The organism is Planococcus versutus (assembly GCF_001186155.3).
In the GTDB taxonomy this organism is placed as follows: Bacteria; Bacillota; Bacilli; order Bacillales_A; family Planococcaceae; genus Planococcus; species Planococcus versutus.
Window position 1 is genome coordinate 1,027,672 of record NZ_CP016540.2, and the last position, 57,671, is coordinate 1,085,342.

A 57,671-nucleotide genomic window follows, 5' to 3' on the forward strand; every position below is an offset into this window, starting at 1 on the left:
TTGGTGCATTAAACGTTGCAGATTACCGTATTTTTATCAAACCGGTAATGGATCGTATTTTCGCTGAATTGCGTACAGAAAATGTGCCATTAACCATTTTTGGAGTAGGTGCAAGTCATTTAGCAAAAGAATGGCACGAGCTTCCTGTGGACGTTGTTGGATTAGATTGGCGTTTGCCGATTTCTGAAGCGCGTTCAATGGGCTTAACAAAAGCATTACAAGGCAACTTTGACCCGGCTTATTTATTGGCAGATTGGTCAGTAATCGAAGAGCGGGCGAAAAAGATTTTAGATATGGGTATGCAAAATGATGGGTATATCTTTAACTTAGGTCACGGAGTATTCCCTGAGGTGAATCCAGATACCTTGAAACGCTTAACATCATTTGTTCACGAATACAGTGCTGCACACAAAAATAACTCGAATTAAAACAAAATTCATGATGAGGTGACTAGGTTGAAAAAGAAAATGGGATTATTAGTAATGGCATATGGAACGCCATACTCAGAAGATGATATTGAACGCTACTACACACATATCCGCCGTGGCCGTAAGCCGAGCGAAGAAAGTCTAGAAGATTTAAAGAGTCGTTACAAAGCAATTGGTGGTATTTCGCCACTTGCTAAAATTACGCTAGAACAAGCGAATGGCCTGTGCGATCGTTTAAATGAAGTTCAAGATGATATTGAATTCAAAATGTATCTAGGTCTTAAACACATCGAGCCATTTGTAGAAGATGGTGTTGAAGAAATGAAAAAAGACGGCGTTACAGAAGCGATCTCAATCGTCTTGGCACCCCATTTTTCAACGTTCTCAGTAAAATCGTATAATGGCCGTGCAGCAGAAGCAGCTGAAAAAGCAGGCATCTCTTTGACTTCTGTTGAAAGTTGGTATAAAGAACCAAAATTCATCCAATATTGGACGGAAAAAGTAAGTGAAACGTTTGATAGAATGTCAGAAGAAGAACGAGCAAAAGCTTGCTTAATCGTATCTGCGCATTCATTGCCAGAAAAGATTATTGCAAATGGCGATCCTTACCCAGACCAATTAAAAGAAACAGCCCAAATGATTCAACAAGCAACGGGCGTTAAAAATGTAGAAATTGGCTGGCAAAGTGCTGGACAAACAGGCGAACCTTGGATTGGACCAGATGTTCAAGACTTAACCCGTGATCTTTTCGAAGAAAAAGGGTATACATCGTTTGTTTATACACCCGTTGGCTTTGTAACAGATCATTTAGAAGTTCTTTTCGATAACGATTATGAATGTAAAGTGGTATGTGATGACATTGGTGCAAATTATTATCGTCCAGAAATGCCAAACGTTCAGCCTTTATTTATTGATGGATTGACAGACGTTGTATTACGCAAGCTAGCAGAAAAATAAAGTAAATGAAAGTGTGGATAAATCGTGGCAGTAAAAGCGCATAAAGTAGTTGTCGTGGGTGCTGGTATTACAGGATTATCAGCGGCATACTATTTACAAAAACATGCTACTGAGCAAGGTCTGGAGATCGAAATCACATTAATTGATGCAGCTCATCGTTTCGGCGGAAAAATCCAGACTTTGCAAAAGGATGGTTTTGTAATTGAGCGTGGGCCAGACTCGTTTGTTTCTAGAAAAAATAGTATTCAGCAATTAGCAAAAGAATTGGGCATTGAAAATCAATTGATTCAAAGCGCTCCAGGGGAAACTCATGTAGCGGTGGGAAATCGATTGTATCCGATACCTAATGGGTCAGTGATGGGTGTGCCTACAAATTTCGGATCATTTTTGACATCAGGAATTAGCTCTTGGTTTGGTAAGATTCGTGCTTTAGGCGACTTTGTTTTGCCTGCCACACACATGGTTGAAGATCAACCGCTTGGAAAGTTTTTAAGACGCAGATTTGGAAATGAATTGGTTGAGAATTTAATCGAACCCTTATTTTCCGGTGTTTTTGCTGGAGATATTGATCGATTAAGTCTTAAAGCTACATTTCCTGAGTTACTTGAAGCCGACCAACAAAAGGGCGGGTTAATACGTGGGTTAAAGAAAAATAAAGTAGCGGCTTCGAGAGCATTTGATACTGAAAGAGAAGGATTGTTTCAAACCTTTAAAGGTGGACTTGAGACATTGATCCAAACATTGGAAAAAGAACTTGATCACTGCATCATCCTAAAAGGCGTTAAGGTTGAGAAATTTGAACAGCAACAAGAGCAAGTTAAACTTTATTTGACAAATGACTCTTCAATTAGTGCAGATGGTGTGATTTTCGCATTGCCTCATGGCAAATTGATGCCTATTTTTGAACCGCACGGCTTGTTGAAAGGCTTAAAAGATATTCCTTCAACTTCAGTTGCAACAGTTTCTCTCATATTTCCAGAAACTGCCGTCATTAATGATCTCGATTGCACGGGGTTTGTTGTAGCACGTAATAGTGATTTCACGATTACGGCATGTTCTGCATCACATTTGAAATGGCCCCGCTTAACACCTCCTAGAAAAAAAGTTTATCGAGCATTTATAGGTCAAGTGGGTGATGAGGCTGTTGTTGAATTATCAGATGGTGAAATTGTTAAAGCTGTTTTAGAAGACTTGCAAAAATTGTTGAACATTCGAGAAAGTCCTGAATTTACAGTTGTTTCTCGCATGAAAGAAGCAATGCCACAATATTTGGTAGGTCATGGAGAGCGGATTGCTTTAGCAAAAAAAGAAGTTCAAAATGCTCTGCCGATGCTACAAATTGCGGGTGGATCTTTTGAAGGGTTTGGACTGCCTGCTTGTGTTAACCAAGGCAAAGCGGCAGCCGATCAATTGATCGAGCGATTTAAAGCCCAATCAAGTGATTTGGAGGAAACTATGTAATGAAAAAAATTCTATGGCTGGCGCTACCATTTCTTTTGCTTAGTGCGTGTGGATCAGCAGAAAGCGATTCTTCAGGTGCTGGAGATTTAGTGGAAGAAGTAAAGGTAGCATTTAATACTGAAACACAAGCTGAACCTGCTGAAGACGTTGTTCTTTCTGTAACTGTTACACAAGGGGATGATGAAGTAGACGATGCAGAAGAAGTTGTTTACGAGGTATGGCAATCGGGAGATCGTAACAATAGCGAAATGATCCCAGCTGAATATACTGAGAACGGCATCTACGAAGCAAAAACAAGTTTTAAAGAAGAAGGTGTGTATTATATGCAAGCACACACAACGGCGCGCTCGTTGCATGTAATGCCAAAACAAGAAATTACAGTAGGAAATCCAGATCCGGGGTCTATTATTGCAGATGATAGTGATGATGCACAGGGCATGGATAAAATGGAAGATCACTCTGGCCACTAATATAAATCGACAAAGATACTGCTTAAGCGGTGTCTTTTTTGTTTATAGAGTTTTAAAAGTTGCTGCGCCTCAATTGAATGTTATAGCACAGCGATCTTACTATTGATCAAAAGTAAAAAAACGAAGCAACGCTAGGTAGCGCTACTCCGTTTTTTCTAAGTATGTTCTAGTTAATCTTATAATTCGTTGCAAGTCTCACACTTCGTACCATAACATTCGTGCTGCTCTTCTATTTTTTCTCCACAAGACGCACACTGTTTCGGGGGTAAGTTCTTGAAAAATTCGACTACGTTTTCAATCATACTTTCCATCTCCTTTGTTATAGTACTGTTGTTGTTTTTATAAGTGTATTATAACAGTTTTGATTCGTCAACCCTAAATCGTGAACTTATTTGAAAAATCCGTTAAACTAAAAAAGAGAATGCAGCCAAAAGGAGAGAGATTATGTATTTTGTTGATAACAAAGGCATTACAGATCCACAAATTAACTTAGCAATTGAAGAATACTTATTAAAAACGATGGATGTAGAGAAAGATCCATTCTTGCTGTTTTATATTAATGAGCCTTCGATCATCATCGGCAAGAACCAAAATACTGCTGAAGAAATTAATACAGAGTATGTAGATTCTAATGGAATTCACGTAGTTCGACGTTTGTCTGGCGGTGGCGCTGTTTATCATGATTTAGGGAATTTAAATTACAGCTTTATCACAGTAGATGACGGCAATAGCTTCCGCAACTTTCGCAAATTTACTGAGCCTGTTGTAAAAGCATTGCAAAGTCTTGGTGTCGATGCTGAACTTTCAGGGCGCAATGACTTAATGGCAGAAGGACGAAAAATTTCAGGTAATGCTCAATTTTCAACAAGAGGTCGCATGTTCAGTCATGGAACCTTAATGTTTGATACAGAAATTGATGCAGTGGTTTCGGCATTGAAAGTAAGTAAAGAAAAAATTGAATCAAAAGGCATCAAGTCGATTCGCAGTCGCGTAGCGAATATTTCCGAATTTTTAAAAGAGCCTATGACGATTGAACAATTCCGCATGGCTATTTTGCATTCAATTTTTGATGGCGAAGACAATGTTCAGTATTACGAACTGACAGATCAAGACTGGGAAAATATTCACGAGTTGTCAAAAGAACGTTATGGCAACTGGGATTGGAATTATGGGAAATCACCTAAATTCAATATTAAACACTCACATCGATTTGCAGTTGGTGGTATTGATGTTCGATTGCAAGTTGAAAAAGGCATTGTACAAGACGTCAATATTTATGGCGACTTTTTCGGTGTTGGTGATATATCTGAAGTCGAGCAAGCGATAGCTGGATCTAAATACGAACGTGTCTCTTTAGGCAAAGCGATTGAAGGTATCGATATTCCAAAACTTCTTGGTGGGATTACGACAGAAGAATTTTTAAAATTAATTTATTAAGAATTTCGGGAGAGCCTGCTTTTATGCAGGCTCTTTTGTTAAAATAAAAATAAAAAGAAAAGGGGGAATCAGGATGGCTGCTCAACGAATCTTCATAGTAGAAGATGATTTGAAAATTGCGGAGTTATTAGCTGAAAATTTGAGGAAATATCATTACGTGGTGGAAACTGCAAACGATTTTGATCAAATCATTGAAGAATTTGAGACTTTTGATCCCCAGTTGATTTTACTGGATATTAACTTACCTTCTTATGATGGTTATTACTGGTGCCGTCAACTTCGGCAACAGACAACTTGTCCAATTTTGTTCATTTCAGCTCGTTCGGGAGAAATGGATCAAGTCTTTGCTCTAGAAAACGGAGGCGATGATTTTATAACGAAACCTTTTCATTATGAAATCGTCCTTGCAAAAATAAGAAGCCACTTGCGTAGAGCTTATGGTGAATATGCGCCAAAACAAGAAGAGCGCTCTATTAAAGTGGGACGCAATGTTTTGTTTATGGAACGAATGGAATTGCACGTTAAAAAAGCAATCATCCCCTTACAGAAAAAAGAATGCACGATTTTAGAATTGCTACTGACTCATTATCCCAAAGTAGTATCACGCGAGCAATTGTTAGAAGAGCTATGGGACGATCAAGCATTTGTCGATGAAAATACATTGAATGTCAATATGACACGCGTTCGAAAAAAACTAGCTGATTACGATGTGTCATCAAGTATTGAAACGGTAAGAGGAGCTGGATACCGTTTCTTGCTTCATGAGGAGGAAGCATAATGCTTCGATTATTCCTAAAAGAACACGCAGCTTTTATTGTCTTTCAAGTGATTTTAGTGGCATTTATCATGTTGTTGTATTGGTTGGATGGGTTTCGAAATGCGGATACCGCGATTTACTCGTTCGTTATTAGCACTGTGCTAGTTTTTACGTTCCTAACGGCGCGATTTGCTAGACGCTACCAATACTACCAACGGATTTTGACAGCGCCGCAAAATTTAGAGCATATGCTTCAAAGTGAAGGTAAATCGCCTGAGCAAATTCAAAATGAAATTTACTTACAAAAACTGTATCGCTTGTATCAGCATGAAGTGCAATCTTTGTATGCTACCCAAAATCGACATTTGCAGTTTATGAATCAATGGGTGCATCAAATGAAAACACCATTGTCAGTGATGCATTTATTGTTACAAGAAGAACAAGAGCTCGATAAAAATAGTGTCCGCGAAGAAATGGAGCGATTAAAAGCAGGGTTGGATACTGTGTTAATGAATGCACGTTTAGATACATTCGAGCAAGATATGCAAATCGAACAAATCAATTTGAGGTCTTTAGTTAGTGAAGTAGCAACAGAAAACAAGCGATTGTTTATTTCAAAACGTGTTTATCCGGAAATTTCAATCGCAGAAGATCAAGTTGTAGCAACGGATCACAAATGGATGAAGTTTATCATCGGGCAGTTTTTAACCAACGCAGTGAAGTATACGTTTGAACCAAATAAAAAAGTGTTTATTGCTGCTGAATGTTTAAATGGCAATACGTTGTTAACAATACGTGATGAAGGAATTGGTATTTCTTCTACTGATTTGCCCCGTGTTACAAAAGCGTTTTTCACAGGAGATAATGGACGTAAAACAGGAGAATCAACAGGAATGGGATTGTACTTAGCAAAAGAAATTTGCGGGAAACTAGGTCACGAACTGTCAATATCTTCTGTTCAAGAAAAAGGAACGACTGTTTCTGTTTTGTTCATTAACCAAGATTTTGTAGTTCAGGAGGATCATGATGACAATAGTAGAAATCGACGAGGTAACAAAAGTATACGAAGGGAAAGTGACACACCGAGCAGTTAACCAGCTAAGTTTTGACGTAGCACAAGGTGAGTTTCTTGCAGTGATGGGTCCTTCTGGTAGTGGGAAAACAACTCTATTAAATTTGATTTCAACAATTGATTCATTAACTTCTGGAGAAATTTTAATTGATGGAGTCAATCCGCATTTATTGGATAAAGATGAGTTAGCTTTGTTCCGGAGGCGAGAAATGGGTTTTGTTTTTCAAGATTTCAACTTATTGCAAATGTTAACTGTAGAAGAAAACTTAGTGCTACCACTAACACTTGATTATGTTGCTGTAGACGAGATGGCAAAACGAGTGCTTGTCGTTGCGAATCGCTTAGGGTTAACATCAATTCTCCATAAAAAACCAAACGAAATTTCAGGTGGGGAAGCTCAGCGGACAGCAATTGGTCGCGCGCTCATTCATCATCCTGCATTAGTATTAGCAGATGAACCTACAGGTAATTTAGATTCTAAATCGTCGCGTGATGTGTTGGAAATTTTATCGAATGTAGTAAAAGAAAGCAAAACAACTATCATTATGGTTACACATGATCCAATTGCTGCGAGTTATTGCGATCGTGTTCTTTTTATTAAAGATGGAGAATTCTTTAACGAAATTTATGGAGATGAACGACGCCAGACTTTTTATCAGCGGATTTTGAATGTCCTGTCGTTATTGGGAGGCTCGGTAAATGACTTTTCGGCAACTCGCTTACCATAATGTTATCCGCAATCGGAGAAATTATGCAGCGTTTTTTCTAGCGAGCGTTTTTTCAGTCATGGTGTTTTTTGTTTGTTCGATGTTCATTTTTCATCCACTTTTTGAAAAAGACGGATTACAACTGCTTGCCATACAAGGCATGATGATTGCGGAAGTTGTATTGTATATTTTTACGTTGTTTTTTCTATTCTATTCGATGAGTGCATTTTTACAAGCTCGGTCGAAAGAATTTGGCGTTTTATTGCAACTCGGAATGACCAAAAAGCAATTGAATAAATTAATTTTTTTTGAAATGCTGATCATTGGAGCGGTTTCAACTACGACAGGCATTATATTTGGTTTTGCTTTTTCAAAATTCTTTTTTATGATTGGACGAGAAATTATAGAGTTAGACTCACTGCCACTTTACGTTTCATGGGAACCCTTCTTATTGACGATTGTCGCGTTTGCGAGTTTGTTTGTTATTATCTCTTTTGTTAGTGTTGGATTTATTCGAACAAAGCGCATCATTGATTTACTGCATGGTTTTTGGAAAGTTGAAGAAGAGACAAAATCATCCACCATGTTATCGATTATGGGGATTGCGTTTTTAGCTGCTGCTTATTTGTTTGCTATAAACGTGTCAGATGAAACCGTCTACTATATTATTTTCATTGTTCCGCCACTGGCGACTTTTGGTACTTACTTGTTTTTTACACACACAATCAATTATTTATTGAATTTATGCAAACGAAAAAGAACGATATATTGGAAAAAGACAAGGTTGGTATCATTAGCAGAAGCTTCAGTTAAATTAAAAGATAGTGCACAAATGTTCTTTATTGTCACTATTGTTTCTACTGTTGCTTTTTTGACGGTTGGAACTTTAGCATCTTTTATGTCTTATACAGGAGACTTTCGTGAATCTAATCCACTCGGTCTGATCTATATTTCATTTGATGGAAACGAACAAGAAGCAGAACATATTGAACGACTCACCAAACAACTGGAAAGCGAACAATTATCTTATGATTTAGTTGAATTGACAGTTAAGCGGCAAACTTCCGAAGCTACTGGAAATGATGTTGATGTTTTATCGCTATCACAGTTTAATCGTTTAGCAACCGCTCTCGATTTTACACCTGCACAACTATCAGAAGGAGAAGGCTTGTTTGTTCCGTTTTCGTTAGAATCGTTAAAAGAGCTAAAAAATTCCAGTGTTGATACAGTGCTAATTGAAAGCGGCATTCCATTATCGATTCGCTCAACATATCCACACGTTGTTTTTCCTATTCATACGTTAAATATGAATACAATTATCGTCAGCGATGCGGATTACGAAGCAATCGATGAACCTTTACTCGGCTATTCAGCTGGAAGTTCTGATTTTTCTTATTATGCGTTTGATGTTTCAAATTGGACTGAAACAATAAATATCGGCAATCGATTATCAGAAACAATGTATGACATCATCGATGAATCGAGTTTTAGTAAAGTTAATTACTTTTTTGAAAATCCTGGTTCAGATTATCGATGGTTTAAATCTTCGTTTGCATTGCTGTTGTTTATTGGGCTATTAGTAGCAGGTGTCTTTTTACTTGCAGCCGGAAGTTTTATTTACTTTAAATTGTATACCGGTCTTGAAAGAGACCGCAAGCAATACAAATTACTAATCCGTATGGGAATGACAGATAAAGAATTGGGTAAAATCATCAACCGCCAGTTGGTTCCGCAATTCTTTCTCCCATGGGTTCTTGCGTTACTGCATAGTGCTTTTGCTTTTGTCTCTTTACAAGTGGTGTGGGATGAGTTTGCTGAACTATCGATTATTTTTGAAATGTCGATCGTACTTGGAGGCTTTACAATCGCTCAAATATTGTATTTTTTCTTGATTCGTTGGCGCTATGTCGCACACCTACAGGCACCGTAATTCTACGGTGTCTGTTGTATTGTCTGAAGATTTATTTTATAATGAAAACAGATCGAAATATGAATGATTATTCATTCAATTTGAAAGAGGGATGAAAATGAATTTAATGGTAAGTGTTCACGAGATGGCAGAAAAAAATGCTGCTAAAGCGGCATATAGCTTTATGGGGAAAGATACAAGCTACGAAGAATTTGATCAAACAGTTGCACTTTTTGCGGGTGCTTTAAAAAAATTAGGTGTAAAAAAAGGAGATCATGTTGCATTTCTTCTAGGCAATACGCCACATTTTTTGATTTCATTGTATGCGACGATGCGTTTAGGTGCAACGGCTGTACCTATTAATCCTATTTATAGTCCCGATGAAATCGCTTATATCGTTAATGACAGTGATGCAAAAGTAGTAGTAGCTCTCGATATGCTGTTGCCGCTCATTGAAAAAGCTCATCGAGCACTTCCAAGTGTTGAAACTTTTATCATTTGTGAAACAGATCTTTTATCACCTGAAAAAATGGAACAGCTACCTAAAGAAGTTTTTGAAAAGGTCTATTTGTTTTCTAATGAGCTTGCAAAAGCGACAGCCGATAATGTATTAGCAGAAGTTGAACAAGATGATAATGCGGTCATTTTGTACACATCTGGTACTACAGGGAAACCAAAAGGGGCTATGTTGACTCATCGAAATCTCTATTCTAACGCTCGTGATGTTGGAGCGTATCTCCAAATCGGTGAAAGTGATCGTGTAATTGCAACTTTACCAGTATTTCACGTGTTTGCATTAACTGTTGTTGTAAATGCCCCTTTATTACAAGGAGCTACTATTATCTTAGTACCGCGCTTTAATCCGAAAGAAGTATTTGAAATAATTAAAGCAACTAAGGCAACTGTTTTTGCAGGTGTACCAACAATGTTTAACTTCATGAACCAATTGCCGGAGGTTGACCCAGCAGACTTTAGTTCTGTGCGTCTTGCGGTTTCGGGAGGTTCTGCTATGCCTGTGGCTTTACTTCATGAATTTGAAGACAAATTTAATGTCCGAATTTCAGAAGGATATGGGTTGTCGGAAGCTTCTCCTGTGACTTGTTTTAACCCAATCGATCGAGAACGAAAAGCTGGTTCCATTGGAACTTCTATCATCAATGTTGAAAACAAAGTTGTAAATGAATTAGGTGAAGAAGTTTCAGTCAACGAAGTAGGCGAATTGGTTGTTCGTGGACCAAATGTTATGAAAGGCTATTACAAAATGCCAGAAGAAACTACTTCGGCCATTCGTAATGGCTGGTTGTATACAGGTGATTTAGCGCGTGTCGATGAAGAAGGTTATTTTTACATTGTGGATCGCAAAAAAGATATGATTATCGTAGGGGGATATAATGTTTATCCGAGAGAAGTTGAAGAAGTATTGTTTGCTCATCCATCTGTTGTAGAAGCAGCAGTTGTTGGTCTACCTGATCCGAATTTTGGAGAAGAAGTTAATGCCTATGTTGTATTAAAAGATCCATCGGTGACAGTTGAAGAATTACAAGCTTATTGTGCAGAATACTTAGCAAAATACAAAGTGCCAAGACATTTTCAAATTCTTGAAGAATTACCGAAAAACACAACTGGAAAAATTTTACGTCGTTCGTTAAAAGATCAAGCAATGAAAAAATAAACTCTTGATATGAACAAGAGTTGCAGAAAGTGAATGATTTCCACATATCACTCTTTATACATAGAGACTCCGGAGCATTTCTCGGGAGTCTTTTTAGGTTGAACTATGAACTTGTAGTATAGCTTTATGTCTTTTGAATGGATTTTTTATTATAGTTAAACAGTATGTATAAATAGATTTTAAAAGGGAGATCAGTCGATGAAAAAACCAATAGAACTTAGCGATGTTCACTCTTTGATTTCTGTGACAGATCCACGGATTTCGCCAGATGAAAAAAGCATCATATTTGTTCAAAAGAAAATGGATGAAGAAGAAAATACATACAATGCCCAACTTTTCCAAATGGATTTAGAAAGCGGTCAGCAACTACAGTGGACTTCCGGAAAAAAGCAGGTTAGTTCACCGCGATGGTCTGGAGACGGCAAAAATGTAGCGTTTTTATCATATCAAGATGGAAAAAACCAGTTGTATAGCCTTTCAATTTCAGATAAAAAAATATACGCATTGATGGATGGTGAACAAAATATAGATCGTTTTGAGTGGGCTGCTTGTGGCACGAAAATTTGGATCAACGGGTTTCTACGAAAGAACAAGGAGCTGTTTCAAAAGAAGTATCCAGAGCAAACAAGCTGTGACAACAATCGACAAATCGGATTGATTGATTGTGAAACGAAAAACATTGAACTAGTTTTATCTGGAGGAGCTAATTATCAATTAGAAGCTGTATCGCATAGTGGAAAAAAAGTAGTGTATGGATTGTGTACAGCTAGCTTAGCTACTCAAGTTCTTTATGTATACGATATTGACACAAAACAACACATTCAGGTATCAAGCGAACAGGGCTGTTATTTTGGTGCGGCTTTTTCTCGAGACGATTCAAAGATCGCTTTTACAGGAAGTAATAGACGGTATGGCAATGCAACACATACTGAGCTATACATTGCTGATTTGCAAGCACAGACGAGCTTTTGTTTAACAGAAAGCATAGATGTGCCTGTCGGTGATTTTGCGAAAAGTGATATCCAAAGAGCAGACGCACCAGCTGTCGTTTGGACAATAGATGATCATTTGTATTTCCGCGTATCAACGATGGGGGACGTGCGTTTGTACTTTGCATCACTTGAGGGCATGATTTTTCCAGCATCTCCTGATATGGAGCATGTATATAGCTATGATGTCTCAAAAGATGGAAGCTTTGCAGTTCTAGCTATCAGTAATTCCCTTCAGCCAGGAGAACTGTATCGATTGTCAATTACAACAGGCGAAATGCGTCCTCTAACATCGTTTAACCAACTATTTATAAGAAATACAAAGTTGGCAAACACACAGTCGACTATCACTACAAATGCTAAAAATTCAGTCCATGGGTGGTTAACAGAACCTATCGGCAGGCAAAAAAAACAAAAATATCCGTTGATCATCAAAGTTCAAGAAAGTTCTCAAGACATGAATACCAATACGTTTTCACTAGAACTGCAATTACTGGCAAATGAAGGTTTAGGTGTGTTTTATGCTAATCCAAGTGGTAGCCATGGCTATAGTCAAGAATTTGCAAATGCGAAAAATGAAGATGCACAAGAAGATTGGATAAATGCAATAGAAGAGATTATCCAAGCAACTAACTGGATTGATGTGAGAAGGATAGCAATAGTAGGAAGCAATGATGCACAACTACTAATGGTAAAATTGAAAAGTAAGATGATTAAAGCGAGATTCATTTTTCTTTTTGAGAGTAGTCAACCTGTATTATTTTCAAGTTCTTCCGACTTTTATATCACACAATTACAGAAATTATTGGAATCAATCAATAAACAACTATAAAAAACTGAAGCAGCTGAGAAAAGCTACTCCAGTTTTAACTTCATTTTCCTTTAAATATCGGTTTTCGTTTTTCACCAAAAGCATGCAGTGCTTCAATCCGATCTTCTGTGGGTATAGTAATTTCATATGCTTTTCGTTCGATTTGTAAGCCTGTTTGTAAATCGGTGTTCATGCCGTTTTTTATCGCAAATTTTGCTTGTTGAAGAGCGATAGGCCCGTTTGCAAGAATCGCATCGGCAAATGCTCCGGTGACATCAACAAGTTCATGCCGTGGTGTTACGCGAGTCAACAACCCAAAATTAAAAGCTTCAACAGATGATAATCTGCGTGCAGTCAAGATTAACTCTAATGCTTTTGTTTCACCGATCAAACGAGGCAAACGTTGTGTACCTCCTGCTCCAGGAATAATACCTAAGCTCGTTTCCGTTAGACCGAGAAGTGTATCGTCTGTAGCAATGCGGAAGTCACATGCGAGTGCTAGTTCCATACCACCGCCAAACGCAAAGCCATTAATCATTGCAATGGTTGGCTGTGGTAAGCTTTCAATCGTTGAAAAAACTTCGCCAATTTTGAAAATATTGCGTTTCACATGTTGCTCAGTTAAGTTTTTTCGCTCTTTTAAATCTGCACCTACACTAAACGCCTTCTCGCCTGAACCTGTAAAGATTACTACACGAATATCTGGGTTAATGCGGATTGCTTCCACGACCTGACCGAGTTCTAAAAGCATATCATAGTTGAAGGCATTCATTGATTCAGGTCTATTTAATGTAATAAATGCTAAGTGATTTTGCTGTTCGTAATGAATTGTGTCCATTTTCATCCCCCTTATGCTATTCTATTCATTTAAAAACATATCACTTTTTGGACTATTTTGCCATCAGACTCTATAATGAAAAACATGGGAGGGACTGCACTTATGAATCAAATTACATTTATCCGTATCTTCCGGATTGTCTGGCTGGCAGTCAAAATTTTTTTACAAGTGACGTTTTTCCAAAAGCGAAATCGTGGGAAATGGACGCCGTTAGTTGAGAAAAAATGGAATGAGATGATCACCAAACAAGCAACAGAATACAAAAATCTAGCCTTAAAACTAGGTGGACTGATGATCAAGCTTGGTCAATTTTTATCAACACGTGCAGATATTTTGCCACCATCTTTTCTTGCAGAATTAGAAGGATTGACAGATCGTGTGCCTTCTGTACCCAGAAAAAGTATTGTTTCTGTACTAGAAGAAGAATGGAACACACCGTATACCAATTACTTAGAAAAGTTATCGGATTCGGCAGTGGCTTCTGCTTCTATTGGTGAAGTGTATAAAGGAGTATTAAAAGATGGTACCGAAGTAGCAGTGAAAGTTCAGCGTCCAGGGACAGATCGTATTTTACGCGCAGACTTTAAGGCTATCCGTATTGTGATCTGGTTGACTGAAAAATTCACGTCATTCGCAAAACAAATTGATTTTAAGCTATTGTACGTAGAAATGACGCAAACTATCGGAGACGAATTGAATTTTGTGAAAGAACTTCAGAATGGGCGTTCTTTTGCTGAACGTTTTGATTCTATGGAAGGTGTTCGCATTCCATTATATTTTGACGAATATACGACGCGTCGTGTATTGGTAATGGAATGGATTGAAGGGGCTCGCATTACAGATTTAGCCTTTATTGAAAAAAATGAATTAGATCGACACGAAATATCCCAACGTCTGTTTATTTTGTTTTTAGAACAAATCTTATATGGTGGACAATTCCATGCAGACCCTCATGGAGGAAACATTTTGCTTGAACCTGACGGTGGCATTGTGTTGATCGATTTTGGAATGATCGGTAACATTTCACAAAAAGATTCTCAAGCTGTGTTGCGTGCAGCAGAAGGCATTATTTTCAAAAATTACGATCAAGTACTGGATTCGCTTGAAGAACTACGGTTTTTGTTGCCACAGGCCGATCGTGCTGTTTTGGGAGATACCATTTCACGACTTGTTGCAGCTTATGAATCGAATGAATTGTCACAAATGGATAGTTTTGTTGTTGAGCGCTTATTGGAGGACATGCAAGAAATCGTCCGAACACAGCCGGTTCAATTGCCAGCAGAATTTGCCTTTTTTGGACGAGCAGCTTCTATTTTTGTCGGCGTCTTACATATCTTAGATCCAAAAGTAGATTTAATGGCGCTTGCACGACCACGCATACTCGAATGGGCTTCTTCCCAAAAAGAAGGTAAAGGCATCTTTGGCAAAGAGGATATTCTACGCTGGGTGTTGAACGCTACAGGACCATTGCGTGTATTCCCACAGAAAGTCATCAATTATCTAGAAGAACCAGAACGTCTACGCCGCTATTTTGAAAATCGTGATGGTCGTGAACGTGAATACCGACGTGATCTACAGTCGAGGATGTTTGCAGGCGTTTTCACGATCCTGTCATTCACAGGAATCTCTGTATCTGTCTGGTTTTGGAACGAACCGTACATGTGGGTCTCATCTGTATTCTTTGTAGGCTCACTATGGGTCTACCGATCGATTAAATAGAAAAGAGAAAGTGCCTGATCAGCTCCGACAGGCATAAGGCAGACCAGCAGTGTGGCGTTCTTTGCCACACAGATGGGTTGACTTATGACCCGAGGAGCTAGGCACTTGAACTGGACAATAAGAAAAGAGAAAGTGCCTGATCAGCTCCGACAGGCATCAAAATATGCGTAAAAAAGAGTTGCCGATTCAAGTTTGATACATTGACTTGAATCGGCAACTCTTTTAACTAATCCGTAATTGTTATTTTCGTAAAGAGTGTACGTACAATGAAACTAATCGAGCGGTTGTTGTTTGCGCGGTGGAAAGGTTCGCTTCGTTACGTAAGCCATTGGATGATTGTGAACACGCTGTGATTTTTTGAAATAACGGCGAAGTGAGCCAGCGAAAGAGTGTTGATTTCGCAAAGCAATTGGAGACACATCTAAATAAACAGATTCACTATTACTCAAATAAATAATACTGCCTTTGCCGCTGCTATCGCTTTCAATCAAGTCGATAGCATCATAATTAAACCAGACGCATTCTTTGTTTTTGGGAGAGTGTGTTGGAAAGAAAATGAGCGGATTGCCATAGTATTCACCGATAATGATAGGGGGCTTGTGTTTTACGCCAACTGCTTTTTGAGCATAAAGTGTAGCACTTTCCAAAGAAGCACGATAAAAGCGACAAGAAGTAGTGACTGTTTTATAAACGGCTTCTTCTACCACAAGCTCACTGCGATCTTCAATCACACGCATCCAAGTGCGATGCCCCTCTATATAGGGCAAAAGAGCATAGGTATTTGTACAAATTGTGTACGAGGACGGTCTGTGATTCTTTCTACTCATGAAAAAATAACCCCCTAAATTTACTTTACATTCTTATTATAATAAAAAATGGGAATTCTGCAATACGAATTAGATTGAAAATAAAAATTTTTCTCTTTAGTTTTAATTTTCAAATAAATATTGATTTCTTCTATTCTCTTCATGTATACTAATGAAAAGCATTCGGGGTGAAGTAGAATGGAAAACTATTATTCTTATGCTGATTTCATGAAAGCAATGGCACAAACTAAAAAAATCACAGAAGCGGAAAAAATGCTGAATGATATCTACTTAGATCTATTCTTAAAGCATGTTCATCGATCGCAACAGCAAGAACAGCTGATGGCACTTATCGATAAAGCCCTGGACAGTCACGACCAAAAAGCATTCACGGTATATGCTGCTCAATTACAAAGTCTAAATTATGAAGAAATCGAATAATCAACTTGCCTTAAAAGAATTGGAGTAACTCCAATTCTTTTTTTCTGTTCAGTTATAAAAACCACGAAAGAGATTCAAAACGCTTTTTCAACGAACATAGTCCAATTTTTCTTCAAAAAACATACGTTCGCTTTTTGTTAGTGGTTTTTTAGGGCATATGTTAAAATAGAACTATTGAAAGAATGGGAGGACGCCTTGTTATGAAACAGGAATTTAATCTTCAAGCCCCGTATGAACCTGCAGGTGATCAACCGCAGGCAATCGCTGAAATAACACAAGGCATCATTAACGGCAAGCGTTGCCAAACATTACTAGGTGCTACCGGTACAGGTAAAACCTACACGATGTCGAACGTCATTCAGCAAGTTAAAAAACCGACACTTGTTATGGCCCACAATAAAACCTTAGCAGGACAGCTTTATAGTGAATTCAAAGAATTTTTCCCAGATAACGCGGTTGAGTATTTCGTCAGTTATTATGATTATTACCAGCCCGAAGCGTATGTTCCTCAATCCGACACATTTATTGAAAAAGATGCCAGCATTAACGATGAAATTGATAAATTACGTCACTCAGCAACAAGTTCGTTATTTGAACGAGACGATGTCATTGTTGTCGCTTCGGTTTCGTGTATATATGGACTCGGTTCACCAAAGGAATACCGTGAGCTTGTTGTTTCATTGCGAAAAGGAATGGAAATTGAACGCAATCAGTTGTTAAGAAAATTAGTAGATGTGCAATACGAACGCAATGATATTAGTTTTACTCGGGGTACATTCCGCGTACGTGGAGATGTTGTTGAAATTTTCCCTGCTTCACGCGATGAAAGATGTTTACGTGTTGAATTTTTTGGCGATGAAATAGACCGGATTCGTGAAGTAGATGCGTTGACTGGCAAAATTATAGGGGAACGCGATCACGTCGCTATTTTCCCTGCATCTCACTTTGTTACGCGCGAAGATAAAATGGTGAAAGCTATTGAAAATATTGAAATCGAATTAGAAGAACGGCTTAAAGAAATGCGTGCAGAAGACAAATTATTAGAAGCGCAGCGACTTGAACAGCGAACCCGTTACGACTTAGAAATGATGCGAGAAATGGGATTTTGTTCGGGGATCGAGAACTATTCGCGTCATTTAACATTACGTCCTGCAGGCGCACAACCTTATACATTAATTGATTATTTTCCAGAAGATTTTTTGTTAGTCGTGGATGAAAGTCATGTGACATTGCCACAAGTGCGCGGCATGTTTAATGGTGACCAAGCACGTAAAAAAGTATTAGTTGAACATGGTTTTCGCTTGCCTTCTGCAATGGACAACCGGCCATTAACGTTTACCGAATTTGAAGATCATATTAGCCAAGCTGTTTTTGTATCAGCTACACCAGGTCCATATGAATTGGAACATACGCCAGAAATGGTCGAACAAATTATTCGTCCAACAGGCTTATTAGATCCAACGATTGAAATTCGACCGATTGAAGGGCAAATTGATGATTTGATGTACGAAATTCGTCAACGTGCAGAGAAAAATGAACGTGTACTCGTGACCACATTGACTAAGAAGATGTCGGAAGATTTAACGGCTTATTTAAAAGATGCCGGCATCAAAGTAAACTATTTGCATTCTGAAATTAAAACACTAGAACGGATTGAAATTATCCGTGAATTGCGTATGGGTGTTTATGATGCGCTTGTCGGCATTAACTTATTGCGTGAAGGACTGGATATTCCTGAAGTTTCATTAGTAACCATCTTAGATGCAGATAAAGAAGGCTTCTTGCGTTCTGACCGCGCACTTATTCAAACAATGGGACGCGCAGCAAGAAACTCAAATGGCCACGTTATTATGTATGCAGACCGGATAACAGACTCGATGCAACGTGCAATGGACGAAACCACACGTCGACGTACCATCCAAGCTGAATACAATGAAGAAAATGACGTAACGCCAATTACCATACAAAAGAAAATCCGTGATGTGATTCGTGCAACAAATGCTGCGGAAGAATCAGAAGAATACATTTCAAAAGCAGTATCGGGCAAAAAACTCAAAAAAGAAGAGCGCGTGAAGCTAATCAGTTTACTGGAAGTAGAAATGAAAGAAGCAGCAAAAGCACTCGATTTTGAACGTGCTGCAGAACTGCGTGACACAGTTCTTGAATTGAAGGCGGAAGGATGATAGAAGTTGAAAAATACAGAGATACGGATCCAAGGAGCGCGTGCAAACAATTTAAAGAACATTGACGTTGTTATTCCACGTGACAAACTTGTTGTGATGACGGGGCTTTCAGGATCTGGCAAGTCTTCATTGGCGTTTGATACAATTTATGCTGAAGGGCAGCGACGCTACGTGGAGTCACTGTCTGCGTATGCGCGTCAATTTTTGGGACAAATGGATAAGCCGGATGTCGATTTAATTGAAGGCTTGTCGCCAGCAATTTCAATCGATCAGAAAACAACTAGCAAAAATCCTCGTTCTACAGTTGCAACGGTCACAGAAATTTATGATTACATGCGCTTGATGTATGCGCGTGTAGGTAAGCCTATTTGTCCGAATCACGGAATTGAAATATCATCGCAGACGATTGAACAAATGGTAGACCGTATTGTCGAATATCCAGAGCGTACTAAAATGCAAATTTTGGCACCGATCGTCTCAGGACGCAAAGGAACGCATGTGAAATTGCTTGAAGATATTAAAAAACAAGGATATGTTCGAGTTCGCGTTGATGGAGAACTTATTGACCTAGATGATAACATTTCATTAGACAAAAATAAAAAACATAACATAGAAGTAGTGATTGATCGCATTATTATTAAAGAAGGTATTGCGCCACGGTTAAGTGATTCTTTGGAATCAGCTCTTCGGTTGGCAGAAGGACGCGTATTAGTTGATGTGATGGGACAAGAAGAATTATTGTTTAGTGAGCATCATGCTTGTCCGATTTGCGGATTTTCAATCGGAGAACTAGAGCCTCGAATGTTTTCGTTCAACTCACCTTTTGGCGCTTGTCCAGAATGTGATGGTTTAGGTGTGAAATTAGAAGTTGACCCAGAGCTAGTGATTCCTGACTGGAGTGTATCACTTAGCAAAGGAGCTATCGTTCCTTGGCAACCAACAAGTTCGCAATATTATCCACAATTATTAAAAGCAGTTTGTGAACATTATAAAATTGATATGGATATCCCAGTTAGTGAGCTGCCAGAAGAACACATCAATATGATTATGCGTGGCTCTGGCGTAGATAAAATCCGTTTTCGCTATGAAAACGATTATGGTCAAAAGCGTGACAACTACATTAGCTTTGAAGGTGTGCTTTCAAATGTTGATCGTCGCTATCGTGAAACTTCATCCGATTATATTCGTGATCAAATGGAAAAGTACATGGAACAACAAAGCTGCACGGTTTGTGAAGGCTATCGCTTGAAGCCTGAATCGCTGTCAGTTAAAGTGAATGACTTACACATTGGTACAGTAGCGGAATTTTCGATTGTGGAAGCGTATCAGTTTTTTGATCAACTCACATTATCCGAAAAAGACATGCAAATTGCGAAATTGATTTTACGAGAAATTCAAGAGCGTATCGGTTTTTTGATTAATGTTGGGCTAGATTATTTAACGCTCAACCGAGCATCTGGAACTTTGTCTGGAGGAGAAGCGCAACGTATACGTTTAGCAACTCAAATCGGTTCGAGGCTCACCGGTGTCTTATACATTCTTGATGAACCATCTATCGGTTTGCACCAGCGAGATAATGACCGACTGATTGAGACTTTAAAAAGTATGCGAGATATTGGCAATACCTTGATTGTTGTCGAGCATGACGAAGATACGATGTTAGCTGCTGATTACTTGATCGATGTAGGTCCAGGAGCGGGTGCTCATGGAGGAGAAATTATTGCAGCCGGAACTCCCGAAAAAGTCATGAAAAACAAAAAGTCATTAACCGGTCAATACTTGAGTGGCAAGAAGTTTATTCCAGTGCCTACAGAGCGTAGAAAGCCAACAGAACGGAAAATTTCTATTCGCGGAGCAAATGAAAACAATTTAAAAAAAGTAGACGTCGATATTCCACTAGGTTTATTTACAGCTGTAACAGGTGTTTCGGGTTCTGGCAAAAGTACACTCATTAATGAAATTCTTTACAAAACATTGGCACATCGCTTAAATCGTGCAAAAGCTAAGCCAGGTCACTTTGATTCTATGGAAGGCACCAAAGAACTTGAGAAAGTTATTGATATCGACCAATCGCCAATTGGACGCACACCGCGATCAAATCCCGCAACGTACACAGGCGTGTTTGACGATATTCGCGACGTGTATGCGACGACAAACGAAGCCAAAGTTCGTGGCTATAAAAAAGGCCGATTTAGTTTTAATGTCAAGGGTGGACGCTGTGAAGCTTGCCGTGGTGATGGTATTATAAAAATAGAAATGCATTTCCTTCCGGATGTCTATGTACCATGCGAAATTTGTCATGGAAAACGTTACAACCGAGAAACGTTGGAAGTAAAGTATAAAAACAAAAGCATTGCAGATGTACTGGCTATGACTGTAGAAGAAGGCTATGCATTTTTCGAAAATATTCCCAAAATCAATCGGAAATTGAAAACGATAGTGGATGTTGGACTGGGGTATATCAAATTAGGTCAACCGGCTACTACGCTATCCGGTGGTGAAGCACAGCGTGTCAAACTAGCATCCGAACTTCATAAGCGGTCGAATGGTAAGTCTTTTTACATTTTGGACGAGCCGACAACAGGACTTCATGCAGATGACATTTCTCGTTTGTTAAAAGTTTTGCAACGTCTTGTCGAAAATGGGGATACTGTATTAACAATTGAACACAATCTTGACGTTATCAAAACGGCAGATTATATTATCGATCTTGGTCCTGAAGGTGGAGACAAAGGTGGTATGATTTTAGCAACCGGTACACCAGAAGAAATTGCCGCTGCTGAAAATTCATATACCGGCAAGTACTTAAAACCAATTCTAGAGCGCGATCGTGAGCGTATGAATGCGGTTGTCAAAGGAACAGGGCGTAGAAAAAAAGCGGTAAAATGAAACTTTTCCCGCTTGTAAACGTAACAACTAAGAAGAACCGATCTGTTTGCTTATAAGCAACTAGACAAAGAGGAGGCCGCGATACATGCAAAGTGAAAAAGAACGCATTTTAGACATGGTTGAAAACGGTACGATTTCAGCTCGTGAAGCAGTTGAGTTGTTACGCGCAATAGATGGCACTAGTGCATCTACAAATGAGTCAAATTATGGCCGCAACAATCAAAAAGATAAGCAAAGCAAACGTGGATTTTTTAGACCAGAAGACATCATGAAAAAAGTATCAAAAGACTTTTCAAAAAATGTTTCTAAAAACGTCTCAAAAAATGTTTCGCGTGACTTTAATGATTTAGGCAACCGGATGATGGAATTTATGCAGACATCTGTAGGCAAGTTAAAAACAATGGAATTCGACTCGCCATTTGGTGAAGCTGTTCAGTTTAACCACACGTTCACAGATGAATTGACAGATTTAAATACCATCATTGCTGATATTGCAAATGGGCAATTAGAGATTTTCCCATCACAAGATGGTTTGTTACGTGCAGAATGCAATGTGAAAGCCTATCGTTCAGAATCTATTCAACAAGCAAAAGAAGATTTTCTAGATAAATTTGTATTTATTGCTGACGATCATAAATTACGCATCATTAGTGATTTAAAAACAACACAAGTAAACGTTGTTCTTTATGTACCAGAAGGAGAATATGAACACATTACAGCTCGCTTGTTTAACGGTGGATTTACAATGAAGCGATTAAATGCCGCATTGATCAAAGTAAAAACAGCAAACGGCAAAGTGGATTTGAAAAACGTGGAATTTGATGATGCGGAATTGGAAACGGCTAACGGTGCGATTCATGTATACGAAACAACAGGGAAAGTGCTAGAAGCGGAAACTTTAAATGGCCGAATCTATATCGATGGAGACATTCAAACGATTGCTTCTAAATCATTAAATGGCAATATCGTTGCCACAACAAGATGTAAACAAGCCCGTAAGTTAGAAGCTAAGACATTAGCAGGTAATGTGGAGATATACATTCCATCTCATTTACCACTTAAAGGAGAAGTATCTTCTAACTTAGGGAAAATGGATGTTTTGCTGTCAGATATCGACGCGACACATGAACAAGGTCAATTTATGCAAAAATCGATTCGTTTCTCAAAACAAGGAACGGAACCAGCTGCAGCTCCGTTATTGGTATACGGAGAAACTAAAACAGGATCTGTTTTGCTTCGCTATTTAACAATTGAATAAACAATGAAAAAGCCGACACAAGTCATTTGTGTCGGCTTTTCATATGGCCTATTTTGTTACTTAAGGCTTTTTTGTGGATAGGGCTTTTGCAAAAAATCAATAGACTGTCGAATTAATTGTTGGAGCACTTCAAGAGCCATATCATCTGTTTTATGAATATAAACACAAGATTTTCCGCTTGTATGCTTTCCTAATTTTTCGAGTAAAAGACCCTACTGTTCATCGCCAGTCGCAAAATACAAACTAATTTTTGCTTTGCAAGGAGAAAGAACGACTCGGTTTCTGTTATTTTTGGTTTGTCCACCATAAGATCTCTTTTCATCTAGATTTGACATTATACACAGTGCATTGCTTTTTGGGCTTCGTCCCACGGCACTTTATAGCCTTGACCTTTTGCGCAAAAAATGGAAGTAGACGTATAGAGTGGGTCCGCATTTTTGTCGTAGCCAATCGTTGAAATTACATGAGATTCATTGTGACAAAAGTCATAACCGTCGAATCCTAAAGTCAGTAAACCTTTGCCATGAGTTAACGCAGCAAATTCTGTGCTGTAAGTCATAAACGTGGCTACTGGGACTCGGCCTTCAATTGTTGTTTTTCCATCAATTGTGACAGGAGTTTCAAATATACCGTGAGCTTGTTGAATGTCTGACAGCACTTTCCCCATTTGTTCAAGATGTACCTTGATTTTAAAGCGATACATAGGTTCGAGTAGTCGATTTTGCGCTTGCTCGAGACCTTGACGAAGAGCGCGAAATGCCGCTTCTCGAAAATCTCCACCCGCTGTGTGTTGATTGTGCCCCCGTCCGGTGATAAGTGTCGCTTTCACATCCGTTACAGGAGAACCTGTTAATAATCCATGATGATCGCGTTCTGTTAAATGATACAAAATGAGGTTTTGGTTTCCGGTAGACAATGCATCCGCATGACAGATATTCGCGACTTGAAAGCCACTGTCTCGTTCTCCAGGCTCTAGCTTCAAATGAACTTCTGCATAGTGACGGAGTGGCTCAAAATGACCATAGCCTATAACCGCTATTTCAATGGTTTCTTTGTAAAGAATTTCAGGTTCTCCAAATTGGATGCGTTGGCCAAACCGTTCAAGCAGCACTTGCTCAAGAACTTCTAATTGAATCATGCCCATTACTTGAATTTGAATATGTTGGAAATATTCATCCCAGAAAACAGAAAGAGAAGGATCTTCAGCCCCTAACAAAGTAAAGCTTTTTAATACTTCTTTTTCGGGAACCGATAGATCGTATTGAACAATTGATTTTAATGTTGGCGCTACCATGGAGGGTGAGTCGTTAGTGCAAACGCCAAGTCCATCACCAATCGAAGCTTTTGACAATCCGACAATCGCAAACAATTCACCCGCTACAACTTGTTCAACTGTATAAAATTTCATTCCGTTATACAAGCGTATTTGAGATACTTTTTCTTCGGTTTTATTTGCTCCGTATGTTAATTTGTCGCGAACACGCAATGTGCCGCTAAAAGCTTTCAAAAAACAAATTCGATTGCCATTGTCATCGTGTCGTATTTTATAAATTCGTGCGCCAAATTCTTTATCTTTACGGTACGTACTACGAGTTAATTGATCAAGTTGCCCTAAAAATTCCTGAATGCCAATGTCTTGCAACGCTGACCCATTTGCGCAAGGGAAAATTTCCCGGTCCGCGAGCATACACTGAAAACGTTCAAGCCAATGTGCTTTGTCATAACCAAATTCAAAGTAGCGTGATAGTAATTCATCATCTCTTTCAGCAATAAATTCAATTAACGACTCACTCATTTCCCCATGATGAAAACCGGTTGTAATGTCAAAGGCATGTTCTGAAAAGCTAGAACGGATCTCTTGGAATACATGAGATGGATTTGCGTTATCACGATCTGTTTTATTAATAAAGAAAAAAACAGGGATTTCGTGTTTTTGAAGCAGTTCCCAAACAGTTTCTGTATGACCTTCAATACCGTCAACTGCACTAATAATTATGATGGCATAGTCCATAACTTGAATTGATCGTTCCATTTCAGGTGAAAAGTCGACATGTCCAGGTGTATCAATGAGAAAATACGTTGAATTATTAAACGAAAAAGTCGCTTGGTCTGCGAAAATGGTAATGCCACGACTTTTTTCAATGTAATGGCTATCGAGAAAAGCGCTTTGGTGATCAACACGTCCACGCTCGCGAATGCTTTTTGTATGATAAAGCAATTGTTCGGAAAAAGTGGTTTTGCCGGCATCAACATGTGCCAAAATTCCAATGGTTTTGTTCATACTGTCACCTCTTTAGTTTTAGTTTAGCAGAATTTATAGTTAATCATAAGAAAAAAACGCGAAAGCCATCGTGGCTTTCGCGTTGTAAAAATGACTGTTCTAGTGATTCGCTTCAAAACATGTAATACCAAAGCAAATCGCTTGTGCGCAATACTTACGATAAATGGCTGATTTGAGTAGCTCTACTTCTTGTTTATGAGTCATAAAACCACATTCTACAAGAATAGCTGGCATATGCGTATCTCGCAGTACTGCAAAGTCGGCTTGTTTGACGCCGCGATCTTTTCGTCCCGTAACAGCCAGTAGGGATTGTTGAACAGCAAAAGCTAACTGTTGAGTAGCTTTTTGAGGTTTTGTATAGGTAAATGTTTCGATTCCGCTGGTTGCATTAAATGTGTGACCCAATGCATTAGCGTGAATCGAAACAAATAAATCTACTTTCAAACGGTTTGCAAGACTCGTGCGTTCATATAAAGGCACATCTTTGTCACTTTGGTGACTAAATAGTACAGTGTGACCTTCCAATAATAAACGTTTTTTGACTTCTTCTGCTACGGCTAAATTGAAATGGAATTCCCTAAGTCTTCCGTCAGGCGAGCGCTTTCCAGGTGTATTTGGTCCATGTCCTGCATCAATCATAATCTTCATTGAGTATAGCCTCCTTTTGCTGTTATATAGGAAGGCAAGTTGTAAAAGGGGACAAAAATCTTCAAATTTATTTTTTCCATGTTAAAATGAAAGCAAACCGCACACAAAAACGAATATTTCGAGAGCCGTCTTGAAATGTGTGGACAGGAAGTGAGGAGCAAAAATGGGACAAGTAACAACAAAACAAGTGATGAATACGTTTGATTTGGAATTAATCAGCGGAGAAGAAGGAATCGGTCGTCATATTCCCATTAGTGATATTTCTAGACCTGGCTTAGAAATGGCAGGATATTTTACACATTATCCAGCAAATCGTGTGCAGTTGCTCGGCAAAACAGAGCTTTCTTTTTTTGCCATGCTGACAGCAAAAGAACGTTCAGAGCGTATGATGAAACTTTGCACAGATGACACACCTGCTATTATTGTCTCACATGGTGTACCTGTTCCAGAAGAATTGATTGCAGCCTCTAGTAATCGTCACGTACCGGTCATGACAACACCCATGTCGACAACGAGGTTTTCGAGTTTGTTGACTAACTTTTTAGAAAGCAAACTAGCTCCGACAACAGCGATTCATGGTGTTCTTGTGGATATTTATGGTATAGGCGTATTAATAACAGGTAAAAGTGGTGTGGGTAAAAGCGAGACAGCATTGGAGCTTGTTAAAAAAGGCCATCGTTTAGTAGCGGATGATTGCGTAGAGATTCATCAAGAAGGTGAAAATACACTTGTTGGATCTGCACCTAAATTAATCGAACACATGCTTGAGATTCGAGGAGTCGGTATTATTGATATTATGACTTTATTTGGAGCAAGTGCAGTTCGTACATTTAAACGTATTTCTTTAGTGATTGATTTAGAAATATGGGATCAAGAGAAAACTTACGATCGACTTGGTTTAGAAGAAGAAAAAATGAAAATTATTGATACAGAATTGACGAAGTTGACTATCCCTGTTCGTCCTGGTCGAAATTTATCCGTTATTATTGAAGTAGCTGCGATGAATTATCGCTTAAAACGAATGGGCGTTAACGCTGCAGAAGAATTTTCAAAGCGTCTTAATGACGTGATTGCACAAGATACAAATTAAGCGAATGGGAAGGTGCACAAAATGTATTCATTATTAGCTTCAATAGACCCAATCGCTTTTTCACTTGGACCTCTTTCGGTCCGGTGGTATGGCGTAATCATTGCTGCAGGTATTGTTATAGCCTTTTTAGTAGGGCAGCGTGAAATGGTTAATCGAGGATTGCATAACGAATTTTTAACGGATTTATTGATATGGGCTGTGCCGCTAGCAATTGTGGGTGCACGCATTTATTATGTAGCGTTTGAATGGGATGCATACAAAAACAATCCTGCTGAAATCATCGCTATTTGGAATGGCGGCATTGCAATTCATGGCGCGTTAATTGCTTCTGTAATTGTCGCGTACGTGTTTACAAAAAAACGCCATACGTCGTTTTTAAAAGTAGCAGATATTTTAGCACCAAGCATTTTAATCGGACAAGCAATTGGTAGGTGGGGGAACTTTATCAACCAAGAAGCACACGGAGGAGAAGTAACACGTACTTTTTTAGAAAACTTGTTTATTCCGGATTGGATTATCAATCATATGTACATAGATGGAGCTTATTATCATCCAACATTCTTGTATGAATCGATGTGGAGTTTAGTCGGCATCATTATTTTACTCTTGCTACGAAAAGCAAATCTCGTACGCGGAGAACTGTTTTTCTTCTATATGATTTGGTATTCTGTAGGTCGTTTCTTTATCGAATCAATGCGTACAGATAGTTTATATGTTGTTGGTGAACTTCGTGCAGCTCAATTAGTTTCTGTCATCGCAATCATACTAGCAGTAGCTTTAATTGTTTACCGTCGTGCAACAATTAAAAATCTACCTCATTACAAGGATAAATAATGAAGAAAAGAGCAATCAGATGACGACATTGAAAAATGGATTGAAAGCAGGGCTAAAAACGACTTGGTCATTAGGGAAAATTATTTTTCCAATTACTTTGCTCGTTACCATGCTTCAATATACACCTGTCTTGCCTTTTATCATCAATTTAGTGTCACCTATTATGGGTGTGTTTGGATTGAGTGGTGATGCGGCCATTCCACTGGTTCTCGGGAATGCACTTAACTTATATGCTGGAATTGCGGGTATACTGTCTTTAGAATTGACAGTTAAAGAGGTGTTTATATTAGCTGTTATGCTATCATTTTCACATAATATTTTTATCGAAACAGGTGTCGCGTTAAAAGTTGGCGTTAAGTTATGGATCGTCTTAGTGGTTCGCTTCGGGCTAGCGGCATTATCTGGTATTGTCATCAATTTACTTTGGCAAGGTGGAGGAGAAGTAGCAAAGTATGGGTTTGCCCCTGAAGCTTCGACAGCTCCTGAAAATTGGTTGGGTATTTTACTGATCGGACTTGAAAAAGCTTCATTTGGTGTTTTGCAATTAGCGTTGATTGTAATCCCGTTAATGATTATAATTCAAATTTTAAAAGACAAAAAGTACCTTCAAAAAATATCTGACACATTAGGCCCATTGACACGCGTCTTGGGTGTACAGAAAAACGCTTCTTTGACACTTGCTTCTGGGCTCATCTTTGGACTGGCAATGGGAGCCGGTGTAATGATTCAAGCTGTACAAGAAGATGGTGTCAGTAAAAAAGACGCCACTTTGGTATTTATTTTTCTTGTCGCTTGTCATGCTGTCATTGAAGATACGTTGATTTTTATTCCGCTGGGAATTCCAATTTGGCCATTGCTTGCAATTCGAATTGTGACTGCGCTCGGACTGACCATTTTTGTTTCTTACATATGGCGTAGAGCAGAAAATAAACAGAAAAGAGTGGTTTCTACATGATAGAGAAAAAAATTAGCACACTTTTATTTGATTTTGATGGCACGTTGTTAGATACAAATGAATTAATCGTTCAAACTTTCTTAGTCGTGCTTGATGAACATTATCCGGGACGTTTTGATCGTCAAGATGCGTTGAGTTTTATTGGTCCGTCATTAAAACAGACATTTATGACCATAGATCCAGCGTATGCTGAAGAACGGATAGAACAATTTCGCACCATTAACCGTATGCTGCATGATGAACTAGTTGAAGAATACGACGGCGTGTCAGAAACGCTACGCTTACTAAAAGCACAAGGTTTGAAGATGGCGATTGTTTCCACAAAGAGAAGTGATACTATTCGTCATGGCCTAAAGTTGATGGGTATTAGCGATGTGTTTGATGTGATAGTCGGCTTAGATCATGTTGCAAACCCTAAACCAGATCCAGAGCCATTGTATCTGGCTTTAACGCAATTAGGCTCTTCTCCTGAAGAGGCTTTGATGATTGGCGACAATTCGCACGATATCGAAGGTGGAAAAAATGCAGGAGTCCGGACGGCCGGTGTAGCGTGGGCTGCAAAAGGAGAAGAGCTTCTCGCCAGTTTCAATCCTGACTTTATGCTTCAACATATAAGTGATTTGCTTGATATGACGAAAGAAGCAGTAAAATGAGAAACACACAACGCCATTTTGTTGAAGGTCCCAATTCACTTTGGCATATTTATAAAACTGTGCCTTTTTGGAAAGTCACTAAAAACTTCTTAGTGATTCAAACTGCTCGGTATACGCCATTTTTACCTATAAAAAATTGGATGTACAAAAAATTTTTGAAAATGAAAATTGGTAAACACTCTTCTTTTGCATTGATGGTAATGCCAGACGTTATGTTTCCAGAAAAAATTTCAGTTGGAGAAAACTCAGTGATTGGTTATAACACAACAATTCTGGCACATGAATACTTAATAGATGAATATCGACTCGGCGACGTGGTTATCGGAGACCGCGTCATGATCGGAGCAAACACAACAATTTTGCCCGGCATCACGATTGGAAACGGCGCGATTGTTTCCGCTGCTACGCTCGTCCATAAAGATGTGCCAGCTGGAGCTTTTGTCGGCGGAAATCCGATGAACATTATCTTTACAGCTGAACAAATGGCAGAGCGCCAAGCAAAATCCTGAAAGCACCTTGTGTTTTCAGGATTTTTTTAAAGTATATCTCTTGACGGTGAATAGAAAAATACGCTAAAATTAAATTACTTCACTACATTAGCGAGATAAAGTAAAAATACCAATATTAGGGAGTTTTATAATGACCATACAAATGTTTGAAAAACCATTAGGGATGAGAGATGATTTTCCTTTTATCGCAAAAAAGAAAGCAGACCTACGGACGAATGGAACAACCATTATTCAACAAGCAGGCTATGAGTTGTTGCAGACGCCAACTTTAGAGTATTACGAAACTATCGGTAAAATATCGGCAATTGCAGACAATGCGTTGTTTAAATTGCTAGACAGCCAAGGTGAAACCTTAGTGTTGCGTCCTGACATGACATCACCCATCGCGCGTGTGGCAGCATCTAAGCTATTAAAAGAAAAAATGCCTGTACGACTAGGCTATTATTCGACGGTTTTTCGTGCTCAAAAACGAGAAGGTGGACGACCAGCTGAATTTGAACAAATGGGTGTGGAACTAATTGGAGACGATTCATTGTATGCCGATGCAGAAGTCATCATTCTCGCAGGAAATATAGTAAAGAATTTAGGCATTAAATCGAGTCGTTTCGTCATTGGACACACTCAATTATTGCAGTTGATTTTAGAGGATTTCGGATTAAACCAAGAACAAATAGAACAAGTACGTAGCACATTTGTTTCTAAAAACAGCGTTGGTTTTGAAACATTAACAAACCAATTGCCAATTGAATCGTCTAGAGTGGAATCATTTATTAGCTTAATATCAACAACTACAATCGAAGAATGGCAGCAATGGATCGATCCACACAATGCGAAACAAACAGCATTGTATGAAGAAATGAAAAAACTAAAAAAAATACTGGATCGTAGTGGCTTGTCTGATCTAGTCACATACGACTTATCTTTTAATAGTCATATGACGTATTACACCGGACTGGTGTTTGAAGTGTATGCAGCAGGCAGTGGTTTTCCATTGGGTAACGGGGGGCGCTATGACGGGTTGATGAAACAATTCGGATTAGAAGTTGGCGCAACTGGTTTTGGTTTGAGAGTCGATCGTTTGCTTGAACTTATATCAGCTGTGCCTGAAAGACAAGACCATACGTTAATTTTATTTGATGAACAAAACGAAGATGCAGCATATGACGAAGCACAAAAGCTTCGCGCGCAAGCAAAGCGTGTGACACTACAATTTGCACCAGCAGTTATGGCCATTGATAAATTCAGTAATCATTTCAGTGAGGTTCTACGAATGGAAGGTGTTAATTGATGGATGCATTAACAATAGCAATGCCAAAAGGCCGAATATTTGAAGAAGCTTATGAATTATTAGTAAAAGCAGGTTACGATTTGCCGAAAGAACTCGATGATTCGCGAAAATTAATTGTTGAAGCACCCAATGAAAACATTCGGTTTATTCTTGCTAAACCAATGGATGTTCCAGCATATGTTGAACATGGAGTTGTAGATATTGGTATCGCTGGGAAAGATGTCATGCTTGAACACGATCGTGATGTATATGAATTATTAGATCTTGGCATTAGTCGCTGCTATATCGCTACTGCGGGTATGCCTGATACACCGATGAACAAAGTATCTCCACGTGTCGCGACAAAATACCCGAAAGTAGCATCACAATATTACCGTGGCAAAGGTGAACAAGTAGAAATCATTGAATTAAATGGATCGATTGAATTAGCCCCAATGATTGGTTTGGCTGATCGAATTGTGGATATTGTTTCCACAGGTAAAACATTAAAAGAAAATGGCTTAATTGAATATGAAAAAATTGTTGACATCACATCACGTTTAATTGTCAATCCTGTAAGCTACCGTTTAAAACAAGAACGCATTACAGAGCTAGTGGGAAGACTGAGAAAGCAGGTTATTCTATGAAAGTGGTTCGTTTGTCTTCAGGAATTTCCATTAGAAGAACCATTGCAGAAGGTACAGAACAGCAAGTTACAGCTGTAAAAGCAATCATTCAAGAAGTAAGAGAGCATGGGGATCAAGCCATGTTGCGTTATACAGAAAAATGGGATGGCGCAAAGTTAATTTCTTTGCGCGTTACGGATGAAGAAATTACACAAGCGGTAAAACGTTTTGATCCTCAACTCGCAAAAGATTTAACAGAAGCAGCAGAAAATATCCGAGCATATCATGAAAGTCAGCAACAAAAAGGATACCGTCTGGATAGTGAAGATGGCTCTTATGTCGCACAGCGAGTTAGTCCAATTGAGTCGGCTGGACTTTATGTACCCGGTGGAACAGCAGCTTATCCATCATCTGTTTTAATGAATGTTATTCCAGCACAAGTGGCTGGCGTATCGCGGATTGTGTTAATTTCACCACCAAGTCAAGATGGCACGTTATCCGATGGTGTATTGGTATCTGCTCATATTCTTGGCATTACAGAAGTGTATAAGTCTGGTGGTGCTCAAGCAATCGCGGCATTAGCATATGGGACAGAATCTATCGCAGCCGTCGATAAAATTACAGGACCCGGTAATATCTTTGTGGCTCTCGCAAAACGAGAAGTGAATGGGGATGTAGCAATTGATATGATTGCTGGACCAAGTGAAATTGCGATCATTGCAGATGAATCAGCTTATGCTGATGAGGTAGCAGCGGATTTATTATCACAAGCAGAGCATGATCCACTAGCGAGTGCTGTATTATTGACGACAAGTGAAAAGTTAGCGGATGCCGTTTCAAAACAAGTAAAGCAACAATTAGCAAGTTTGCCACGTGAAGCCATTGCCGGTGCTGCAATTGCAAATCACAGCGTAATTTATTTAGGAAAAACTATCGAAGAGTTAATCACAGCAGCTAATCAATTGGCTCCAGAGCATTTGGAAATTATGACAACAGATGCTGAAGCGGTTGCTGAACGTATTCTCCACGCTGGGGCTATTTTTATCGGAAGGTTTTCATCCGAACCCATTGGCGATTATTTTGCGGGCACAAATCATGTGTTGCCAACGAATAGTACAGCTCGTTTTTCAAGTGCATTAGCTGTCTATGATTTTATTAAACGCACAAGCATTATTCGTTATAGTGAAAAAGCGTGGGAAAATAATAAAGAAAAAATCGCTCGTCTGGCGCGTCTTGAAGGATTAGAAGGCCATGCACGTGCAGTCGAATCACGATCGTGGAAAAAGGAGACGAACAAATGAGACAAGCTGAAATCAAACGCAATACCAATGAAACCAAAGTAGCTATCCAGTTTTCATTAGACGGCGAAGGTAAATCTGTTATTGATACAGGCGTTCCGTTCATGGATCATATGTTGGATTTGTTTATTAAGCACGGATTATTTGATGGTGATATTCAAGCGAATGGCGATACGCATATTGATGACCATCACACGACAGAAGATATTGGCATTGTTTTGGGTCAAGCTGTTAAAGAAGCGCTTGGCGATAAAAAAGGCATACGCCGCTATGGCAATGCATTTGTTCCAATGGATGATGCATTGGCTCAAGTGGTAATCGATTGCTCAAATCGCCCACATTTAGAGTTTCAATGTGAGCTGCTAAATGAAAAAGTTGGTACATTTGATACAGAGTTGGTAGAAGAGTTTCTATGGAAATTCGCGCTTGAATCACGCATGAACGTTCACGTAATTGTTCATTACGGAAAAAATACGCATCACATAATCGAAGCAATCTTTAAAGCATTAGCACGTGCGCTTGATGAAGCGACAATGATTGATCCACGAGTTAAAGGTGTACCATCAACAAAGGGGTTGCTCACATGATCATTGGCATCATTGACTATGGCATGGGCAATTTGTTTAGTGTCGAGCAAGCGTTAAAAAAGTTGGAATGTACAGTGATTGTATCCGATGACCCTGCGGTGCTGCTCGAAGCAGAAGGGATTTTGCTGCCAGGAGTCGGTGCTTTTCCAGATGCTATGGAGTTATTAAATGACAAAGGACTTTCAGGATTTATCCAATCATTGCCAGAAAAAAATATTCCGCTTCTTGGAATTTGTCTCGGTATGCAGTTGTTATATGAAGATAGTTCGGAAGTGAAACCGACAAAAGGTTTGGGGTTACTGACAGGACAAATTCGTCGTTTTGAAAAAGGCACATACCGAATTCCTCATATGGGCTGGAACCGTTTGGAATTTTCGCATATGCCGTATTGGTTAGAGGATGTATTAAGTGATACGCACGTGTACTTTGTACATTCTTTTTTAGCGATAAATACAGAGCAGCAAGAAGTTTTAGCCACAGCAAGCTATGGAGGCCTCAACGTTCCGGGAGTAGTTGGAACGGGTTTGATTACCGGTATGCAATTTCATCCAGAAAAGTCTGGTGATTTTGGTCATTATTTATTAGCGCAATGGATTGCAAATGTTAGGAGGACCGTAAATGACTAACTTTCAAATCTATCCCGCGATTGATTTAAGGGATGGCAAATGTGTACGCTTATTTCAAGGAGATTACGCTCAGGAAACGATCTACGGAGATTCACCAGTTGAAATGGCCCGAAAATTCGTAGAAGCTGGTGCAGAGTGGATACATATGGTCGACTTAGACGGTGCCAAAGACGGCATCCGGATTAACGATCAAGTGGTCATTGAAGCCGCAAAGCTCGGTGCTAAAGTGCAAGTCGGCGGAGGCATCCGAACTCGTGAAGATATCCAATATTATTTATCGAACGGTGTAGTGCGTGTCATTATCGGTAGTCTAGCGATCCGTAATCCCGAACTTGCTGTGTCGTTTATAGAAGAGTTCGGGGCTGAGCAAATTGTCATTGGTATTGATGCAAAAAATGGGATGGCGGCAACAGAAGGGTGGATTGAAACTTCTGGTCAAGCAGCGACAGAAGTAGCTGATTATTTTACTTCTAAAGGTGCAAAACATTTTATTTATACTGATATCGCAACGGATGGAACACTAGCGGGTCCGAATATTGCAGCCAATCGTGCATTAGTTCAACTTAAGAATGCGCAAGTTATTGTTTCTGGGGGCATTGGTTCGCTTGATGATGTGAAAAATGTGAAAAAAGCATCTACAGACAGCAACATTGCTGGTGTAATTATTGGAAAAGCGCTTTATGAAAAACGATTTACACTGGAGGAGGCATTGTCATGCTGACAAAACGCATTATTCCCTGTCTTGATGTAAAAGAAGGACGTGTCGTCAAAGGCGTTAGTTTCGTTTCGCTGCGTGATGCAGGAGATCCTGTTGAACTGGCACGTTTTTACGACAAGCAAGGAGCGGATGAGCTAGTATTTTTGGATATCTCCGCTTCTCACGAAGGAAAAGAAACAATGGTCGAGGTAGTGAAAACTGTCGCTACTGAATTATCAATCCCGTTTACTGTAGGTGGCGGAATTCGTAGCTTAGACGATATAAAACGAATGTTGCGTGCAGGTGCTGACAAAGTATCTTTGAACACTGCCGCGCTTGACCGTCCAGAGCTAATAAAAGAAGGTGCAGATTTTTTCGGCTCTCAATGCATCGTTGTTGCAATTGATGCCAAAAAAAACGGCGACAATTGGGACGTTTATACGCATGGTGGTCGCAACAAAACAGAATGGTCGGCTGTGGAATGGGCTAAAAAAAGTGTAGAACTTGGTGCAGGGGAATTGCTATTAACGAGTATGGACAAAGATGGCTCAAAAGACGGGTTTGATTTAGAACTGACAACTGCTGTACGTAGCGCAGTAGAAGTACCGGTTATTGCAAGTGGTGGAGCAGGAAAAAAAGAGCATTTTAATGAGGTATTCAAAGCAGTAGATGCCGACGCGGCATTGGCTGCATCTATTTTCCACTACAAAGAAACGAGTATAGCTGAAGTAAAACAATATTTACGGAAAGAGGGAGTGAATGTCCGATGACAACAATTCAATATGACCAAAACGGGCTGATTCCCGTCATTATTCAACATGCCAAAACAAAAGAAGTATTAACACTAGCGTATGCAAACAAAGAAGCTGTGCAAAAAACAATGACGACAAATGAAACATGGTTGTATTCAAGAAGCCGTAGCGAGCTATGGAATAAAGGTGCGACAAGTGGCAATACGCAAAAAGTAACAGCTATAAGATTGGACTGTGATGGTGATTCGCTTATTTATGAAGTTATTCCAAACGGACCTGCTTGTCACACAGGACAAGACAGTTGCTTTTTTGAAACCATCCAAGGTGAACACAACAAATCTCCAGGAGATATGTTCGCTCACTTATCATCTTTAATTGAAACACGTGAAAAAGAAATGCCTGAAGGAGCCTATACTACGTATTTATTTAACGAAGGTGTCGATAAAATTTGTAAAAAAGTAGGCGAAGAAGCCTCTGAAGTAATTATCGCAGCTAAAAATCGCGATGCCAAAGAGTTAGCAATGGAAACAGCTGATTTGTTCTACCATGTTCTTGTATTACTCCAAGAACAAAAAGTGGGGATCCAGCAAGTAGTAGAAGTGTTAAAAGAACGACACACATCTAAAACGAACAAGTAAATAACAAGGGAATATGCTATAATTACAGCATATTTGAGTATAGAGACGATGTTAATCGTCTCTTTTACTTTTTCGGAGGCTTATTTTGGAGAATAAAAAAAGAAACTACGAAAACGTTCTGTCTTTTATTCCGACAGGAGAATTTTATTATCATAAAGCGTTGAAAGAACTTCAACGTGAAAACTATCCAAAGGCTTATAAATTTTTGCGTCGAGCAACAGAGTTAAGCCCTAGAAATTCGCTTTTTTTAACACAATACGGCATCGTACTAATGGAAATGCAAGAATTCGAGCAAGCAATAGATGCTCTTATGAAAGCTTACGAGCTAGATGCTACCACAGCTGATATTTTGTTTTTTCTTGCAGAAGTCCATGCACACATGGGCTTGTTTTGGGATGCGCGAAAATACGCAAAAAAATACTTACTTGATGAGACGCAAGGAACGTATGCAGCAGAAGCGATGGGCATTATTGATTTTGCAGAACAAGAAGATTGGCAAGATTTTGGTGAAACTGAAAATGCAGAAGAAGACAGTGAGTCTCATTACAAACAAGAAAAAGCGCGTCGCATGATGGAGCAAGGAGATTTTCAAGCAGCAATCGACTTGCTTGAAAAACTAATTGAAGAAAAACCTGATTTTTGGGGAGCTTTTAATAATCTAGCTTTAGCTTATTTTTATATAGGTGAAGCTGAAATGGCGAAAGCCTTGCTTCATGATGTACTACGAAGAAATAATGGCAATTTGCATGCGCTGTGCAATTTAGCAGTTTTTCATTACTATGAAAAAAATGAAGAATTAGACAATATTCTTGAATTATTGAAAAAAATACATCCGTATGTGTTTGAGCACCGTTATAAACTAGGAGCCACTTTTGCGCTTGTTGGCAAGTATAAAGAGGCATATCACTGGCTAAGGAGTCTTCAAAAACGTGGCTTTGAAGGAGACACAGCATTTTATTTCTGGTTATCGCATTCAGCCTATCATTCAGGACACGAAGAGATATCGAGACATGCTTGGGAACAGTTAAAAAAAATGGACCCAGACAAAGATGGGTTTGCTCCTTGGAGTGAACATTCCGCAATGCCGCACGTAGATGCACTAGAGCATGACCGAGATTATTTGGCTCAAAAACTTGATCACGCCAAAAAAAGTGAACGTTTGTTTGGTTTGTTTTTGCTTGGGAAATCAGCTCATAAACAAGAAATTATTTCACATCCAAATTGGCTAGATTCAGATCAACCTTCTGTATTAGAAACTTTTGTTTTAGGATATGCACTAGGCCATCCATTCAAAAAAGAAATTCCTGCTGAGCAAGTATTTTTACGTGCAATGGAAGTGGCAGAAGGTCTTTATGAGTCACAAGCAATGGTTACAAAAGAACGTGCTGAAGTTTTTCAGCTGTGGTTCTTGTTAGTTGAAAAAGCCTATACCAGTAACTATACATTTAAAAATCCAACGGCTTTGACAGCGGCAGTTGAATTTATAATGGCTTCTTCCAAAAAAGAAAAAATAACAAAAAAAGAGATAGCGAATCGTTTTGGAATTTCAGTTGCAACCTTGACTAAATACACGAAAGAAATAGCAACATTCTTACCCAGTCTAGGTTAGGGTTGCAGGCATAAAAGTTGAAGCTTTAACTAGAATCTTATACGATTTAGCTACTGAAGAATTAGGAGGCAAATTATTATGACTGAAACAACTAAAATTTATGATGTAATTATTATTGGAGCAGGACCAGCAGGTATGACAGCCGCTGTTTATACTTCTCGCGCAAACTTGACGACGTTGATGCTAGAACGTGGCATTCCGGGTGGTCAAATGGCCAATACTGAGGAAATTGAAAACTATCCAGGATTTTCACATATTCTAGGTCCAGACATTTCAACAAAAATGTTTGAACATGCGAAAAAATTTGGTGCAGAATATGCATATGGTGATGTGACAGAAATCACTGATGGAGAAGAATTTAAAACCATCAAAGCAGGATCGAAAGAATACAAAGCACGTGCAATCATTGTGACAACAGGTGCTGAGTATAAAAAAATGGGCATTCCAGGTGAAACTGAGTTAGGTGGACGGGGTGTCAGCTATTGTGCGGTTTGTGATGGAGCTTTCTTTAAAGAAAAAGAATTGGTTGTCGTAGGTGGAGGAGACTCTGCAGTAGAAGAAGGCGTTTATTTGACTCGCTTTGCAAGTAAAGTAACAATTGTCCATAGACGTGACGAGTTACGTGCACAAAAAATTATTCAAGACCGTGCGTTCGCAAATGAAAAAATTGATTTTATTTGGAGTCATACAGTTAAAGAAATTCACGATGATGGAAACGGCAAAGTAGGTGCTGTGACTTTAGTGTCTACTAAAGACGGAGAAGAAAGAGAATTTAAAACAGATGGCATTTTCATTTATATCGGTATGTTGCCTTTGACAAAGCCTTTTGCTAAATTAGGTATTTTAAATGCTGAAGGCTATATTGTAACCAATGAAAAAATGGAAACGAACGTTCCAGGAATTTACGGAGCGGGCGATGTTCGTGAAAAGACATTGCGTCAAGTCGTTACTGCAACAGGTGATGGGAGTATCGCAGCTCAAGCAGCTCAACACTACATCGAGGAGCTTGTAGAAAAAATTGCGATGAAAACAGAAGCTTAATTGTTTCTTAATTATTTTGTAACGTCTCTGTCATAAATAAAGTATATAGTTAGAAGAGTAAATTGACCCCCTTTTTAATCATACTTTGATGGGCCGTCTTTCGAATAATTCGAAAGACGGCCTTTTTTTATTCTTTTGCATGACACACCAGGATAGATGTATAATGGAGAGAGTTTACAAAAGATGTGGAGTGTCGAATGTGCAGCGAATCGCGAATTTACTAGTTATTAAAAATGGACAAGTACTATTATTGAAAAAACCACGGCGTGATTGGTACGTAGCACCAGGAGGGAAAATGGAGTCTGGAGAATCCATTTTTGAAGCCGCAGTCCGTGAATTTAAAGAAGAAACGAATACCACACCAATAGGTACAAATCTTAAAGGTGTCTACACGATGATGATTCAAGAGAAAGAACAAATTGTGGATGAGTGGATGTTATTTACGTTTGTTGCGACTGATTTAATCGGTGATCTATTCGAAGAAACAACTGAAGGTTTATTAGAATGGCATCCTGTAGAAGCTTTGGCGTATTTACCGATGGCTAAAGGAGATCGAACAAATTTGCAGTTTGTAGTAAGTCAACAAGGTATCCAGTACGGAACATTTTACTACACAAAAGAATTTCAGTTAATTAAAGAAACCATTCAATCATCAATCGAAGAGGTGAATCATTTTAATGGATAATCGTGAAGAAGAAACAGAGCTGATTATTATTACAGGTATGTCAGGTGCAGGAAAAACTGTGGCAATTCAAAGCTTTGAAGACTTAGGATTTTTTACGATTGACAATTTACCACCAACTTTATTGTCAACTTTTATTAAGTTAATGAGGGATTCTGGAAAATCCATGAAGCGTGTAGCTGTTGTTATGGATTTGCGAGGAGGCGACTTTTTTGACAGTCTAGTAGATGCAATTGACGATTTATCAAAAGATTCAAAGGTTTCAACCACAATTTTGTTTTTAGATGCAGAAAACGAAACATTAGTTAGTCGTTATAAAGAGTCTAGAAGATCTCATCCTTTGTCACCCGGTGGATTGGTACTAGGCGGTATTCAAAAAGAACGAGACATGCTAAATGATCTTCAAGGAAGAGCGCAGTATATATATAACACATCTAAAATGTCACCTCGTCAGTTAAAAGAACGAATCATCACTGATTTTTCTTCGAAAACGAGCAATGTGTTTACTGTAAATGTAATGTCTTTTGGCTTTAAGCATGGCATGCCAATTGATGCCGATTTAGTATTTGATGTTCGATTTTTACCAAATCCTTATTATATTGAAGAGTTAAATCCGTTAACAGGATTGGATAATCGCGTGTCAAGTTATGTATTAAAATGGCAAGAAACGCAAACGCTCATCGATAAATTAACGGATTTATTTCAGTTCATGATTCCTCAATATAAGCGTGAAGGAAAAGCACAACTGGTTATCGCGTTTGGCTGTACAGGCGGTCAACATCGGTCGGTAACATTGGCTGAATACTACGGCAAATTATTAGCAGAAAACAATAAAGTCATCATAACGCACAGAGACGTCAAGATAAGAAAGGAATGAGTGCATGGAACGTAAACAGCTCCGCAAACGAATAGTTATCTTAGGCGGCGGTACAGGACTTTCTACATTATTGAGAGGCTTAAAACTATACCCACTGGACTTGACAGCAATCGTCACGGTTGCAGACGATGGAGGAAGTTCAGGCCGTTTGCGAAATGATTTGGATATTCCACCACCAGGAGATATCCGAAATGTCATAGCAGCTTTGTCAGATAGTGAACCTTTGGTTACTGAAATGTTCCAATATCGTTTTAAACATTCCTTAGATCTTGATGGGCACTCATTGGGCAATTTGATGTTGGCGGCTTTGACAGATATTACGGGGGATTTTTCTCATGCTGTACGTGAAATGAGTCGTGTTCTAAATGTTAATGGCACAGTGTTGCCTGCTGCCAATCAAATAGTTACGTTAAGTGCAGAATTAGAAGACGGTACTATTATTGAAGGAGAGTCTAAGATTCCTGCCTATTTACAACCCATTAAACGTGTTTTTATTGAGCCGTATGATGTAAAAGCCTTACCTGCGACGATTGCAGCAATTGAAAACGCAGACGTTATTGTGGTTGGTCCTGGTTCTTTGTATACAAGCATTTTGCCAAATTTATTAGTAAAAGATATTAAAAAAGCAATTATTGCTGCAAAAGCGAAAAAGATCTACATTTGTAATTTGATGACACAAGCAGGTGAGACCTATAAATACACAGCTTCTGATCATGTGAAAGCACTTTATGATCATGTAGATGAAAGATTTTTAGATGCCATTTTGCTTGATAAAGTGCAAATGCCAGAAACGATTGCTGAACGTTATGAGAAAGAACAAGCATGGCCTGTTGAGTATGACGAAGAGCGACTAAAGAAAATGGGTCTTGAAGTTTATCGCAAAGACATTGCCAATATCTCTGGTGAAACTGTACGTCACGAACCGACAAAAGTCGCAGAATGGCTATTTGAATATGCTGATGGCCATGCCAGTGAAGATTCGAAGCAGCTATATTTTTAATGCTTTGAAAGGGGGAACGAATTTTGTCTTTTGCATCTGAAACAAAAAAAGAAATGACACAAATTGAAATAGACGATTGTTGTGGGAAAGCAGAACTTTCCGCAATGATCCGAATGAATGGTACATTATCGTTTTCCAATCGTCAACTAAGCCTGGATATCCAAACTGAAAATGCAGCAATTGCACGTCGTATTTATACGTTGCTAAAACGTTTTTACAAAGCATATCCTGTTGAATTACTAGTTCGAAAAAAAATGCGATTAAAAAAGAACAATATTTACATTTGCAGAATTCGAGAAGGAGCGAAGCATATTCTCGAAGATTTAGAGATTTTGACAGAAGGTTTTCAATTTCAACATCAGATTGTTAAAAGTTTAATTGAAAAAAACTGCTGTAAACGATCTTACTTGAGAGGTGCTTTTTTAGCGGGTGGCTCGGTTAACAATCCCGAAACCTCGTCTTATCATTTAGAAATTTACTCTCTTTATAAAGATCATGCCGAGTCATTGGTTGATTTAATGAATGAATTCCATTTAAACAGCAAAACGATCGAACGCAAAAAAGGATTTGTGACCTATTTGAAAGAAGCTGAAAAAATTTCTGATTTTTTAAGTATTACCGGAGCGCATTCGGCGTTATTAAAATTCGAAGATGTTCGAATTATTCGTGACATGCGTAATAGCGTAAATCGTCTTGTCAATTGTGAAACAGCTAACTTAAACAAAACCATCGATGCTGCTTTGCGACAAGTAGAGAATATTCGTTTTATCGATGGAGCTATCGGAATCGATCAATTACCAGAAAGACTTCGTGAAATTGCCCGACTTCGAGTAGAGTACCAGGATGTAACATTAAAAGAACTAGGTGAAATGGTATCGGGTGGAAGCGTTAGTAAATCCGGTGTCAATCACCGTCTCCGAAAAATCGATGAGATTGCTACATCACTGAGAAATGGAGAAATGATTGGCCGTTAATTGGTTGGTGGTGCGTTCATATAGAAGAAAGTTAGTTTTAGAGGAGGATGAGTATGGTTGAAAAACAAGTGAAGGTACAATTGAAAACGGGTCTCCAAGCCAGACAAGCTGCTTTGTTCGTTCAAGAAGCCAATCGGTTTAATGCAGATGTTTACTTAGAAAAAGACAATAAAAAGGTTAACGCGAAAAGTATTATGGGCGTTATGAGCCTTGCAATTAGTAAAGGGACAAATGTTAAAATTTCTGCTGAAGGCTTGGATGAAGAAAAAGCCGTCCAGACCTTATCGCAAGTTATTGAAAAAGACGCGTAATACCATAAGAAAAATGGTTGTCTGCCTACATGGGTGAGCAATCATTTTTTTATCTAAAAACCCCTCACAGCGCAAAGGCCGTGAGGGGTTTTTTTAGATATCTTTTTTGTGATCTTCAGGTAATTTACTACGCGTGATTACTTGGTCAATCAGGCCGTACTCTAACGCACGTTCAGCTGTCATGAAGTTATCACGATCTGTATCTTTCGCGATCACTTCGATTGGTTGGCCCGTACGTTCTGAAAGAATTTGATTCAATTTTTCGCGAAGGTGTAAAATACGTTTTGCTGCAATTTCGATTTCTGTTGCTTGTCCTTGTGCACCACCAAGCGGTTGGTGAATCATCACTTCCGCATTTGGAAGTGCAAGGCGTTTTCCTTTTGTTCCAGCGGCAAGTAAGAAAGCTCCCATTGATGCGGCCATACCGATACAGATGGTTTGAACGTCTGGACGGATAAACTGCATTGTGTCATAGATTGCCATACCAGCAGTGATGCTACCGCCGGGGCTGTTGATGTAGATTGAAATATCCTTATCTGGATCTTCTGCTTCAAGGAATAGAAGTTGTGCCACAATAGAGTTTGCAACATTATCGTCAATCGCGCTGCCCAGCATAATGACGCGGTCTTTCAACAAACGTGAGTAAATATCATAAGCACGTTCGCCTCGGCTAGTTTGTTCAATTACTGTAGGAATTAAGTTCATAGAATAGTTCCTCCTCGATTAAGTGTTTTACAAACAATGCTGAAAGTTTCTCAGCTGTACTATTATCATACACACCATGGTCAAGAAAGGTCAAATCTAACGAATTGAAAAATGCCACTTGATTAAGTCGACATATTTTCGTATAATAGAAAAGTCGCCAATAGCGATTTGGCCCTCGTAGTGTAATGGATCACACGTAAGATTCCGGTTCTTGAGATGAAGGTTCGATTCCTTCCGAGGGCATACAAAAGACGAAATGACTTTGTTCACTCTTTTTAAGTGAACTGAGTCATTTTTTTCTAGAAAAAAATGACTCAGTCAAGCTGATGTAGTTGAAAGGAAGTTGAAAATGTTTACCTTGTATACACGGAGCAACTGTCCGCTATGCGATGAAGCCAAGTTAATGATTCAATTAGTTAATGAAGAGATCCCTTTACTCTATACAGAAATAGACATTGAAAGCGATGATACGTTGAACGAAAAATACATGTTGATGATTCCAGTATTAGAGAAAGACAACAATCTATTGTTATATGGCAATATTGGTTATGTGGATTTAATGGAAGCGTTAGAAACTTAACGCTTCTTTTTATTTGCAATTAATAGAAAGATTAGGTAGAATGAAACTAGTGGGACAGATAAATAAATGCTGGGACGAAAATTGACCAGACAGAACGGAGTGGAAATATGGATGCATTATCTGACGCTCAGCAAAAGCTGATGCCGGAAATGTCCGAGCTCCTGAAGAAAAGGTATCAAATTTTACAAACAATTTGTTTAGAGCAACCAATCGGCAGAAGAACTTTATGTGAAATTGCTGGGGTAACAGAGCGTGAAATAAGAAAAGATACGGACCTTTTGCGAAATCAACAATTAATTGAGATGAAAACAGCCGGTATGATTGTGACTTCACAAGGCATGGAAGTGCTCGAGAATCTGAAAAAATTTGTTCGCGAGCTATCTGGATTAACAGATATGGAAGTCGAGTTGCAAGAGATTTTAAAGATTTCGAAAATCGTTATCTTACCGCAAGACAGCGATGAAATTCCTGCAGTAAAGTCTCATATTGGCAAAGAAGCTGCTCGCTTTCTTGAAAATTTGTTCAGCACTTACAAAAAAATAGCAGTAACTGGTGGTAGCACTATGGCAGCTATTTCAAAAGAAGTAGTAGGTAGTAAAGCTGACCAAGCGCTTCAGTTTATTGCAGCACGTGGTGGACTTGGCGAAGATGTTTTACATCAAGCGAATACCATTGCCGCGGCTTTTGCTGAAAAAACAGGAGGTTCATTTAAAACGCTATATTTGCCTGATCATTTAAGTGCAGAGGCGTTTGCGATGATGATGAAAGAGCCGGTTATCAAAGAAATGATGAATTTGTACGATCAAGTAGAAGTGATTGTACACGGAATAGGCAATGCAGAAGAGATGGCCGTGCGCCGTCATTCTCCTATAGAAGAAGTTGAAAAAATTCGTTTGGGTGGAGCGGTGAGTGAAGCTTTTGGGTATTATTTCGATAAAAATGGAGAAATTGTTTATCGTATTCGCACAGCAGGTATTCAATTAGATCAGGTTCGAAAAACGGACATTGTATTAGCAGTCGCAGGCGGAGCATCTAAAGCAAAAGCAATTTTGTCTTATTCTAAAAATGCAGCTAGTCCGACAGTGTTGATCACAGACGAAGGTGCTGCACGAAAAATTATTGAACTAACTAAAAAATTGGAGGAATTATAAATGACTTTAAAATTAGCAATTAACGGATTTGGACGTATTGGACGTATTGTATTCCGCGAAGCTTTAACAAATGATGAAGTAGAAGTGGTAGCAGTAAACGACTTAACAGACGCAAAAATGCTTGCACATCTTCTGAAATACGATTCTGTTCATGGAATTTTAGACGCTGAAGTTTCAGCTGATGGCGATAACATTGTTGTTAACGGCAAAACGATCCGTGTATTTTCAGAAAAAGATCCAGCAAACCTTCCTTGGGGAGAGCACGGCGTTGATATCGTTGTAGAGTCTACTGGATTGTTCACTGATTCTGAGTCGGCTTCAAAACACATTGAAGCTGGAGCTAAAAAAGTAATCGTTTCAGCACCAGGTAAGAATGGCATGAAGACACTTGTTATGGGTGTAAACCACGAGACATATGATCCGAAAGAGCATCATGTGATTTCAAATGCTTCATGTACAACAAATGGTCTTGCAGGAATGGCGAAAGTATTGAACGAACGTTTCGGTATTAAACATGCAATGATGACAACGATTCACTCTTACACAAACGATCAGATTCTGTTAGACTCTCCACACAAAGACTTCCGTCGTGCGCGAGCAGCTGCAGAATCGATGATTCCAACAACAACTGGCGCAGCGTTAGCAGTTGCAAAAGTATTGCCTGAATTAGAAGGCAAAATTGATGGAATGGCAATTCGCGTTCCTACACCAAACGTTTCACTAATTGACTTAGTTGCTCACCTTGAAAAAGACGCAACTGTTGAAGAAGTAAACAAAGCGTTAAAAGATGCAGCAGAAAATGAATTAAAAGGATTCATGGACTACAGTGAATTGCCGCTAGTATCTAGAGACTATAACGGCAACACGGCTTCAGCAACAATCGATGGTCTTTCAACAATGATGGTTGGCGATAACATGGTTAAAGTTCTTTCTTGGTACGATAACGAGTCAGGTTACTCAGGCCGTTGTATCGACCTTGCGCTTCACATGTACAAAACGGGCTTGTAATCCCGAAATCATAGCTTAATTACCAATGAACCTCTATAATAAAAGAGGGTAAAAGGGGCGGGGAACTTACCCCGCTCCTTATTTTTTTGAATACAAATAGGAGGTATTTTCATGCAGCAGAAAATGACCATGAAAGATTTGGATTTGAAAGGAAAACGGGTATTTTGCCGTGTCGATTTTAACGTACCGATGTCGGACGGCAAAGTGACGGACGATACGCGAATTCGCGCAGCTGTGCCGACAATCGAATATTTAATCGAGCAAGGCGCTAAAGTAATTTTGGCTAGCCACTTAGGTCGTCCAAAAGGCCAAGTCAATGAAGAAATGCGACTAGCTGCAACAGGCGTCCGTTTAGGCGAATTGTTACATAAAGAAGTAAAAAGCCTGGACGAATCAATCGGTGAAAAAGTTGAACAAAACATTTCAGCGATGCAAGAAGGCGACATTATCTTGCTTGAGAATGTTCGCTTCCATAAAGGCGAAGAACAAAACGACGACGAACTTGCACAAGCATTTGCTGCACTAGCAGACGTTTTCGTTAACGATGCATTTGGAGCAGCTCACCGGGCACATGCTTCGACAGCAGGTATTGCAAGCTATTTACCAGCTGTATCAGGTTTACTATTAGAAAAAGAGTTGGACGTTTTAGGGAAAGCATTGTCTGAGCCCGAACGTCCGTTTACAGCCATTATTGGCGGCGCTAAAGTAAAAGACAAAATTGGTGTAATTGATCATTTGTTGGACAAAGTGGACAATTTGTTAATCGGTGGAGGACTTTCATATACGTTTATCAAAGCGCAAGGCTTTGAAATTGGGAACTCTCTTGTCGAGGAAGATAAATTGGATTTGGCTAACTCGTTTATTGAAAAAGCAAAACAAAAAGGCGTTAAACTTTATTTGCCGGTAGACGCAACCGTTGCTAGCGAATTTTCAAAAGATGCAGATACAAAAAGTGTGAAGATCGAAGAAATACCGGCAGACTGGATGGGCTTGGATATTGGTCCAGAAACGGCCGCTATGTATGCAGATGTCATTAAGAACTCGAAGTTAATCATTTGGAACGGACCGATGGGTGTGTTTGAAATGCCAGCATTTGAAAATGGCACGAAGTCTGTGGCACAAGCGATGGCAGAAACTTCAGGATACACCGTCATTGGTGGTGGAGATTCTGCAGCAGCTGTTGAAAAATTCCATGTAGCTGAACAAATGGATCATATCTCTACAGGCGGAGGCGCTTCACTAGAGTTTATGGAAGGCAAAGATCTACCGGGTGTTAGCGCGTTGACGAATAAGTAATATAGATAAATTAAAAGGGAGTGCTCTTGTGAGAAAACCAATTATTGCAGGAAACTGGAAAATGTACAAAACCGCTACAGAGGCAAAACAATTTGTTGAAAAAGTGAATGGCTTAGTGCCTGCAGCTGATAAAGTAGATGCTGTTGTTTGTGCACCAGCATTATTCTTGGCACAACTAGTCGTGTCTGCAGAAAATAGTCCGCTTCAAATTGGAGCACAAACAATGTCAGAGCAAGACGAAGGTGCCTATACAGGCGAAATTAGCCCTGTCCAACTAACGGATATTGGCGTTAAGTATGTCATAATTGGTCACTCAGAGCGTCGCCAGTATTTCAATGAAACAGACGAGTCAGCAAACCAAAAAGTAAAAGCTGCTTTTACTCATGGGTTAGTGCCGATTCTGTGTGTTGGCGAAACACTTGAACAACGTGAAAACGGAGAAACGGGATCTGTCGTTGAAGCACAAGTAGAAAAAGGAGTCGCTGGTTTGACTGAACAACAAATCACTCAATTGGTTATTGCTTATGAACCTATTTGGGCGATTGGCACAGGGAAAACAGCTACTGCTGAAGACGCCAACGAAGTTTGTGGAATCATTCGCAAAAAAGTAGCATCTTTGTATCAGAATGAAGCAGCTGAGCAACTACGTATTCAATACGGCGGCAGCGTAAAGCCAGCAAACGTAGATGAGTTAATGGCAATGGAACATATTGACGGAGCATTAGTTGGAGGCGCAAGCCTAGAAGCCGAGTCATTTGTTAAGTTGCTGGAGGCTGGTTCGCATGCGTAAAACTGAACACCCAGCGGCTCTTATCATTTTAGATGGATTTGGCTGCCGCAAAGAAAATTTTGGTAATGCAGTAGCACAGGCTAATAAGCCGAATTTTGATCGTTTATGGGAAATTTATCCACATGAATTACTGACCGCTTCAGGTGAAGCGGTTGGGTTGCCTGAAGGACAAATGGGTAATTCAGAAGTAGGTCACTTGAATATTGGTGCTGGCCGAGTCGTTTATCAAAATTTGACGCGTATCAATAAAGCAATCCGTGATGGCGATTTTTACGAAAATGTTGCATTTCTTGAAGCGATTGCGAATGCTAAAAGTCGAGACAAAGCGCTTCATATTGTGGGGTTATTATCTGATGGCGGTGTTCATAGCCATTATGAGCACCTTTTCGCTTTATTGAGACTGGCAAAACAACAAGGATTAACGAGAGTCTATGTTCACGGTTTCTTAGATGGTCGAGACGTCGGACCTAAAACAGCACTCCACTACGTAGAACAAACAGAACTACAAATGACAGAAATCGGTGTTGGTAAATTTGCATCGATTAGCGGGCGGTATTATGCAATGGACCGTGATCAACGCTGGGAACGTGCTGACTTATCATATCGCGTTTTAGTTGACGGCGTTGGAAAAATGGCGGAATCGGCAACTGCCGGTATTACTGCTTCTTATGACGAAGGCGTTTCGGATGAATTTGTTATACCATTCGTAATCGAAGAAGATGGCAAACCAGTAGCAACCGTCGATTCAGGCGATTCACTAATTTTCTTTAACTTCCGACCGGACCGCTCGATTCAATTAACACAAGCATTTATTCGTGAAGATTTTGTTGGATTTCCGTTAAGTGCTAAACATCCAAGAGAGTTAAGTTACATCACCTTTACTTCTTATAGTGAAGATTTGCCGACGCGTGTAGCATTTGAAACACTAAACTTGGAAAATACCATTGGTGAAGTGTTATCTGCAAATGGATTAACGCAATTGCGTATTGCAGAAACCGAAAAATACCCACACGTTACGTTCTTTATGAGCGGAGGGCGTGAAGGAATCTTCCCTGGAGAAGATCGCATTCTCGTTGCCTCACCAAAAGTAGCAACTTACGATTTACAGCCTGAAATGAGCGCATATGAAGTAACCGATCGCTTAATTGAACAAATTGAAGCGGGTGCGCACGACGCCATCATCTTGAACTTTGCGAATCCGGATATGGTCGGTCATAGCGGCTTACTAGAGCCAACGATTCGTGCTATTGAAGTGGTGGACGAATGTCTAGGACGCATAGTTGATGCGCTACATGCCCAAGGTGGCTCGGCGTTAATTACAGCGGATCATGGCAATGCTGACGAAGTCCGTACCATTGAAGGACAGCCAATGACAGCACATACGACCAATCAAGTACCTGTGATTTTGACGAAGTCTGGTTACGAACTTCGTCAAGGCGGAATTCTTGCCGACTTAGCACCAACTATTTTGAAAATGCTAGACGTTGAACAACCGGTTGAAATGACCGGAAAACCATTATATTAAAGGGAGCTGTTTTAATTGCCAATCATTACACACATTCAAGCACGCGAAGTTTTAGATTCACGAGGAAATCCCACAATCGAAGTTGAAGTATTCACAGAAAGCGGCGCTTTTGGCCGTGCAATCGTACCATCAGGCGCATCTACTGGTGAACACGAAGCAGTAGAACTACGTGATGGTGATAAGAGCCGCTATCTTGGTAAAGGTGTCTTAAAAGCTGTAGAAAACGTTGATGTTGAAATTGCTGAAGCATTAGAAGAAAAATATTCAGTGCTTGACCAAGTATCAATCGACAAAGCGATGATCGAATTAGACGGTACTGAAAACAAAGGACGTCTAGGTGCTAACGCAATTCTTGGTGTTTCTCTAGCAGTTGCTCACGCAGCAGCAAACTATTTAGATATGCCTCTTTATCAATACTTGGGCGGCTTTAACGCAAAACAATTGCCAGTTCCAATGATGAACATTTTAAACGGTGGCGAACACGCTGATAACAACGTAGACATCCAAGAATTTATGGTAATGCCAGTTGGTGCAAAATCGTTCCGTGAAGCCGTTCAAATGGGAGCAGAAATCTTCCATAACTTAAAAGCTGTATTAAAAGAAAAAGGCTATAACACTTCCGTTGGAGATGAAGGCGGATTTGCTCCAAACCTTGGTTCCAACGAAGAAGCTTTGACTACCATCATAGAAGCAATCGAAAAAGCTGGATACAAACCAGGTTCAGACATTTTGCTTGCAATGGACGTTGCATCTTCTGAAATTTACGATAAAGAAAAAGGTGTTTACAACTTGCCGGGTGACAACACAGTGAAAACATCTGCTGAAATGGTTGACTGGTACGAAGAGCTTTGCAATAAATACCCAATCATTTCAATTGAAGATGGTTTAGATGAAAACGACTGGGCTGGACATAAATTGTTGACAGAACGAATCGGTGACCGCATTCAATTAGTTGGAGACGATTTATTCGTTACTAACACGAAAAAATTAGCTCAAGGAATTGAAGAAGGCATCAGCAACTCAATTTTGATCAAAGTAAACCAAATCGGTACACTAACAGAAACGTTTGATGCCATTGAAATGGCGAAACGTGCTGGCTACACAGCAGTCATCAGCCACCGTTCAGGTGAGTCTGAAGATGTGACAATTGCAGACATCGCTGTTGCAACAAATGCTGGACAAATCAAAACAGGTGCACCGTCACGGACAGATCGCGTTGCGAAATACAACCAATTGTTACGCATTGAAGATCAGTTGTTTGAAACGGGAGAGTACTTAGGACTTAAAACTTTCTATAACTTAAAAAAATAAATCTATACTAGTAGATGTAGATATACAGAAACTAACGCTGCTTTATTACAAGAAAAAAGAAGCAAGCTTAAGAAACCAAAGCTCGTTAAAAATTTCTCGATAAGTTGAGAAAATAGAAGGCAAATGCCTTCTATTTTCTATTGCTATTGTAACCGGTCACAATTTTTGGTAAACTTAATTTTGTTGTGAACGTTCGTTTCAGGAGGTGGAATTTATGCATACGTTGTTAATGACATTACTCGTCATCGTATCGCTCGCATTAATCGTAGTCGTTTTATTGCAATCTGGAAAAAGTGCAGGTCTTTCAGGAGCCATCTCCGGTGGAGCAGAGCAACTTTTCGGTAAGCAAAAAGCTCGTGGCTTGGACTTAGTCCTACACCGAGTAACGATTGTACTTGCTGCCTTATTCTTTATTCTGGCTGTTGCCGTAACGAAAGTTTAATGTAGATGATTAAATCGCCTGACCATACATGGTTAGGCGTTTTCTTTTAGTATTGGAATGGAGGAGTTTTCATGCGAGTTTCGCAACCAAAACCATTTTTCTTTAAGACAGGCCCACGAGCTGTCCTTCTTTTACACGGATTCACAGGAAACTCAGCAGATGTTCGGATGTTGGGACGTTTTCTAGAAACTAATGGCTACACAAGCATCGCACCCCATTACGCAGGACATGGTGTAGCTCCGGAAAAATTGGTTGGCACAGGCCCTGTTGATTGGTGGAAAGACGTAGAGCAAGCTTATGATACCTTAATAGAAGAAGGGTACACTGAAATTGCAGTAGCTGGACTGTCGCTTGGTGGCGTATTCAGCTTGAAATTAGGGTATACAAAGCCTGTTAAAGGAATTGTTACAATGTGTGCACCCATGACTATGAAAACGACTGATTTGATGTATCAAGGTGTATTAAAATACGCACGTGATTATAAGCAATATGAAGGAAAAAGTGAAGAGCTTATCGAAGAAGAAATGAAGGTCTTCCAAGAAAAACCGATGGACTCATTAGCTGATTTACGAGCTTTAGTTGCTGATGTTAAAGCACATGTCGATCATGTATATGCTCCTTTGTTCGTTGTTCAAGGCAGACTGGATACAGTTATTGATATAAATTCAGCTAATATCATTTATGATCATTCGGAATCGATTGATAAGCACATCAAATGGTATGAGAATTCAGGTCATGTCATTACACTCGATAAAGAAAAAAAGCAATTGCACGAAGACGTTTTTACATTTCTTGAATCATTAGATTGGAGTGTATAAATCGTCATAAAGGAGGAGTTCGATTTGGGGAATCCCGAAAATTCATTAGAACAGCGTTTATTGAGTTTTATGCGTGAAGAAGCCTATAAACCCTTAACTGTTCAAGAAATAGAAGAGCAATTCGGCTTTGAAGATGCCGATGAATTCACAAAATTAGTAAAAACCTTAGTTCGACTTGAAGAATCAGGAACGTTGATTCGGTCACGGTCAAATCGGTATGGAGTGCCAGAACGCATGAACATTATGCGTGGTAAATTTATTGGGCATCCTAAAGGCTTTGGATTTGTCGCACCCGAAGAAGCGGGGCTGGATGATGTGTTTATTCCACCAACAGAAGTAAACGGTGCTGTAAATGGAGATAAAGTGTTAATCCGCATCTCTGAAGGTTCTTCCGGTGATCGTCGTGAAGGGGCCATTATCCGAATTGTTGAACGCGGAACAACAAAGGCTGTCGGTACTTTCCAAGAAAACAAAGGATTTGGCTTTGTCGTAACAGATGATAAAAAGATGAATATGGATATTTTTATTGCCAAAAGCGATACCTTGGGTGCTGTAGATGGTCATAAAGTAGTGGTCGAGATTACCGGATGGCCTGAAGGCAGAATGTCTGCGACAGGTATGGTAACGCAAATCCTGGGTCATAAAAACGATCCCGGTGTTGATATTCTTTCGATTATTCATAAATACGGCATTGAAACTGAATTTCCACCAGATGTATTAGAACAAGCGAACAATGTGCCTGATGAAATTGATCCAGCTGATTTAGACAATCGCCGCGATTTACGTAACGAACAAATCGTCACGATAGACGGGGCAGATGCAAAAGATTTGGACGATGCAATCCAAGTAGTAAAATACAAAGACGGTACGTATAAATTAGGGGTTCATATTGCAGACGTTAGCCATTATGTGACTGAAGGATCCCCGATGGATCGCGAAGCTTACGATCGTGCGACAAGTATTTATTTAACAGATCGGGTAATTCCAATGATTCCACATCGCTTATCAAACGGAATTTGTTCGTTAAATCCACAAGTTGATCGGTTGACTTTATCTTGTGAAATGATTTTTAATGACCAAGGGGAAGTACTGTCTCATGACATTTTCCAAAGTGTGATTAAAACGGCAGCACGAATGACGTATACAGACGTTTATGAGATTTTAGAGCAAGACAGCCAAGAACTAAAAGAAAAATATAGCGAATTAGTACCGATGTTCCAATTAATGAAAGAATTAGCTGAAGTTCTTCGTACGAAGCGGATGCGCCGCGGTGCAATCGATTTTGACTTTAAAGAGTCAAAAGTTATTGTAGATGAAAATGGCTATCCGATAGACGTTGTTGTTCGTGAACGAACAGTAGCTGAACGCTTAATTGAAGAGTTTATGCTAGCTGCCAATGAAACAGTAGCTGAACATTTCCATCGCTTAGACGTTCCAGCAATTTACCGTATTCACGAAGACCCAAAACCTGAAAAACTGCAACGCTTTTTCGAATTTGTAACGAATTTCGGGATTTTGGTTAAAGGATCTGGAACGCAGATTCACCCACGTGCACTACAAGAAATCGTGGAATCCATTGCAGGAACACCCGAAGAACCCGTTATTTCAACCATGATGTTGCGTTCGATGCAACAAGCCAAATACTCTTCAGAGAGTTTGGGGCATTTCGGCTTGTCAACAGAATTTTATACCCATTTCACGTCACCTATTCGCCGTTATCCAGATTTAGTGGTTCATCGCTTGATCCGCACGTATTTGGTGGAAAAAGACTTGTCGCAAAAAACAATCGCTTATTGGGAAGCCAACATGGACGATATCGCAACCCATACATCAGAGCGCGAACGTCGTGCAGTAGAAGCAGAACGGGATACAGATGCACTAAAAAAATCTCAATTTATGGCTGATAAAATCGGTGAACAGTTTACTGGAATTATCTCATCCGTAACTAACTTTGGCTTGTTTATTGAATTGGCAAATACCATTGAAGGCTTAGTGCATGTTTCGAATATGACGGATGATTATTATCGTTTCGACGATCGCAGCATGATGATGATTGGAGAGCGTACAAATCGCCAATTCCGTATTGGTGACGAAATTGAAATCAAAGTGATCGGTGTGAAACCAGAAGAATCGTCAATTGATTTTGAAATTGTGGGCATGGTACAAACACCTCGTCGTACGAGAAAAGAGCAACCAAAAGTGATCCGTGCTGGTAAAAAAGACGGCGCTGGAAAACCAAGACGTGATGGCAAAAAGCCAGAAAGCGGCGGACCTACACGCAAGCCGAAAAATGCCAAGAAAAAGTTCTATGAAGGCGCAGCAAAGCAAGGGCGCAACAAGAAAAAATAAAATAGCGGCTTGAGGGCCGCTATTTGAATCTAGCTGAGGTGAAACCACATGGCCAAAGGAGAAGGCAAAGTAATTGCCCAAAACAAGAAAGCCGGTTTTGATTTTTTCATTGAAGAAACAATCGAAGCAGGTATCGTCTTGCAGGGAACCGAAATTAAATCTGCACGAAATGGCAAAGTCCAATTAAAAGAATCGTTCGTCCGAATTCGTAACGGTGAAGCGTGGATTTCAAATATGCACATTAGCCCGTATGATCAGGGAAATCAGTTTAACCACGATCCGACACGGTCGCGTAAGCTGTTGCTTCATAAAAAGCAAATTGCTAATTTGCTGGCGCACTCAAAAGTGCAAGGCTCCGCGATTATTCCGCTGAAAATGTATTTGAAAGACGGCTTTGCTAAAATTTTACTCGGTGTCGGTAAAGGTAAGAAAAACTACGACAAACGAGAAGATTTGAAGAAAAAAGATGCGAAACGCGACATTGCCCGAGCAATAAAAGAACACAACCGCTAGGGCTTGATGTCTGACCTTCGTTGCCTTATAATAAGGATATAGCACATGAAGCTGTTTATACATCTTCCGTGTCTCTTTTAATAAGGGGACGTTACGGATTCGACAGGGATGATCTGGGCTTGAGTTGCGCGTCGGAGGGTCGTCTCCGTCACAAACGTACCTATAACAACTGGCAAAACAAACCAAAACCTAGCATTCGCAGCGTAAGCTCGGATCTGCTTTATCTATCCATCGCCCATGTGGCTAGGTAAAGCTCAACTTTAGTGGGATACACCGTTTGCTGCCATCTGAGGCAACCGGGAGAGATTCTCAGATTAGTGCCCAGGACGCCTGCTTATCGGCAGAATGGCGCATGAAACCTTAATAGATGAGCTACACGCGTAGATGCTTAAGTAGCGGAGTTTCTGGACGCGGGTTCGACTCCCGCCGTCTCCATAGTGAGATAGCTGCTAAATGCAGTGGTATTAAGTTTTAAGAAGTTAGGGACAGTAATGGGGAGTTAAACCAAGGTGAAAACTCCCTGATAAACTCCCTCGTGAATTCGTTTCAAATGACCTTCTAATTTAGTTGAATTAGGAGGTTTTTGTATGGGTAGAAAACATGGTGTTTTCTTCATTTCATCAGAAGAAGTTGATATTTTTACAAAGAAGAATAAAAACGAGAGAACCGATACTATTATTTTCTCTTTATACGTAAGGTTAGCAAGAATCTAATAAGGCTTACTTCAGTGAAATAAGGTATATTATATTTGTTGAATAGATTTTCTTTAGAGACAAGAAAAGTAGGTGGAAAAAGTGGGGAAATTCGGATTGGATAGCAAAGGACAGGTAGCTGTGACAAAGTATCATGAAAAACACAAGCCTGCCAAATTTGATAAAAAGCAACAACTTGAAAAAATACGTGCTGAGTATTTGAAAAAAAAGCAAAAACAAACAGATAAATAATATGAATGAAAATATAGGAAGACTAAAATATCCTTATGTTTTTCTTATTCGAAACACTTTTTTCAATCGAGGACAAATGTTGTTGACGCTTGATTTGTCTAGAAACTGACGGTTCTTTTTTAATTTTGAATAAGTCCGTTGATAGGTAATACTCCCTGGTAAGTAAAACAGTGAAATAAATAAGTATGGAAATGCCTGAAATCTTTGTGGCTGTAAATCTCATTGGTTGAGGAATGAAAATTTCCTAAGTAAGCTACACGCGTAGATGCTTAAGTAGCGGAGTTTCTGGACGCGGGTTCGACTCCCGCCGTCTCCATAGTGAGATAAGAAACGCCAAAACCTTTACTGGTTTTGGCGTTTTTGGTGTGTTTAGGACATTTTAATGTGCTTATAGCTATTGATTTTAGTATTTATCGAACCTTTACCAATCACTTGCGTCCTATTACCGTATGACTTTAAACGGGGTGACAGTATAAAATTTTGGTATTTCTTGATATTGTTAATAGGATTGAGTTTAACGATCACTGGACTGTCCATAAAAAAACGATTTCGACCATCATTTCGAATCGTACTAGCCCTTATAGGCATTCTTTTTATAGCACTTTCCCTATTCAGGTTTTCACCAGGAAGCGCTGAAATTATTGTGAATTTATTTAATTTAAACAGATCTTAGATTTTTAAAAAGTAAAATTACAAAAAATGAAAAGCTCAATATTGACCACAGAAAAGCAAATACAGACACCGAAATGGTTATTGTTTCTACAGCTGGACAGTTTGTGCTACAATTACCGACATTATGTTTGAAGGGAGAATACCCATGATTAAAAAATGGTTTTTAACAATCGTACTTGGAGGATCCATGGTAGCTCTAGCTGCTTGTGGTGATGATGCAGCTAAAGAAACAGAAGGTGAAGAAACACCGCAAGAAGAGGTAGCAGCAGATCAGGAGAGTGCGGAACTACCCGAAATACCTGAACCTGACTTAGAAGGCATTCCAGATGTGGTCGCTGAAGTAAATGGTGAAAAAATTGTCAAAGAAGATTTTGAATCGACATATACAGGACAATTCCAACAAATGGCGATGCAAGCTCAAGTGTCTGGACAAGAAGTAGACCAAACGCAGTTAAAAGAGCAAGTTGCGGAAAGTTTAGTGGCACAAGAATTACTTGTTCAAGAAACTGAAAAACAAAAATTGACAGCATCTGAAAAGCAAACCAGTGCAGCCTTAGAAGAATTAGCTCAGCAAAACGGTCTTAAATCTTCTGATGAGTTATTGGCAGCACTTGAAGAACAAGGTGTTTCGAAAAAAGAAGTAATGACACAAATAGAGTCTCAAGTGAAAATCGATCAATTAATTGCATCAGAAACTGGCGAGATTAAATTGACAGATGAAGAAGTACAAAAATTTTATGACGAAGCAAAAGCACAGCAAGAAAAAGCGGGTGGAGAAGAAATACCGGCGTTTAAAGAAGTAAAGCCG

At 39.4% G+C, this 57,671-nt stretch carries 56 protein-coding genes, 1 tRNA gene, 1 other RNA gene and 1 pseudogene (2 of these 59 only partly in view); 52 read left to right on the forward strand and 7 right to left on the reverse strand.

The window, feature by feature from the left end; translation table 11 throughout:
• The 4 genes in view from hemE to I858_RS05190 are tightly spaced (at most 39 nt apart) and all read left to right on the forward strand, a layout consistent with a single transcriptional unit that may run on beyond the window.
• Window positions 1-428: the end of a uroporphyrinogen decarboxylase gene (hemE, locus tag I858_RS05175; protein ID WP_049694394.1), read on the forward strand. It extends 619 nt beyond the left edge of the window; 428 of the gene's 1,047 nt are visible here — the last part of the coding sequence; its start codon lies beyond the left edge, outside the window; it ends in the stop codon at window positions 426-428.
• A gap of 39 nt (window positions 429-467) precedes the next feature.
• A complete protein-coding gene (gene hemH / locus I858_RS05180; RefSeq protein ID WP_049694395.1) occupies window positions 468-1,385 on the forward strand; it encodes a ferrochelatase in 918 nt (305 codons plus the stop codon).
• 24 nt (window positions 1,386-1,409) lie between these two features.
• Window positions 1,410-2,846 (forward strand): protoporphyrinogen oxidase, encoded by a 1,437-nt coding sequence (gene hemY, locus I858_RS05185; RefSeq protein WP_049694281.1) that lies wholly within the window; start codon window positions 1,410-1,412, stop codon window positions 2,844-2,846.
• The gene (locus I858_RS05190; protein ID WP_049694282.1) at window positions 2,846-3,316 is read left to right on the forward strand and encodes a FixH family protein; all 471 of its coding nucleotides are present in this window, start codon (window positions 2,846-2,848) and stop codon (window positions 3,314-3,316) included. Before hemY ends, I858_RS05190 begins: the two co-directional genes overlap by 1 nt.
• A 176-nt stretch (window positions 3,317-3,492) precedes the next feature.
• Here I858_RS05190 and yhfH read toward each other — a convergent pair whose 3' ends face one another.
• Entirely contained in the window at window positions 3,493-3,618 is a 126-nt protein-coding gene (gene yhfH, locus I858_RS05195; protein WP_065524405.1) for a protein YhfH, read from the reverse strand.
• A gap of 142 nt (window positions 3,619-3,760) precedes the next feature.
• On the opposite strand from yhfH, the gene I858_RS05200 reads away from it, so the two are divergent.
• From I858_RS05200 to I858_RS05230, 7 genes are all read left to right on the forward strand, one after another.
• Window positions 3,761-4,753, forward strand: coding sequence for a lipoate--protein ligase (locus I858_RS05200; RefSeq protein WP_049694283.1), 993 nt, complete (start codon window positions 3,761-3,763; stop codon window positions 4,751-4,753).
• Between the two features lie 73 nt (window positions 4,754-4,826).
• Window positions 4,827-5,531, forward strand: a complete 705-nt coding sequence (locus tag I858_RS05205; protein ID WP_049694284.1) for a response regulator transcription factor — start codon at window positions 4,827-4,829, stop codon at window positions 5,529-5,531.
• Complete coding sequence (locus tag I858_RS05210) at window positions 5,531-6,604, forward strand: sensor histidine kinase (RefSeq protein WP_049694285.1); 1,074 nt, start codon at window positions 5,531-5,533, stop codon at window positions 6,602-6,604. The genes I858_RS05205 and I858_RS05210 overlap by 1 nt, the downstream gene beginning before the upstream one ends.
• Complete coding sequence (locus I858_RS05215) at window positions 6,537-7,310, forward strand: ABC transporter ATP-binding protein (RefSeq protein ID WP_049694286.1); 774 nt, start codon at window positions 6,537-6,539, stop codon at window positions 7,308-7,310. Before I858_RS05210 ends, I858_RS05215 begins: the two co-directional genes overlap by 68 nt.
• Complete coding sequence (locus I858_RS05220) at window positions 7,282-9,219, forward strand: ABC transporter permease (protein ID WP_049694287.1); 1,938 nt, start codon at window positions 7,282-7,284, stop codon at window positions 9,217-9,219. Before I858_RS05215 ends, I858_RS05220 begins: the two co-directional genes overlap by 29 nt.
• A 97-nt stretch (window positions 9,220-9,316) precedes the next feature.
• On the forward strand, window positions 9,317-10,870 hold the full coding sequence (locus tag I858_RS05225; RefSeq protein ID WP_049694288.1) for a fatty acid--CoA ligase family protein: 1,554 nt from the start codon (window positions 9,317-9,319) through the stop codon (window positions 10,868-10,870).
• A 198-nt stretch (window positions 10,871-11,068) separates the two neighbouring features.
• The gene (locus I858_RS05230) at window positions 11,069-12,691 is read left to right on the forward strand and encodes a S9 family peptidase (RefSeq protein WP_053221276.1); all 1,623 of its coding nucleotides are present in this window, start codon (window positions 11,069-11,071) and stop codon (window positions 12,689-12,691) included.
• 40 nt (window positions 12,692-12,731) lie between these two features.
• Here the strand turns inward: I858_RS05230 and I858_RS05235 are convergent, their stop codons facing one another.
• The gene (locus I858_RS05235; protein WP_049694289.1) at window positions 12,732-13,508 is read right to left on the reverse strand and encodes an enoyl-CoA hydratase-related protein; all 777 of its coding nucleotides are present in this window, start codon (window positions 13,506-13,508) and stop codon (window positions 12,732-12,734) included.
• Between the two features lie 102 nt (window positions 13,509-13,610).
• Between I858_RS05235 and I858_RS05240 the strand changes: the two genes are divergently transcribed.
• On the forward strand, window positions 13,611-15,227 hold the full coding sequence (locus I858_RS05240) for an ABC1 kinase family protein (RefSeq protein ID WP_049694290.1): 1,617 nt from the start codon (window positions 13,611-13,613) through the stop codon (window positions 15,225-15,227).
• Window positions 15,228-15,499: 272 nt separating this feature from the next.
• Here I858_RS05240 and I858_RS05245 read toward each other — a convergent pair whose 3' ends face one another.
• On the reverse strand, window positions 15,500-16,054 hold the full coding sequence (locus I858_RS05245; protein ID WP_049694291.1) for a competence protein ComK: 555 nt from the start codon (window positions 16,052-16,054) through the stop codon (window positions 15,500-15,502).
• A 177-nt stretch (window positions 16,055-16,231) separates the two neighbouring features.
• Here I858_RS05245 and I858_RS05250 point away from each other — a divergent pair, with 177 nt between their 5' ends.
• From I858_RS05250 to I858_RS05265, 4 genes are all read left to right on the forward strand, one after another.
• A complete protein-coding gene (locus I858_RS05250) occupies window positions 16,232-16,474 on the forward strand; it encodes an IDEAL domain-containing protein (protein ID WP_049694292.1) in 243 nt (80 codons plus the stop codon).
• A gap of 200 nt (window positions 16,475-16,674) precedes the next feature.
• Window positions 16,675-18,657, forward strand: a complete 1,983-nt coding sequence (gene uvrB / locus I858_RS05255; protein WP_049694293.1) for an excinuclease ABC subunit UvrB — start codon at window positions 16,675-16,677, stop codon at window positions 18,655-18,657.
• Between the two features lie 6 nt (window positions 18,658-18,663).
• Window positions 18,664-21,546 carry an excinuclease ABC subunit UvrA gene (gene uvrA, locus I858_RS05260; protein WP_049694294.1) on the forward strand — a complete coding sequence of 961 codons (2,883 nt, stop codon included), beginning with the start codon at window positions 18,664-18,666 and terminating at the stop codon, window positions 21,544-21,546.
• A gap of 85 nt (window positions 21,547-21,631) precedes the next feature.
• Entirely contained in the window at window positions 21,632-22,804 is a 1,173-nt protein-coding gene (locus tag I858_RS05265) for a DUF4097 family beta strand repeat-containing protein (protein WP_049694295.1), read from the forward strand.
• Window positions 22,805-22,860: 56 nt separating this feature from the next.
• On the opposite strand, the pseudogene I858_RS17320 reads toward I858_RS05265, so the two are convergent.
• The 3 genes and pseudogenes from I858_RS17320 to I858_RS05280 form a co-directional block, all read right to left on the reverse strand.
• Window positions 22,861-23,079: pseudogene (locus I858_RS17320) on the reverse strand (DUF1801 domain-containing protein); the annotation flags it as partial.
• A gap of 59 nt (window positions 23,080-23,138) precedes the next feature.
• Window positions 23,139-25,085: a GTP-binding protein gene (locus I858_RS05275; protein ID WP_049694296.1), complete on the reverse strand. Its 1,947-nt coding sequence runs from the start codon at window positions 25,083-25,085 to the stop codon at window positions 23,139-23,141.
• Window positions 25,086-25,184: 99 nt separating this feature from the next.
• Window positions 25,185-25,733, reverse strand: a complete 549-nt coding sequence (locus I858_RS05280) for an N-acetylmuramoyl-L-alanine amidase family protein (RefSeq protein WP_049694297.1) — start codon at window positions 25,731-25,733, stop codon at window positions 25,185-25,187.
• Window positions 25,734-25,896: 163 nt separating this feature from the next.
• Here I858_RS05280 and hprK point away from each other — a divergent pair, with 163 nt between their 5' ends.
• The 20 genes from hprK to I858_RS05380 all read left to right on the forward strand — a co-directional run bounded on the left by hprK (window position 25,897) and on the right by I858_RS05380 (window position 42,759).
• The gene (gene hprK, locus I858_RS05285; protein ID WP_049694298.1) at window positions 25,897-26,823 is read left to right on the forward strand and encodes an HPr(Ser) kinase/phosphatase; all 927 of its coding nucleotides are present in this window, start codon (window positions 25,897-25,899) and stop codon (window positions 26,821-26,823) included.
• 21 nt (window positions 26,824-26,844) lie between these two features.
• Complete coding sequence (gene lgt / locus I858_RS05290; protein WP_049694299.1) at window positions 26,845-27,657, forward strand: prolipoprotein diacylglyceryl transferase; 813 nt, start codon at window positions 26,845-26,847, stop codon at window positions 27,655-27,657.
• 19 nt (window positions 27,658-27,676) lie between these two features.
• The gene (locus I858_RS05295; RefSeq protein ID WP_049694300.1) at window positions 27,677-28,612 is read left to right on the forward strand and encodes a nucleoside recognition domain-containing protein; all 936 of its coding nucleotides are present in this window, start codon (window positions 27,677-27,679) and stop codon (window positions 28,610-28,612) included.
• A complete protein-coding gene (gene ppaX / locus I858_RS05300; RefSeq protein ID WP_049694301.1) occupies window positions 28,609-29,265 on the forward strand; it encodes a pyrophosphatase PpaX in 657 nt (218 codons plus the stop codon). The genes I858_RS05295 and ppaX overlap by 4 nt, the downstream gene beginning before the upstream one ends.
• Window positions 29,262-29,774: an acyltransferase gene (locus tag I858_RS05305; RefSeq protein ID WP_049694302.1), complete on the forward strand. Its 513-nt coding sequence runs from the start codon at window positions 29,262-29,264 to the stop codon at window positions 29,772-29,774. The genes ppaX and I858_RS05305 overlap by 4 nt, the downstream gene beginning before the upstream one ends.
• 130 nt (window positions 29,775-29,904) lie before the next feature.
• The gene (locus I858_RS05310) at window positions 29,905-31,062 is read left to right on the forward strand and encodes an ATP phosphoribosyltransferase regulatory subunit (RefSeq protein ID WP_049694303.1); all 1,158 of its coding nucleotides are present in this window, start codon (window positions 29,905-29,907) and stop codon (window positions 31,060-31,062) included.
• Window positions 31,062-31,688, forward strand: a complete 627-nt coding sequence (gene hisG, locus I858_RS05315) for an ATP phosphoribosyltransferase (protein WP_049694304.1) — start codon at window positions 31,062-31,064, stop codon at window positions 31,686-31,688. Before I858_RS05310 ends, hisG begins: the two co-directional genes overlap by 1 nt.
• Window positions 31,685-32,968: a histidinol dehydrogenase gene (gene hisD / locus I858_RS05320; protein ID WP_049694305.1), complete on the forward strand. Its 1,284-nt coding sequence runs from the start codon at window positions 31,685-31,687 to the stop codon at window positions 32,966-32,968. Before hisG ends, hisD begins: the two co-directional genes overlap by 4 nt.
• Window positions 32,965-33,552 carry an imidazoleglycerol-phosphate dehydratase HisB gene (gene hisB / locus I858_RS05325; protein WP_049694306.1) on the forward strand — a complete coding sequence of 196 codons (588 nt, stop codon included), beginning with the start codon at window positions 32,965-32,967 and terminating at the stop codon, window positions 33,550-33,552. The genes hisD and hisB overlap by 4 nt, the downstream gene beginning before the upstream one ends.
• The gene (gene hisH, locus I858_RS05330) at window positions 33,549-34,178 is read left to right on the forward strand and encodes an imidazole glycerol phosphate synthase subunit HisH (protein ID WP_049694307.1); all 630 of its coding nucleotides are present in this window, start codon (window positions 33,549-33,551) and stop codon (window positions 34,176-34,178) included. Before hisB ends, hisH begins: the two co-directional genes overlap by 4 nt.
• Entirely contained in the window at window positions 34,171-34,899 is a 729-nt protein-coding gene (gene hisA, locus I858_RS05335) for a 1-(5-phosphoribosyl)-5-[(5-phosphoribosylamino)methylideneamino]imidazole-4-carboxamide isomerase (protein ID WP_049694308.1), read from the forward strand. The genes hisH and hisA overlap by 8 nt, the downstream gene beginning before the upstream one ends.
• Window positions 34,893-35,645, forward strand: coding sequence for an imidazole glycerol phosphate synthase subunit HisF (gene hisF / locus I858_RS05340; RefSeq protein WP_049694309.1), 753 nt, complete (start codon window positions 34,893-34,895; stop codon window positions 35,643-35,645). Before hisA ends, hisF begins: the two co-directional genes overlap by 7 nt.
• Complete coding sequence (gene hisIE, locus I858_RS05345; RefSeq protein WP_049694310.1) at window positions 35,642-36,265, forward strand: bifunctional phosphoribosyl-AMP cyclohydrolase/phosphoribosyl-ATP diphosphatase HisIE; 624 nt, start codon at window positions 35,642-35,644, stop codon at window positions 36,263-36,265. Before hisF ends, hisIE begins: the two co-directional genes overlap by 4 nt.
• Before the next feature lie 85 nt (window positions 36,266-36,350).
• Complete coding sequence (locus tag I858_RS05350; RefSeq protein WP_049694311.1) at window positions 36,351-37,874, forward strand: tetratricopeptide repeat protein; 1,524 nt, start codon at window positions 36,351-36,353, stop codon at window positions 37,872-37,874.
• A gap of 78 nt (window positions 37,875-37,952) precedes the next feature.
• Window positions 37,953-38,915, forward strand: a complete 963-nt coding sequence (gene trxB, locus I858_RS05355) for a thioredoxin-disulfide reductase (RefSeq protein ID WP_049694312.1) — start codon at window positions 37,953-37,955, stop codon at window positions 38,913-38,915.
• A gap of 199 nt (window positions 38,916-39,114) precedes the next feature.
• The gene (locus I858_RS05360; RefSeq protein ID WP_049694313.1) at window positions 39,115-39,600 is read left to right on the forward strand and encodes an NUDIX domain-containing protein; all 486 of its coding nucleotides are present in this window, start codon (window positions 39,115-39,117) and stop codon (window positions 39,598-39,600) included.
• The gene (gene rapZ, locus I858_RS05365) at window positions 39,593-40,474 is read left to right on the forward strand and encodes an RNase adapter RapZ (RefSeq protein ID WP_049694314.1); all 882 of its coding nucleotides are present in this window, start codon (window positions 39,593-39,595) and stop codon (window positions 40,472-40,474) included. Before I858_RS05360 ends, rapZ begins: the two co-directional genes overlap by 8 nt.
• Before the next feature lie 4 nt (window positions 40,475-40,478).
• Window positions 40,479-41,474: a gluconeogenesis factor YvcK family protein gene (locus I858_RS05370; protein WP_049694315.1), complete on the forward strand. Its 996-nt coding sequence runs from the start codon at window positions 40,479-40,481 to the stop codon at window positions 41,472-41,474.
• A gap of 23 nt (window positions 41,475-41,497) precedes the next feature.
• Window positions 41,498-42,448, forward strand: a complete 951-nt coding sequence (gene whiA, locus I858_RS05375; RefSeq protein WP_049694316.1) for a DNA-binding protein WhiA — start codon at window positions 41,498-41,500, stop codon at window positions 42,446-42,448.
• A gap of 53 nt (window positions 42,449-42,501) precedes the next feature.
• Window positions 42,502-42,759 carry an HPr family phosphocarrier protein gene (locus I858_RS05380; protein ID WP_049694317.1) on the forward strand — a complete coding sequence of 86 codons (258 nt, stop codon included), beginning with the start codon at window positions 42,502-42,504 and terminating at the stop codon, window positions 42,757-42,759.
• A 93-nt stretch (window positions 42,760-42,852) separates the two neighbouring features.
• Here I858_RS05380 and clpP read toward each other — a convergent pair whose 3' ends face one another.
• Complete coding sequence (gene clpP, locus I858_RS05385) at window positions 42,853-43,464, reverse strand: ATP-dependent Clp endopeptidase proteolytic subunit ClpP (RefSeq protein ID WP_049694318.1); 612 nt, start codon at window positions 43,462-43,464, stop codon at window positions 42,853-42,855.
• 171 nt (window positions 43,465-43,635) lie between these two features.
• On the opposite strand from clpP, the gene I858_RS05390 reads away from it, so the two are divergent.
• The 16 genes from I858_RS05390 to I858_RS05460 all read left to right on the forward strand — a co-directional run.
• Window positions 43,636-43,707: transfer RNA gene (locus I858_RS05390), tRNA-Arg, on the forward strand.
• Window positions 43,708-43,813: 106 nt separating this feature from the next.
• Window positions 43,814-44,044: a glutaredoxin family protein gene (locus tag I858_RS05395; RefSeq protein ID WP_049694319.1), complete on the forward strand. Its 231-nt coding sequence runs from the start codon at window positions 43,814-43,816 to the stop codon at window positions 44,042-44,044.
• A gap of 107 nt (window positions 44,045-44,151) precedes the next feature.
• Entirely contained in the window at window positions 44,152-45,195 is a 1,044-nt protein-coding gene (locus I858_RS05400; protein WP_049694320.1) for a sugar-binding transcriptional regulator, read from the forward strand.
• Window positions 45,196-46,203 (forward strand): type I glyceraldehyde-3-phosphate dehydrogenase, encoded by a 1,008-nt coding sequence (gap, locus tag I858_RS05405; RefSeq protein WP_049694321.1) that lies wholly within the window; start codon window positions 45,196-45,198, stop codon window positions 46,201-46,203.
• 111 nt (window positions 46,204-46,314) lie between these two features.
• Window positions 46,315-47,499: a phosphoglycerate kinase gene (locus I858_RS05410; RefSeq protein ID WP_049694322.1), complete on the forward strand. Its 1,185-nt coding sequence runs from the start codon at window positions 46,315-46,317 to the stop codon at window positions 47,497-47,499.
• 28 nt (window positions 47,500-47,527) lie between these two features.
• A complete protein-coding gene (tpiA, locus tag I858_RS05415; RefSeq protein WP_049694323.1) occupies window positions 47,528-48,289 on the forward strand; it encodes a triose-phosphate isomerase in 762 nt (253 codons plus the stop codon).
• On the forward strand, window positions 48,282-49,814 hold the full coding sequence (gpmI, locus tag I858_RS05420) for a 2,3-bisphosphoglycerate-independent phosphoglycerate mutase (protein ID WP_049694324.1): 1,533 nt from the start codon (window positions 48,282-48,284) through the stop codon (window positions 49,812-49,814). Before tpiA ends, gpmI begins: the two co-directional genes overlap by 8 nt.
• Window positions 49,815-49,829: 15 nt before the next feature.
• Window positions 49,830-51,125: a phosphopyruvate hydratase gene (eno, locus tag I858_RS05425; RefSeq protein ID WP_049694325.1), complete on the forward strand. Its 1,296-nt coding sequence runs from the start codon at window positions 49,830-49,832 to the stop codon at window positions 51,123-51,125.
• Window positions 51,126-51,339: 214 nt separating this feature from the next.
• Window positions 51,340-51,567: a preprotein translocase subunit SecG gene (gene secG / locus I858_RS05430; RefSeq protein WP_049694326.1), complete on the forward strand. Its 228-nt coding sequence runs from the start codon at window positions 51,340-51,342 to the stop codon at window positions 51,565-51,567.
• 71 nt (window positions 51,568-51,638) lie between these two features.
• On the forward strand, window positions 51,639-52,385 hold the full coding sequence (locus tag I858_RS05435; protein ID WP_049694327.1) for an alpha/beta hydrolase: 747 nt from the start codon (window positions 51,639-51,641) through the stop codon (window positions 52,383-52,385).
• Window positions 52,386-52,409: 24 nt separating this feature from the next.
• Entirely contained in the window at window positions 52,410-54,734 is a 2,325-nt protein-coding gene (rnr, locus tag I858_RS05440; protein ID WP_071645349.1) for a ribonuclease R, read from the forward strand.
• A 48-nt stretch (window positions 54,735-54,782) separates the two neighbouring features.
• Window positions 54,783-55,247, forward strand: coding sequence for an SsrA-binding protein SmpB (smpB, locus tag I858_RS05445; RefSeq protein WP_049694328.1), 465 nt, complete (start codon window positions 54,783-54,785; stop codon window positions 55,245-55,247).
• Window positions 55,248-55,331: 84 nt separating this feature from the next.
• Window positions 55,332-55,685: a transfer-messenger RNA gene (gene ssrA, locus I858_RS05450) on the forward strand.
• A 149-nt stretch (window positions 55,686-55,834) separates the two neighbouring features.
• Window positions 55,835-55,960: a hypothetical protein gene (locus I858_RS17485; protein ID WP_275425619.1), complete on the forward strand. Its 126-nt coding sequence runs from the start codon at window positions 55,835-55,837 to the stop codon at window positions 55,958-55,960.
• Between the two features lie 81 nt (window positions 55,961-56,041).
• Window positions 56,042-56,191 (forward strand): hypothetical protein, encoded by a 150-nt coding sequence (locus tag I858_RS17200; RefSeq protein WP_038703351.1) that lies wholly within the window; start codon window positions 56,042-56,044, stop codon window positions 56,189-56,191.
• An 817-nt stretch (window positions 56,192-57,008) separates the two neighbouring features.
• On the forward strand, window positions 57,009-57,671 hold the 5' portion of the coding sequence (locus I858_RS05460; RefSeq protein ID WP_049694329.1) for a SurA N-terminal domain-containing protein. 99 nt of this gene lie beyond the right edge of the window; the window shows 663 of its 762 coding nt (coding positions 1-663); it begins with the start codon at window positions 57,009-57,011; the stop codon falls past the right edge of the window.

Coding starts and splice junctions, on each gene's coding strand:
- clpP (WP_049694318.1), bottom strand. CDS start 43,464: ATGAACTTAATTCCTACAGTAATTGAACAAACTAGCCGAGGCGAACGT.
- rapZ (WP_049694314.1), top strand. CDS start 39,593: ATGGATAATCGTGAAGAAGAAACAGAGCTGATTATTATTACAGGTATG.
- I858_RS05200 (WP_049694283.1), top strand. CDS start 3,761: ATGTATTTTGTTGATAACAAAGGCATTACAGATCCACAAATTAACTTA.
- gpmI (WP_049694324.1), top strand. CDS start 48,282: ATGCGTAAAACTGAACACCCAGCGGCTCTTATCATTTTAGATGGATTT.
- hisF (WP_049694309.1), top strand. CDS start 34,893: ATGCTGACAAAACGCATTATTCCCTGTCTTGATGTAAAAGAAGGACGT.
- I858_RS05275 (WP_049694296.1), bottom strand. CDS start 25,085: ATGAACAAAACCATTGGAATTTTGGCACATGTTGATGCCGGCAAAACC.
- I858_RS05245 (WP_049694291.1), bottom strand. CDS start 16,054: ATGAGTAGAAAGAATCACAGACCGTCCTCGTACACAATTTGTACAAAT.
- I858_RS05230 (WP_053221276.1), top strand. CDS start 11,069: ATGAAAAAACCAATAGAACTTAGCGATGTTCACTCTTTGATTTCTGTG.
- hisA (WP_049694308.1), top strand. CDS start 34,171: ATGACTAACTTTCAAATCTATCCCGCGATTGATTTAAGGGATGGCAAA.
- I858_RS17485 (WP_275425619.1), top strand. CDS start 55,835: ATGGGTAGAAAACATGGTGTTTTCTTCATTTCATCAGAAGAAGTTGAT.
- I858_RS05265 (WP_049694295.1), top strand. CDS start 21,632: ATGCAAAGTGAAAAAGAACGCATTTTAGACATGGTTGAAAACGGTACG.
- hisD (WP_049694305.1), top strand. CDS start 31,685: ATGAAAGTGGTTCGTTTGTCTTCAGGAATTTCCATTAGAAGAACCATT.
- I858_RS05225 (WP_049694288.1), top strand. CDS start 9,317: ATGAATTTAATGGTAAGTGTTCACGAGATGGCAGAAAAAAATGCTGCT.
- I858_RS05190 (WP_049694282.1), top strand. CDS start 2,846: ATGAAAAAAATTCTATGGCTGGCGCTACCATTTCTTTTGCTTAGTGCG.
- hisH (WP_049694307.1), top strand. CDS start 33,549: ATGATCATTGGCATCATTGACTATGGCATGGGCAATTTGTTTAGTGTC.
- I858_RS05400 (WP_049694320.1), top strand. CDS start 44,152: ATGGATGCATTATCTGACGCTCAGCAAAAGCTGATGCCGGAAATGTCC.
- I858_RS05280 (WP_049694297.1), bottom strand. CDS start 25,733: ATGAAGATTATGATTGATGCAGGACATGGACCAAATACACCTGGAAAG.
- I858_RS05235 (WP_049694289.1), bottom strand. CDS start 13,508: ATGGACACAATTCATTACGAACAGCAAAATCACTTAGCATTTATTACA.
- I858_RS05210 (WP_049694285.1), top strand. CDS start 5,531: ATGCTTCGATTATTCCTAAAAGAACACGCAGCTTTTATTGTCTTTCAA.
- secG (WP_049694326.1), top strand. CDS start 51,340: ATGCATACGTTGTTAATGACATTACTCGTCATCGTATCGCTCGCATTA.
- hemH (WP_049694395.1), top strand. CDS start 468: ATGGGATTATTAGTAATGGCATATGGAACGCCATACTCAGAAGATGAT.
- gap (WP_049694321.1), top strand. CDS start 45,196: ATGACTTTAAAATTAGCAATTAACGGATTTGGACGTATTGGACGTATT.
- I858_RS05215 (WP_049694286.1), top strand. CDS start 6,537: ATGACAATAGTAGAAATCGACGAGGTAACAAAAGTATACGAAGGGAAA.
- hisG (WP_049694304.1), top strand. CDS start 31,062: ATGGATGCATTAACAATAGCAATGCCAAAAGGCCGAATATTTGAAGAA.
- hisB (WP_049694306.1), top strand. CDS start 32,965: ATGAGACAAGCTGAAATCAAACGCAATACCAATGAAACCAAAGTAGCT.
- I858_RS05240 (WP_049694290.1), top strand. CDS start 13,611: ATGAATCAAATTACATTTATCCGTATCTTCCGGATTGTCTGGCTGGCA.
- I858_RS05435 (WP_049694327.1), top strand. CDS start 51,639: ATGCGAGTTTCGCAACCAAAACCATTTTTCTTTAAGACAGGCCCACGA.
- I858_RS05410 (WP_049694322.1), top strand. CDS start 46,315: ATGCAGCAGAAAATGACCATGAAAGATTTGGATTTGAAAGGAAAACGG.
- lgt (WP_049694299.1), top strand. CDS start 26,845: ATGTATTCATTATTAGCTTCAATAGACCCAATCGCTTTTTCACTTGGA.
- I858_RS05380 (WP_049694317.1), top strand. CDS start 42,502: ATGGTTGAAAAACAAGTGAAGGTACAATTGAAAACGGGTCTCCAAGCC.
- ppaX (WP_049694301.1), top strand. CDS start 28,609: ATGATAGAGAAAAAAATTAGCACACTTTTATTTGATTTTGATGGCACG.
- I858_RS05395 (WP_049694319.1), top strand. CDS start 43,814: ATGTTTACCTTGTATACACGGAGCAACTGTCCGCTATGCGATGAAGCC.
- I858_RS05305 (WP_049694302.1), top strand. CDS start 29,262: ATGAGAAACACACAACGCCATTTTGTTGAAGGTCCCAATTCACTTTGG.
- I858_RS05220 (WP_049694287.1), top strand. CDS start 7,282: ATGACTTTTCGGCAACTCGCTTACCATAATGTTATCCGCAATCGGAGA.
- I858_RS05250 (WP_049694292.1), top strand. CDS start 16,232: ATGGAAAACTATTATTCTTATGCTGATTTCATGAAAGCAATGGCACAA.
- I858_RS05370 (WP_049694315.1), top strand. CDS start 40,479: ATGGAACGTAAACAGCTCCGCAAACGAATAGTTATCTTAGGCGGCGGT.
- yhfH (WP_065524405.1), bottom strand. CDS start 3,618: ATGATTGAAAACGTAGTCGAATTTTTCAAGAACTTACCCCCGAAACAG.
- I858_RS05310 (WP_049694303.1), top strand. CDS start 29,905: ATGACCATACAAATGTTTGAAAAACCATTAGGGATGAGAGATGATTTT.
- trxB (WP_049694312.1), top strand. CDS start 37,953: ATGACTGAAACAACTAAAATTTATGATGTAATTATTATTGGAGCAGGA.
- smpB (WP_049694328.1), top strand. CDS start 54,783: ATGGCCAAAGGAGAAGGCAAAGTAATTGCCCAAAACAAGAAAGCCGGT.
- uvrB (WP_049694293.1), top strand. CDS start 16,675: ATGAAACAGGAATTTAATCTTCAAGCCCCGTATGAACCTGCAGGTGAT.
- I858_RS05205 (WP_049694284.1), top strand. CDS start 4,827: ATGGCTGCTCAACGAATCTTCATAGTAGAAGATGATTTGAAAATTGCG.
- hprK (WP_049694298.1), top strand. CDS start 25,897: ATGGGACAAGTAACAACAAAACAAGTGATGAATACGTTTGATTTGGAA.
- hisIE (WP_049694310.1), top strand. CDS start 35,642: ATGACAACAATTCAATATGACCAAAACGGGCTGATTCCCGTCATTATT.
- I858_RS05295 (WP_049694300.1), top strand. CDS start 27,677: ATGACGACATTGAAAAATGGATTGAAAGCAGGGCTAAAAACGACTTGG.